We start from the raw sequence: 56262 nt of genomic DNA on the forward strand, positions 1-56262 counted from the left end.
TGTTGTACTCGACCTGCGCGAAGAAGAACGCGCCCGCCGCGATCAGCAGCGTGCCGACCACCGGGAACACCTTGTAGCGGCCGGTCTTGCTGGTGATCTGGCCCGAGATGATCGAACCGCTCATGATGCCCGCCATCAGCGGGATCATCAGGAGGCCCGACTCGGTCGGCGAGAACTCCTGCACCACCTGCATGTACTGCGGGATCATCATGATCGCGCCGAACATCGCGACACCGACGATGACACCGCCGATGATCGCCACCGTGAAGGTCGAGTTCTTGAACAGCCGCAGCGGGATCAGTGCCGCGTCCTTCATCAGCTTCTCGATGAAGATGAAGGCGACCACGCCGATGGCGCCGATGACGTAGCAGATGATCGCGTTCTGAGAGCCCCAGCCCCACTTGTTGCCCTGCTCGGCGACGATCAGGAACGGGACGACGGCGACGATGAGCGCCAGCCCGCCCCACCAGTCGATCTTGTGGTCGTGGCGCTGGTGCGGCACGTTGAGCACGCGGGCGACGACGAACAGCGCGACGATCGCGATCGGCACGTTGATCAGGAAGACCCAGCGCCAGCCGTCGATCTGGTAACCGAAGACGGTGCCGAGCGTGTCGAAATCGGCGAAGAACCCGCCGAGCACCGGGCCGAGCACGGTGGAGATACCGAACACGGCGAGGAAGTAACCCTGGTAGCGGGCACGTTCCCGCGGCGGCACGATGTCGCCCATGATCGTCATCGCCAGCGACATCAGACCGCCGGCGCCGAGGCCCTGGATCGCGCGGAACGCGGCCAGCTCGTACATCGACGTCGCGAACGCCGAGGCGACCGAGCCGATCAGGAAGATCGAGATCGCGGCGATGTAGAACGGCTTGCGCCCGTAGATGTCGGACAGCTTGCCGTAGATCGGCGTGACGATCGTCGAGGTGATCAGGTAGGCCGTGGTGATCCAGGCCTGCAGGTCGAACCCGTTGAGGTCATTCGCGATCCGGACGATCGAGGTGCCCACGATCGTCTGGTCGAGTGCCGCCAGGAACATACCCGACATCAGGCCGATCAGGATCGTGACGATCTGACGGTGACTGAGCCGGGGACCGTCTTCGTGGACGGCTGGCGGACTTTCTACTGCGGAACTCATTGCTTCAGGCCCCCTTGGCCTTCGACGCCGACGCGGGGTCGGCGAACTGTGGAGATGTTTTCTCGATGTCGTCGTTCAACCGGTGGAACAGCGAGTTGAGGGTCTTCCGGTCGTCGTCGGACCAGTCACCGAGTACCTCGGCGAGCCACTGGTTCCGCTGCTTCCGGTTCTCCTCGAACACCCGGAGTCCTTCGGCGGTCGGTGCGAGCAGGCAGGCGCGGCCGTCTTCGGGATCGGCTAGGCGCTCGACCAGCCCGTGCTGGACGAGAGAGCTCGACTGCCTGCTGATGGTCGAGATCTCGGAGTGCAGGAACTCGGCGAGTTTGCTGGTCCGCTGGGGGCCGACGTGGATGAGGCAGAAGAGGATCGCGTACGCGGCCCGCTCGATCCCGTCCGGGCCCTGCTTGGACACCTGGGACTTCGCCCGGTTGACCAGGCGCACGAGCCGCACGAGCTCGTGCCCGAGGGTGTCGGCCAGATCGAGGTCGGCCTTCGACCTGGTGCCGGGTGTCGTGGGTGCCATGGTGATCTCTCTCGCCGGTTGCTTGGTCACTGCAACTAGTTGCAGTGACCAAGGATGTTCCTCTCAAAGATGCTTCGCAAGGAGAAAGTGACGTTGTGTGTCGGATGACACTTTAGTTGCCGCATGCAAGCACATTTATTCGTGCATGTTTGTCCGGTTCGCCCTGAGCTGCACTTTTGCTTTGATGGAGGCATGACCGACTCCGCGCTCTACGCCATCCTCGCCGCCCGAAACTTCGGCACCCTCGCCACCGTCAAGCGGGACGGCAGGCCACAGCTGTCGACCGTCAACTACCTCTACGACGCGGACGCCGGCGCCATCCTGATCTCGATCACCGCGCCCCGCGCCAAGACCAAGAACCTCCAGCGCGACCCGCGGGCGACGTTCCACGTGTCGACCGAGAGCGGCGACGGCTACGTCGTCGTCGAAGGCCCGGCGGTGCTCACGCCGACCGCCGCTTCGCGCGACGACGCGACCGTCGACGCGCTGGTGGACCACTACCGGCGGGCCCGGGGCGAACATCCGGACTGGGACGAGTTCCGTGACGCCATGGTCGCCGACCAGCGCGTTCTGCTGACCATCCCGATCGAGCGCGTCTACGGCCTCTCCCGCAATTAGTCACCTACTTGCGGTGGGACTGCGCGCGCGAGGGTGGGTCGTTCATCGCAAGTAGGTGACTACTTGCGCTGGATGCGGGCCTTGATCTCGTCGATCCGGTCGAGCAGGGGGCTCGCGTCGTCCCGGCCGAGCGCCGCCCGCAGGTAGAGGCCGTCGCCCACCAGGATGATCAGTTCGGCGGCCAGCGGGTCGTCGACGTGCTCGCTGATCAGGTCGTGGAGCTTCTGGTTGTAAACCTGGACGACCTCGGCGACCCGCGGTTCGTTGAGCATGATCCGGATCGTCGCCATGGTCGTGCGGTGCAGCGCCTTGCGCTGGGTGACGTCGGTGATGGCGGTCCGCAGATACCAGGAGACGACGCCTTCGGGCGCCTTCCGTGCCTCTTCGAGATCCGCTTCCGACAATGTGGCGAGGCGCTCCATCAGGCCGTCCACCAGGGCTTCTTTCGAGCCGAAGTGGTAGAGCAGGCCGCCCTTCGAGACGCCCGCGTGCGCGGCGACGGCGTCGAGGGTGACCCCGCCGGGGCCTTGCTCGATGAGGATCTCCTCGTACGAGTCGAGGATGCGTTCCTTCGCGGTGGGCTTCGCCATATCAGTTGACTATACCGTCTGGACGGTTTACCTTCGAACGAGGCGGTAACTGTACCGTCCAGACGGTTTAGCTAAAGGAGAGTGCGCCATGGCGAGGCGCAAGCAGTGGTGGGCGCTGGCGGTACTGGTACTTCCGGTGCTGCTGATCAGCGTGGACATGACGGTGCTCGGGTTCGCGCTGCCGTTCCTGTCCGAGGATCTGGCGCCCACCGGTGCGGAGCAGTTGTGGATCGTCGACATCTACTCGTTCATGCTGGCCGGTCTGCTGGTCCTGATGGGCACGCTCGGTGACCGCATCGGCCGTCGCAAGCTGTTGCTCATGGGCGCCGCGGCGTTCGGCGCGGCGTCGGTGCTCGCGGCCTTCTCGACCAGCGCGTTCATGCTGATCATCGCCAGGGCGCTGCTCGGCGTGGGTGGCGCGACGCTGATGCCGTCGACGCTGTCGCTGATCCGCAGCATCTTCGTCGACGCCAAACAGCGCCGGACCGCGATCGCCGTGTGGAGTGCCGGGTTCTCCGGCGGGATGGCGCTCGGGCCGGTGCTCGGCGGCTGGCTGCTGGAGCACTTCTGGTGGGGTTCGGTCTTCCTCATCAACGTCCCGGTGATGGTCGTGCTGCTGATCGTCGGACCGTTCGTGCTGCCGGAGGCGCGTGACCCGAAGCCGGGCCGCTTCGACCCGCTGTCGGCGCTGCTGTCGCTGGCCGCGATGCTGCCGGTGGTCTACGGCATCAAGCTGGTCGCCGAACACGGCTTCACCTGGAAGGCCGCGGTCAGCGTCGTGCTCGGGCTCGCGCTCGGTGTCGTGTTCGTCCGCAGGCAGAACAGCCTCGACGAGCCGATGCTCGACCTGAAGCTGTTCTCGAACCGGGCCTTCAGCGGCTCCGTCGTGACGAACATGCTCGGCGTGTTCGCCATGGTCGGCCTGCTGTTCCTGGTGCCGCAGTACCTGCAGCTGGTGCTCGGGCTGACCCCCGTCGTCGCCGCGCTGTGGATGCTCCCGGCGACGGTCGCCGGTATCGCCGGCGCGCTCCTCGCGGCCTGGCTGGCGAAGCGGATCCGGGTTTCGCTGCTGGTCAGCGGCGGTCTCCTGGTCGCGGCGGTCGGCTTCCTGGCGCTGACCCAGGTGTCGTCCGGCGGCGGGCTCGCGTACGTCGTGGTGTCGTTCACGCTGCTCGGCGGTGGTGTCGCCCTCTCGGAGACGTTGACGAACGACCTGGTCATCTCGGCCGCTCCGGCCGAACGCGCCGGGGCCGCTTCGGCGATCTCCGAGACCGGGTTCGAGCTGGGCGGTGCGCTCGGCACGGCCATCCTCGGCAGTGTCGCGACCGCGGTCTACCGCTCCGGCCTGCCGGAGGGGACGGCCGAAGCCGCCCGGGACACGCTGGGCGGCGCGGTCGCGACGGCGCAGCAACTCGACCCTGCCGCGGGACAGGCCCTTCTGGAGTCGGCTCGTGAAGCCTTCACGCAGGGGGTGCACGTTACCGCATGGGCGGGTGTGGCCGTGCTCGTCTATACAGGTGTTCAGGCCTTCATTCTGCTCGATCGGAAAAAAATTTCCGCAGTGCGGATCTAATCGAGCTTACGATGGGGGTATGAGCAACCATGCCCTGGTCACCCGGCTCCGCGAGCGTCTCGGCGACGCCGCGGTGCTCACCGACACCGACGTCACGGACGCCTACTCGCGCGACATGATGCCGCTGGCCGACAGCGGCAAACCCCTCGCGGTGGTGTTGCCGTCCGATGTGGAGGGTGTGCAGGCCGTGGTCAAGGCCTGTGCGGAGTTCGAGGTGCCGATCGTGCCCCGCGGCGCCGGCAGTGGCCTGTCCGGCGCCGCGAACGCGATCGACGGCTGTGTCGTGCTGGTGCTGACCAAACTCGACAAGATCGTCGAGATCGACGAAGGCAACCGGCTCGCCGTCGTGCAGCCCGGCGTGGTGAACCTCGATTTCCGCAACGCGGTGGAGAAGCACGGCCTCTTCTACCCACCGGACCCGTCCAGCTACGACTGGTGCACCATCGGCGGGAACCTCTCCACCAACGCCGGTGGGCTGTGTTGTGTGAAGTACGGCGTCACCACGGATTCCGTGCTGGGACTGGAAGTCGTGCTCGCCGACGGCTCGGTGCTGAAGACCGGGCGCCGTACGGTGAAGGGCGTCGCGGGCTACGACCTCGCGCGGCTCTTCGTCGGCAGTGAGGGCACGCTCGGCGTGATCACACAGGCGACCGTCGCGCTGAAACCGTTGCCGCAGCTGCCCGCCACCCTCGTCGCCGCCTTCAACAGCACGGAGGCCGCGGGCGAGGCCGTCGCGCGAGTCGTGCGTGAGGGACTGGTGCCGTCGCTCATGGAGATCATGGACGCGACCTCCATCAAGGCGGCCGAGGCCTACCTCAAGACCGACCTCGGCACGAGCTCGGACTGCAAAGCCTTGCTGCTCGCGCAATCCGACTCCGGCGGCGAGGTCGCCCGCCGGGAACTCGCGGCGCTGGAACAGATCTGTGTCGACTGCGGTGCGGATCTCGCCTACGCCACCGAGGATCTCGAAGAGGGCAAGATGCTGCTGCAGGCGCGGCGGGTCGTGCTCACCGCGCTGGAGATGTACGGCGTCTGGCTGACCGACGACGTCTGCGTGCCGCGCACGCGGATCGCCGAACTGATCGCCGGCTGCGAGCGGATCAGCGAAGAGGTCGGGCTGCGGATCGCCGTCGTCGGCCACGCCGGTGACGGCAACATGCATCCGACGATCGTCTACGCGCCCGACTCGGAGGAGGAGTTCGCCCGCGCGCGGACGGCCTTCGACGCGATCCTCGACGTGGCCCTGTCGCTGGGCGGGACGGTCACCGGTGAGCACGGAATCGGCCGGATCAAACGCGAGTGGCTCGCCAAGGAGATCGGCGAGGTCGGCATCCAGGTGCACCGGCAGATCAAGCGGGCACTGGACCCGGGGAACCTCTTCAACCCGGGCTCGATGTTCTCCCTTTGAAGCTGACGTTGCGAAAGCCACTTTCGCGACCTGCCTCATGCGACGCCGGACTGCGGGAATCGTCTGTTGGCGGACGGGTGAAGCGTCCGCCGACAGTTGGTTGTCGGCCGCTCCCGCCGAAGTACATGAAGGCCCCCTTCCTTGCGCCTAACGCAAGGAAGGGGGCCTTCATGTACTTCGCGTAGGGGTCAGTCGCGCACGCGCGGGATCTGCTGCGTGATGTCCTCGGCGGTGTCGGCGACCAGGCCGGTCGCGGTGTTCGCGTGCTTCTTCTCGCGCCGCGACTTCAGGTACTCGATCACGATCGGCACCACGGACACCAGCACGATCAGGATGAAGATCGCGTCGATGTTGTCTCGGATGAACGGGATGTCGCCCAGCAGGTGGCCGAGCGCGGTGATCCCAGCGGCCCACAGGATTCCGCCGATGACTGTGTAGGTGAAGTACTTCTTCGGGTCCATCTTGCCGATACCGGCGATCCAGGTGATGAACGTCCGCACGAACGGCACGAACCGCGCCAGCACGACCGCCTTCGGCCCGTGCTTCTCCAGGAAGGCGTGGGTCTGGTCCACGTACTTTTTGTTGAAGAACTTCGAATCCGGCTTGCGGAATAGCCAGGGGCCGATCTTCCAGCCGAGGCCGTAGCCGAGCATGTTGCCGAGCAGGGCGGCGATGGTGACAAGTACGCAGACCAGCCACAGCGGGGCTTGGATCTTGTCCCCGGCGATGAGTAGGCCCGCGGTGAACAGCAGCGAGTCACCGGGCAGCACCGGGAAGATGCTGCTCTCGATGAAGATGATCAAGCAGAGGATGGTGATGACCGGGACGGTCAGCCCGTCGAGCAGGTGGATCGGGTCCAGCCACTCCGGCAGGAGGCCCATCGTCGTCACGTTGTTCTGCGCCAGGATCACACCAAAACGGTACAGGGTGACGCTGAGTGCCCTGACTCGGCGGGAGAGGGCGGCTCAGATCAGTGTGAGCAGCCCGATCACCGAGCCGGCGGCGAGCCCCAGCAGGACAGCCAGCAGCAACACCCAGTACGCGGGCAGAGGCGGGCTGCTCGGCGAAGGTGCCGGAGGCGGCGCCGGACGCTCCGCCAACCTGGCCGTCTCCGCGTCCTCCAGTGCGACGCGCTCCCGTTCGAGCGAGTCGGCGCTGGCGCCCGAAAGCAGTCCATACTGAAGCGGCAGCTCGTGTTCTCCAGGAGCTCCAGAGTTACTCTCAGTGTCCGTTTCGCCCGGTTTGTCCGTGGTCGACTCGGAAGCCCGCTCCGCCGAAGGCGCGAAGACGGCTTGAGCGCGCAAGGCGTCGGCTAGAAGCTTCTCCGGGTCCTTGGGCTCGCTCATCCAGGACTCCTTTCGCCGCTACCCGTCGCTGACCGATACACCGCCTTCGACCGCCCCGCTCAGCGGGGCCGTGGCGCTCAATGTAGCCGCAGCGTCGTCCTTGACCCACTCGCCCTGACGAAGCACCTTGACCGGCCGGAGGTCACGGTCGAGCACGACGACGTCGGCCGCGAGCCCGGCGCGCAGCGAGCCGGTCCGGTCGGCGATGCCGAGCAGTTCGGCGGGGCGGCCGGAGGTCGCGCGGACGGCGTCGAGCAGGTCGATGCCCGCGCCGCGGACCATGTTGCGGAAGGCCGCGTCCATGGTCAGCGTGCTGCCCGCCAGCGAACCGTTGCCCGCCAGGGTGGCGACACCGTCACGGACGTCGACTTCGAGGCGGCCGAGGATGTAGCTGCCGTCGGCGGCGTCGGTGGCCGACATGGCGTCGGTGATGAGCACCGTCCGGCCCTTGCCCGCGTGGTGCGCGGCCAGCCGCAGCACGGTCGGGTGCACGTGGACGAGGTCGCAGATCAGCTCGACGGTGATGCGCTCGTCGTCGAGGAGCGCGCCGATCGGGCCCGGTTCGCGGTGGTGGAGAGGCCGCATGGCGTTGAAGAGGTGGGTCGCGACGGAGGCGCCCGCGTCGATCGCGGGGATGATCTGGTCCTCGACGCCGTCGGTGTGCCCGATGGCGGCGATGACGCCCGATTCGGCCAGTTGCCGGACCGCCTTGATCCCGCCGTGCAGTTCGGGGGCGAGGGTGACCATCCGGATGTCACCGCGGCCGGCGCCGAGCAGCGCGTTGACCGTCGCCGTGTCCGGCTCGATCAGCGTCGCCGGGTCGTGCGCTCCGCATCGCGCCTTCGAGATGAAGGGTCCTTCAAGGTGAATTCCGGCAAGTTCACCCTCTTGGACCAGCTCACGCAGGGCCGCGATCTGGTCCCTGAGCACCGGGATGGGATCCGAGACCAGACTGCCGAGCATGGTCGTGGTGCCGTGCCGCCGATGCGCGCGGACCGCGCGGAGCAGCTCCTCGGGGTTCGAACTGGAAAACGATCCGCCCCCACCGCCGTGGCAGTGGGTGTCGACGAAGCCGGGCACGACCAGGCATCCGTCGACGTCGACGCGATCGATGTCCGGGGGTGCCCCGGAACCGACTTGGACGATCTTGCCGGCGGCGATAGCCAGCCAGCCGTCGTCGAGTACACGGTCCGGGGCGACGACCCGGCCGCCCACGATCACGAAATCTCCGGCGCCTCTCACGCCCCCCAGCATATATTGGTCTGGACCAAGCATGGCGGCACAACCCAGCGCTCGAGATTAAGGCCGGGTGTCAGTTCGGCGACTGCATCGCTTTCTGCAGTGCCTCCAGCGCCCGGCTGGCGGTTGACTTAACGGTACCTTTCGAAATCCCGGCGGCCTCGGAGATTTCGGCCTCACTCAGCCCACCGTAGTAACGGAGGACCAGAACCTCGCGCTGGCGAGGGGGCAGTTTGGACAAAGCGCTCACCACGGCCTGATGTTCACTCGACAGCATGGCGAGGCTTTCGGCCGAACGCGCGTTGACGGCGTGCGGTGCGACGTACTCGCGCGCGGTCTTGCGGCGGCGCAGCACGCTGCGTGATCCGTTGACCACGGCGGTGCGCAGGTATCCGACGGCCGCGGCGGCGTCGCGCAGGCGCCCCCAGTTGCGGTGCAGCCCGGTGAAGGCCTCCTGGACGACGTCCTCGGCGGTCGCGGGTTCGTCCACGAGCAGGATGGCCAGCCGGACGAGCCGCATCCGGTGCTGGCGATAGAGATCCTCAAGGGTCAGCGGTGCCGCAGGCGGCGGTGGCGTGACCGGTCCGTCCATGGTGCGCAAGTGGCCGAGGGTCGCCTCGACACTGCGTTCCGCATTGCCCTCGAGCATGTACCCCTACCTGTTCATTTACCCCTTTGAAGCACAACCTGTGCGTGGCGCTCGATCAGCGTATCGGGTGGGGCGGGAGTCCTGCCTGATCGGATCCTGAGAAGCTGGGGCGTCTGTTGGAGCGACCTTGGAGATGTCGATGGCCTGGTTCCTGGTGGAGATCACGTACGTGCAGGAGAAGCTGGCGGACGTGCGCCCCCGGCACCGGGAATTCCTTTCCCGCCTCGCCGACGAGGGCGTCGTCGCGCTCGGCGGCCCGCTGGGCGACGGCTCCGGCGGCATCTCGATGTACCAGGCGGCGGACGAGGCGGCGCTGCTCGAGATCATCGACCAGGATCCGTACCACCTCGAAGGTGTCGTCGCGGAGCGGACGGTGCGCGAGTTCAAGCCGGTGATCGGTTCCTGGATCCCGAAGGAAGCCTGACGCCTCAGAGATCGAGGGTGACCGGCTCGCGTTCGACGCAGACCCGGACGCGGTCGCCGGTCACCGTCGGCAGTTCGCACGTCCCGCAGAACCCCTGGCGGCACGAATACGCGATACCGGGCACGGTTTCCCGCAGGACGTCGAGCGTCGTCCGGTCGGCGGGCACGTCCAAAACCCTGCCGCTGCGACCCAGTTCGACGCGGAACGGCTTGCCGCCGACGATCGGCGGCGTCGAGAACCGTTCGAAGAACACCGGTCCGGAAGCACGCAGGGCCGCGTCCGTGCGGACGCCGACGATCATCGGAACCGGGCCGCAGCAGTAGATCGGCGCGCCATCCGGTGCCCCTTCGAGAAGTTCGGCGCCCGCGGCGGGAATCCCGTAGTCCGTGTCCGGACGAATCCAGACACGATCCCCGAATTCGGACAATTCCTCCAGGAACGGCATCGAAGCCTCCTCGCGACCGGTGTAGACCAGCCGCCAGTCCGCGCCCGCCGCGGCGGCTTGCCGCACCATCGGCAGGATCGGCGTGATCCCGATACCGCCCGCGATGAACAGGTACGCCGGGCTCGCGACGAAGGGGAACGCGTTGCGCGGGCCGCGCCCCGTGATCCGGGCGCCCTTCTTCAGCGCGTGCACCGCCGTCGAGCCCTCGCCGAGCAAGCGGACACCGACGCGGTAGGCCGAGCGGTCGTCCGGATCACCGCACAGAGAGTACTGACGGACCAGCCCTGGCCGTGGCGAAAGATCGATGTGCGCGCCGGGCCGCCATCGCGGCAGCGGCTCGCCGTGTTCGTGCACCAGCCGCAGGCCGGCGACGCCGTCGGCTTCGGCACGGACCTCGTCGACGACCAGCGGGAGATCACGGTCGACGGCGACCACCGGCGGACGACGGCGGCCGCTCACCCCGCTGAGCCTGCGGTACAGCGCGACGACACCGGTCAGCGACGCCATCGCGCGGTCGGTCCGGCCGCTGCCGTCGAGCCGCAGCGGCCGCGGCGGTGTCTTCATCGTGGTTCGTCGGCGGCCAAAGCGGCCGGGGAGCTCGCGAGGTACGCGACGGCCTGATCGGTGTTACCGGTTTCGGTGGGGTGGTAGGACTTCCGGAAGTACGGCCGGATCTCGCGCCGCAACTGCTTGCCCGAGGGCAGGAGCCCGAGCTTCGCCACGCGCAGATAGGTCCGGAAACTCGTCTTGCCCGGCCGGGTCGGATCGTTCTTCATGAGGAACCTGGTGCCCCGCAAGAAAACCCAGGCGAGCACCGGCGTCACCACGAGCATGCTGCGCACGCGGCGGGTATAGTGGCCGTCGAGATGCATGAACAGATCGAAGGCCACCGAGCGGTGCTCGACCTCTTCGGCGCCGTGCCAGCGCAGGAGATCCAGCATCGTCGGGTCGGCGCCGGCCTTGTCGAGCGCTTCGGCGTCGAGGATCCACTGGCCGAGGAAAGCGGTGTAGTGCTCGATAGCGGCGACGATGGCGAGCCGTTCGATCAGCCATTCCTCGCGCCGTTTGGCGGAAAGGTCGCGGTCGCCGAGCAGGCGGCGGAACATCCACTCCATCTGCGCGATGTACGGCCGGACGTGGACGCCCGCCGCTTCGAGGTGTTCGGCGGCGCCGTCGTGCGCCTCGGCGTGCATGGCCTCCTGGCCGATGAAGCCGAGGACGTCCTCCTTGAGGCGCTCGTCGCGGATCAGCGGCACGGCCTGTTTGAACACCTCGACGAACCAGCGTTCGCCCTCCGGCAGCGCCAGATGCAGCACGTTGATCGTGTGCGTCGCCTGCGGTTCGCCCGGGATCCAGTGCATCGGCAACGACGCCCAGTCGAACTCGACGTCGCGTGCGTGCAGGACGATCTGCTCGTGGTCCGTCACGACGACCTCCCGCTGAGTTCGTAGTCGCTCGCGTCGACCTTGCGGGTGTCGAGCCAGTAGCGCCAGGTGAACCCGGGCCAGATCGTCCGGTTGACGCCCTTCGCGTCGAGATACCAGCTCTTGCAGCCGCCCTGGGTCCACACGCCCTTGACGAGTTTGTCCTGGATCTCGCGCTGGAACTTCTCCTGCACACCGGCGCGGACGTCGAGCGCGGCGGCGCCACGCGAATCGGCGAGCTTGATCGCGTCGACGACGTACCGTGCCTGCGACTCGATCATGAAGACCACCGAGTTGTGGCCCAGCGCGGTGTTCGGGCCGAGGAGGAAGAACAGGTTGGGGAAGCCGGAGACGGTGATGCCCTTGTGCGTTCGCATCCCCTCGGTCGCCCATTCCTTGGCGAGGTCGCGCCCGTCGATCCCGGTGATGTCCAGGTATTCCAAGGCATCCGTGACCTTGAAACCGGTGCCGTAGATGATCGCGTCGACCTCGTGCTCGACGCCGTTCCCGTCGACGACACTGTGCGCCTTGACTTCCCGCACGCCTTCGGTGTTGACGTCCACATTGGACCGGTTGATCGCCGGGTAGTAGTCGTTGGAGATCAGCACCCGCTTGCAGCCCATGGTGTAGCCGGGGGTGACCTTCTTGCGCAGCTTCGGATCCTTGATGGCCTTGCCGATGTGGCGCTTCGCGATCACCTCGCCGGCCTTCATGATCGCGGGATGGCCGTTGAAGCCGACGGCGCGCACTTCGAGGAACCAGTACAGCGCGTTGCGGTAAAGCCTTTGCACGCCGGGAATCCGGCGGAACGCGGTCTTGGCCCAGCCCGGCATGGCGTGGTCGGGTTTCGGCATGATCCACGGCGGCGTGCGCTGGAACAGCGTCAGCTCGTCGACCTCGGGGGCGATCTTCGGGACGAACTGGATCGCGCTGGCGCCGGTGCCGACCACGGCGACCTTCTTGCCGCGAAGGTCGTATTCGTGGTTCCACTGCGCGGAATGCCAGGTCTGGCCCTTGAACTTCTCGATGCCGGGCAGTTCGGGGACCTGCGGGATGTGCAGGCCGCCGACGCCCGAGACCAGGAACTGCGCCTCGAACTCACCCGACTTCGTGTGCACGTGCCAGCGGCGCTGGGTGTCGTCCCACGTCGCGCCGGTGAGCTCGACGCCGAAGCGGATCTTGCGCCGCAGCCGGTACTTGTCGGTGACGTCCTTGAGGTACTGGAAGATCTCGGGGGCGGGCGAGAACGACCGCGACCAGTCCGGGTTCTGCTCGTACGAGAACGAGTACATGTGGGACTGCACGTCGCAGGCGCAGCCGGGGTACGAGTTGTCGCGCCACGTACCGCCGACTTCGTCCGCCTTCTCCAGGATCACGTAGTCGGAGATCCCGGCTTTTTCGAGCTGGATGGCCTGGCCGAGCCCGGAGAACCCGGTGCCCACGATCACGACCTTGAATCGCTCGGTCATCTGGCAATCCTCCACTTCGAGGCGTTCGTGCCCAGATGACGTTACCTCAAGTAACAGTTACTTGCTAGTACTACCTACCCGTCAGTACGTGCCGCCGAGTTTCGTGTGGTCCCAGCTCACGATCTTGGTCGGCCGGAAGATCAGCCCGATCCGCTTCGGGGCCTGCTTGCCGATGAAGCCGGAGAGCTCGTCGGGCACCGGGTCCCCGGGCTTCGCGCCCGCGTACCGCTGCATGAGCTTGATACCCATCTGGGTGACCACGGCGGTATCGGTGATGACCTCGACGTCGGCTTCGAGGGAGATCCCGCGGAGCTTGTCGTAGCTGTCGCCGTCCTCGATGAGCACCGTGGCGCGCGGGTCGCGCTCCAGGTTCTTCGCCTTCTGGGACGAGCCATAAGTCCAGGTCGCGACGCCGGACTCGTGCGGGTAGTACCAGAGCGGCGCCAGATGCGGGCGGCCGTTCGGGCCGATCGTCGCGACGTTGATGACCTTCTGCTCGTCGAGGAAGGCGGCGAGTTCGTCAGGTGACATGCGGATCTGGTCGCGACGGGACATCTGGTCAGCCCTTCCGTGTGGCGGCCCGGCCTGCCTGGCCGGTCACTGAAGATTCGTACGCGCCGCGCTCCTTGATGTCCATGAGCGCGGCGGCGTCGGCCTTCTTGATCCGGCCCTTCGCGCCGATCTCGATGATCCGCGGCAGGAACGCACGGATCAGCTTCAGGCCGCCGACCCAGCGGGGCACGTGCACGGTGCGGGCGCGTTTGTTGACCCCGGCCTGCAGGTGGTCGAGCGCGACGGACAGCGGATAGGTCTTGCCGAGCAGGCCGGGCATGCCGGCGCGGAGCTTGCCGAAGACCGGGTGCTGGTCGGCACTCTCGACGAGGTCGGTGCGGATCCAGGTCGGGTGCGCGACGCCGACCTTCACGCCGAGGTGGGCGACTTCGGCGCGGAAACTGTTGCAGAACGCCTCGACGCCCGCCTTCGCGGCGGCGTAGTTGGCCATGCCCGGCGCGTGCGTGATCGCGGCCAGCGAGGAGATCGCGAGCAGGTAGCCCTTGCGGTCGATGACGTGCGGGAGGGTGACGCGGAAGGTGCGCCAGACGCCGAGGAGGTCGACCTCGATGACCTTCTCGAAGGCGGCCGGATCCACCGACCGGACGAAACCGGAGGTCGCGATACCGGCGTTCGCGATGACGATGTCGATGCCGCCGAAATGCTCGACGACGCCCGCGGTGGCCCGCTCGAGGTCGTCCCAGCTGGTGACGTCGGCTTCCCAGGCGCGGGCGCTGGGGCCGATCTTGTCGGCGACGGCCTGCTGTTCCTTGGCTTCGATGCCGACCAGTGCGACCTTCGCGCCCTGCGCGGCCAGGCGCTCGGCGAGCCCCGCGCCGATGCCCCTGGCGGCGCCGGTGATCAGGACGACCTTGCCGTTCACGCTGTTCTTGGCCACGTTGCCTCCTCGTCCGAGCCCTAAGGCTTTCGGACGGTACCCCAACCTACCCGGAGTAAGCTACCCGCAAGTAAGTCCGCAATTCGCCATCTACTCGCGATAGTTGGTGGTGCGAACCATCGCGAGTGGATGGCGAATTGCGGGGGTTGTCAGCGCGAGGCGGCGGAGAGGGCGTCGATCTCGCCGGAGGTGAGCGAGAGGTCGGCGGCGGGCAGGAGGTCGTTCAGCTGCTCGACCGAGCGGGCGCTCGCGATGGGCGCGGTGACGGTCGGCTGCGCGAACAGCCAGGCGAGGGAAACGGCCGCGACCGAGACGCCGCGGGACGCCGCGACCTCGTCGAGCACCGAGAGCACTCGCTCGCCGCGTTCGTCCAAATAGGACGAAGCGCGGGCGGCGCGCGGGCTGTCGCCGAGGTCGTCCTTGGACCGGTACTTCCCGGCGAGGAAACCCTTGGCCAGCGAGAAATACGGCAGGACGGTCAGTCCTTCGCGTTCGACCGCCGGCGCCAGATCCCGCTCGTAGTCCCGCTCGACGAGGTTGTAGTGCGGTTGCAGCGCGACGAACTTCGCCAGCCCCTCGCGGTCCGAAATGGACAGTGCTTCGCTCAGCCGTTCGGCCGAGTAGTTCGACGCCGCGACGTAACGGACCTTGCCGGCGCGCACGAGCGCGTCGAAGGCCCGCAGCGTCTCCTCGATCGGGGTGTCCGGATCGTCGATGTGCGCGTAGTAGAGGTCGATGTGGTCGGTCCGGAGCCGCCGGAGCGAGTCTTCGGCCGCCGCCGCGATGTTCGCCGCCGACAGGCCCTTCCGCTCTTCCCACATGCCGGTCTTGGTCGCGATGACGACGTCGTCGCGTCGGCCGCGCTTGGTCAGCCACTCGCCGATGATCGTCTCGGAACCGCCCGCCGAATAAAGGTCGGCCGTGTCGATGAAGTTGCCGCCCGCCGCCGTGTAGGCGTCGAGGACGGCGAAGGACTGCTCCTGGTCCGCGGTCCAGCCGAAGACGTTGCCGCCTAGGTTGATCCCACGGACGTCGAGGTCGGTGTTGCCGAGTTTCGCCATACCCCGAACTTAAGGGAAGACATCGGCCGCCCGCGGTGTTGCCTCGGTACATGGGAATCGAACTCGGCAGGATCGGTATCTGGCAGCTCGAAGGCGTGCTCACCCCGGAGCTCGCGCGCGAGGTGGAGGAACTCGGCTACGGCGCCATCTGGATCGGTGGCTCACCGGCGGGCGACCTCGTCAAGGCGGAGGAACTCCTCGACGCGACGAAGACGATCAAGGTGGCCACCGGCATCGTCAACATCTGGAAGGACGACGCGGCCACGGTCGCCGAGTCGTCCAAGCGCATCGAGGCGAAGCACCCGGGCCGCTTCCTCCTCGGCGTCGGCGCCGGGCACCGCGAGCACACCGCGGAGTTCAAGAAGCCGTACGCGGCACTGGTCGAGTACCTCGACGCTCTCGACGCCGCCGGAGTGCCCGTCGAAGGCCGCGCGCTCGCCGCGCTCGGCCCGAAGGTGATCAAACTCGCAGGAGACCGCACGGCGGGCGCCCACCCGTACCTGATGACGCCCGAGCACACGCGTCAGGCGCGCGAGATCCTCGGCGAAGGACCGCTGCTCGCACCCGAGCAGAAGGTCGTCCTCGAGACCGACCCGGCGAAGGCCCGCGAGATCGGGCGGGGCACCGTCAAGTTCTACCTCGGCCTCGTCAACTACACGAACTCCCTGCGGAAACTCGGGTTCACCGACGAAGACCTGGCGGGCGAGGGCAGCGACAAGCTGGTCGACGCGCTGGCCGTGCACGGCGACGCCGAGACGGTCGCCCGCGGCGTCACCGCGCATATCGAGGCCGGGGCGGACCACGTCAACATCCAGGTACTGAACCAAGACCCCCTGCCGGTCTACCGGGCGCTCGCCGCGGTCCTCCTCTGACGCGACGGCTGTAGGCACCTCCCGGCCGACCTCGTACGATGCGGCCGAGAGGTGCACCAGCCTGCTTCGAGGAGGAGTAAACGATGCCCATCGCCACCCCCGAGGTCTACGCGGAGATGCTCGACCGGGCGAAGGCGAACGAATTCGCCTACCCGGCCATCAACGTGACCTCGTCGGAGACCCTGAACGCCGCCATCCGCGGGTTCGCCGAGGCGGAGAGCGACGGGATCATCCAGTTCTCCACCGGCGGCGCCGAGTTCGCGTCCGGCCAGAAGGTCAAGGACATGGTGACCGGTTCGGTCGCGCTCGCCGAGTTCGCCCAGGTCGTCGCCGCCAAGTACGACGTGAACGTCGCGCTGCACACCGACCACTGCCCGAAGGACAAGCTCGACGGCTTCGTCCGCCCGCTGATCGAGATCTCCGCCGAGCGGGTCAAGAACGGCCAGCACCCGTTGTTCCAGAGCCACATGTGGGACGGCTCCGCGATCGACCTCGACGAGAACCTCGAGATCGCGCAGGAGCTGCTCGCCAAGGCCGCGGCCGCGAACATCATCCTCGAGGTCGAGATCGGCGTCGTCGGCGGCGAGGAAGACGGCGTCGAAGCCGAGATCAACGAGAAGCTGTACACCGCCGAGGGCGACTTCCTGAAGACGATCGACGCGCTCGGCTCCGGCGAGAACGGCCGCTACCTGCTGGCCGCGACCTTCGGCAACGTGCACGGCGTCTACAAGCCCGGCAACGTGAAGCTGCGCCCGGACGTGCTCAAGGGCGGCCAGGAGGCGGCGGCGAAGAAGCTCGGCCTCGCGGCCGGTTCGAAGCCGTTCGAGCTCGTGTTCCACGGTGGTTCCGGCTCGCTGCCGGAGGAGATCCGCGAGGCGGTGTCCTACGGCGTCGTGAAGATGAACGTCGACACCGACACGCAGTACGCCTTCACCCGGCCCATCGCGGACCACTTCTTCAAGAACTACGACGGTGTCCTGAAGATCGACGGCGAGGTCGGCAACAAGAAGGTCTACGACCCGCGTAGCTACCTGAAGGCCGCCGAGGCCGGCATGGCCGCGCGCGTCGTCGAGGCCGCCCAGTCGCTGGGCTCCGCGGGCAAGAAGCTCTGACCAGCCCGCATTTAGTCCTCTAAAAGTACGTGAAGGCCCCCTTCATTGCGCTAGACGCAGTGAAGGGGGCCTTCACGTACTTGGAGCCTCAGGCCGCCGGGAGCGTCGTCTTCTCGCGGCGCTTCTCCAGCAGCGAGTTCAGCGCCCGCGTCCCCGGCCCGGCGGCGGCCCACAGCACGCCGACGCCGACCAGGCAGACCGCAGCCGTCCAGTAGGCCACCGGCGGCGCCGACTCCGTCTGCGCGTCACCGAGGATCCACGGCCGGAACTGCGACTGCACCCACAGCATCCCGTAGCCGAACGCCGTCACCAGCAGCGCGCCCGCGCCCGCCGTCAGCAGCGGATGGTCTCGGCCGATGCGGAAGGCCAGGTCCACGGCGAGGCCGACGGCGAGCAGGTAGAACGGCACGACCGAGACCGGGAAGCCCATCCCGAGCAGCAGCGGCCACATCACCAGCCGGTACGCGAGGTAGGCGGCGGCGACGGTCGTCCCGGCCCAGCGGAAGCCGGTGGTGTGCCGCGCCAGCGCGAAGATCAGCGCCATCACGCCGATACCCCACAGGGGGTAGACCCAAGCGTCGATCGGCATCGTGAAGTACTCGACGGCCACCCGGTCGACCGGATGCCCGATCTGGTTGGCGGCGAAGTTCAGCAGCTCGGGCTCGGCCTCGGGCGCGCCGCGCTCCCAGGCGCGCAGGCCGAGGATGCCGTACTCCTGCTGACCGTTCGGGAAGAACGTGTTCTCCAGGAAGAACGCCCACAGTCCGATCAGGACCCCGGTGCGCAGGCGGCCGGGCTTGGCGTGCTTCAGCCAGCCCATGATCACGCCGGCCTGCATGATGCCCGTTCCGATGTAGAGCATCATGTGCGACGGGCTCCACGCGGTCAGGTCGAGACCGTTGACCCGGTGGTTGATGACGTCCAGCGGCGCCGCGATGAGGAACACCACGAGCCCGATCTGCATCAGCCGCAGTGACCGCCGGTCGGCGCCCATCCCGGTGTAGCTGTGGATCGCCACCAGCACCATGATGATCACCGTGCCGACGGTGTTGATCAGGTGCGGCGGGGCGAGGTCGTCGCGCAGCCACATGAAATGCCACGACATGTCCCACGACGAGCCGACCAGCTTGAAGGCGAACGCCGCCAGCCACATCGAGTAGCAGAAGTTCAGCACCCAGTCCGGCGTCGCCTGTCCCGGCGCGCCGCGGTGCCAATGGAGCTTGAAGAACAGCCTGGTCTTCGCGATCGGGCTGCGGGGGATGACACCCGGCGAAAGGTCCCCGGTCACTTCTGTCGCCTTTGTCATGCGGGCCATCTTCCCTGCTCCAGATCACGGGATGAGCATTTGGGGTCGAAAATCGGGGTTCACCCGTAGGGGTGGCGGATTTGCGGTCGGCGTGCGAAGCAGGGCAAGGTGTGCCGCCATGATGCCGAAACGACTCGTCGCGGCGGTCCTCGTCGCCGCTCTGGTGCTGGCCGGTGGGGGCATTCTCGGGAGCCTGTTCTTCTAGTCACAGCGCCGCCGATCGCGTGCTCTCAGACGCGCCCCCTCATCGAGCTTTCGTGGCTTTCGGCCGACAGAGGGCGCGCGATGTGAAGTCTCCGTCGGGCGCGGGGCGCCCTTGGGGAGACGGGTCGGCACAATGGGCCGTATGACGAACCTTCTCGGCCCCCAGCCGACGCATCTCCCCGAGCACACCGCCGCGCAGGCGGCGCTGGACGCCGGGACCGATCCGGCCGCCGTCGCCGCCGAGCACCCCGACTACAGCGAGGCGTGGGCCGCCCTCGCCGAGAAGGCGCTCGAAGCCGGCGAGACCGTCGCCGCGTACGCGTATGCCCGTACCGGCTACCACCGCGGTCTCGACCAGCTTCGCCGCGCGGGCTGGAAGGGACACGGTCCGGTGCCGTGGTCGCACCGCCCGAACCAGGGTTTCCTGCGTTCGCTCGCGGTCCTCGGCAAGGCCGCCGGCAAGATCGGCGAGACCGAGGAGTACGACCGCTGCCGCACCTTCCTGAGCGACTCGGACCCCGCCGCCGCGGAAGCCACCGGCCTCAAGTGACCTCGTGAGGGGTTAGGACGGTTAGCGCCAAGGGCGGCTTAGGTACCTACTGCCGGTGCGGCGCGGGCGGCGGTTTCGTGTGGCTGGATGGACGACACGTGTGATCAGACGGACGACACACGTGACTGAACGGACGACACGCGTGATCAGACGGACGACACGCGGCGGAACCCGGCCCCGGTCGTGTCGTCCGCCGGATCACGCGACATCGCGGTCAAGTGTCGTGAGTGGTAAGGACGGTTAGAACCGTCCTTACCACTCACGAGCTAGAACAGCCCGCAGTTCCCCACGGCAGGCAGCCCCGCGAAGCGTCCCTCAAGCCAGGCGAAAGCCTCCGGGAAAGCCCGGATCGCCCCACCGACGTGCGTCGGGACCAGCGAAGTCGAGAACTGCACCTTCGCGCCCTTCGCGCACCACGAGCGCGCCATCGTCCGCCCTTGCGCGTAGGGGACGATGTCGTCGAGTGCACTGTGGACGACCAGCGTCGGCGCGCCCGGCTTCCGTGCTCCGATGAGCTGCTCGCCGACTCGCGTCTTGTACGGCTCTTCGCCGAGGTACGCGGTCAGCGGCCTTCCGTCCTTCGTCAGGTCCTTCGACTGAGTGAACGCGTGTCCGAAGATCGCGTCCCCGGTGCACTCCTGCTTCACCTTCTCGAACGCTTCGACGCCCTTCGCGTTCAGCAGGGCCGGGATGTTCAGTTCCGGGTACGCCGCGTCCATGCTGACCAGCGTGAATCCGAGGAACCCGAAGGCGTAGTGCCCGTCGATGTTCTTGCCGACCTCGGCCAGGTCTGCCGGGACGGCGCCCGCGTACGAGCCCTTCAGCTTGAGTTCGGGTGCGTACGACGGCTGAAGTTCGGCGGCCGACGCCGACGCCCCGCCGCCCTGCGAGTAGCCCGCGGTCGCGACCGGGCCGTTGTCCGGCAGGTTCGCTTCGGGCAGGCGCTGTGCCGCGCGGATCGAGTCGAGGACGGCGTTGCCCTCGGCGACGCGGTTGACGTACGTGTGGACGCCCGGGGTGCCGAGGCCCTCGTAGTCGGTGACGACGACGCCGTAGCCGCGAAGCAGCAGCCCGGCGATGAAGGGGCCTTCGTACTCCATGCCCGCCGCTAGGGCTTTCGACGGCGCGCACTGGTCGCCGACGCCCTGCGTCCCGGCCGCGTAGCCGATGACCGGCCGTTCGCCCGCGCCGGTCCACGCCTTCTTCGGGGTGAGGACGGTGCCGGTCACGGCGTTGGCCTTGCCGTGGGTGTCGGTGCTGCGGTACATGATCCGCTGGACGTTCGCGTCGGCCTTGATGAGTTTCACAGGATCGACGTAAAAGGTGGACGGTTCGTGCCGGATGATGTCGCCGGGAGCACCCGCGGGCAGTGGCGACGGGGGATCGTAGAAGGACGGGGCGGCCGTGGCCTGCGGTGCCCCGAAGGTCAGCAGGGCCGCGATGGTGGCCGCTGAGACGGCGGCGGAAACACCGAGCCGGGATCCTGGACGCATGCTTGCTCCTCGTTGAGCACAAACATTTTCGACAGACGTGTCGAAAAAGAGAGTCAGTGAGGTGGCGCACAATGTCAAGTCCGGCGCCGCGAGGGAGACCCCGCAAACTCCCGATCGGCGAGCAACGCACGCGGGTGCTGGGTTCGGCCGCCGGTGTCTTCGCGGTACACGGCGCGCAGGCCGCGACGATCGAACAGATCGCCCGGCGCGCGGGGGTGTCCCGCCAGGCCGTCTACGAGCAGTTCGGCGATCGGACGACGTTGTTCACCCAGGTCGTCGCGGATATCGAGGAACGGGCTTTCGAAGCGATCGGCGCACCCGCCCTGGATCTCTCGCAGCCCGAACTGCGGTCCTGGGCGCGCGCCAACTACGCCAACATGTTCGCCTTCGTCGCGGCGAACCCCGACGCGTTCCCCGTCCTGCGCGAGGCGGAGCGCATGGGCGACCCAGCCCTCACCCGGCTGCGGGAGCGGCTCGCCGCCGTCTACACCGAGGCGAGCAGGCAACGCTGGGCCCGCCACGGCGTCGACTCCGGCCGCGCGGACAAGGCTCTGGTCACGCTGTTCTTCGCGATGACCGAGGCACTCGTCCAGGCGAGCTGGGACGGTGAGCCGCCCGACGCGGACGCGCTCATCGACCTGCTCACCGAATTCACCGTCGGCGGCGTCGTCCGCCTGCGGACCGAGGCCGCCGACGTGATGGAAAGACTGCGCTAGGCCGCGACGGCCTCCAGCGGCATTCCGGCCTCTTCGGCGACCGACGCCAGATCCGGGGACGACACGACGCGGTTGCGGCCGTTGCGTTTCGCCGCGTAGACCGAGGCGTCGGCAGAGGCCATGACCTCGTCGATCGTCCGGCCGTCCAGCGGGTACGTCGCGACGCCGACCGACGCCGTCCGCTGCTCGATGACGACGGAGTTGCCCTCGTTGTCCTGGGTCCTGATGACCATTTCGCTGATCCGCTGGCGGATCCGCTCGGCGACCGCGACGGACTCCTGCTTCGAAGACGAAGTCAGGAGTACGACGAACTCCTCACCGCCGAAGCGGCCGGCGAGGTCCTGTGTCCGCGTTTCGGACTTGACCAGTGCCGCGACACCCTTGAGCACGTCGTCGCCCGCGAGGTGGCCGTACGTGTCGTTGATGCTCTTGAAGTGGTCGAGGTCGATCATCAGCGCGCCGAACTGGCCGTTCTCGCGCTCGGCGCGGGAGACCTCACGGACGGCGCCCTGCTGCCAGGTCGTGGCGTTGAGCAGCTGGGTCTTCTGGTCGGTGGTGGCCAGTTCCTCCAGCTGCTTGATCAGCACCGAACGCTGCAGCAGGTACAGCGGCAGGAAGACGAGCAGCACCAGCACCGGCTGATGCGGCAGGACGGCGAGCACGAGCGCGCCGATGCAGACCGTCGAGGCCTCGAGGATGTTGTCGTCCCAAGAGCCGAGGAGCGTCTGGACGGTCGCCTTCTTGGGCGCCGCGAAGTACAGGCCGGTGCCGGTGAAGACGGCGTTCATCAGGAAGAAGGCGAGGCTCGCGACGCAGATCGACGTCACCGACGCCGCGTCGGCGCCGACGATCTGTACGGCCGCCCAGGCGGCGAACGCGGTGAGCGTCATGGATGTGGCGTTCGCCACAGTTCGATGGGGGTTGACCGTGTGAAGGCCCGCCCAGCTGCGATATCCGAGGTGAAGATAGATCACGGTTACGAGAAGTGCGGTCAACTGCGGCGGAAGCAGGATCGCGCCCGGCAGGACCCAGACCGAGGTCATGTTGATATGCGGGGTGACGCTCATGCTGCGCCGCTGGCGCTCGATCCGGCGGGTCGCCTCGGTGTGCGCGATGGCGAGCCCAGCGAGGAGGAAACACAGCAGGACCTGCGAAGACGTGATGGCGATGGATGCGGCGAAGACCCCCGTCAGTGCCAGCATCGTCGCGACGGACAGCCCGGTGTAGGCGATCCAGTACTTGGGCCTCTTCCACAGCTCCCACGTCGCTACCGTGAGAGCCGAACGATGTCCAGCGCGTTCCTCCGATGTGATCATCTTTCCCCCTGACTCTTGCGTCATTCTCCGAAACCCCCTACTTACGGACAGCTTCTACCGACTTGCGGGCTGTCGACAAGCTCCCTAGGTGTGTACTTTTCTCTGAGAGGTCGAGGGAAAGGTGCCAGCGATGGCCGGTAGGGATCAGTGAACTGGGGCGCGCGCCAGACGTCCGCGCGATCGGGCCGGCGCGTGGAACACCTCAATGTTCTGCGCGCGCGGCGTCTTTTTCCTGCCACCGTTCCGGGTCACGGCTGAGGGTCCGGAACCAGCTCAACGCGAGCGGGACGGTCAGCGCCAATCCCGCAAGCCCGAAGACGCCGACCGTCGACTGAGGGCCGACCTGGTCCGCCAGGATGCCGCCGATCAGGGGACTCACGCCCATCGTCGTGGTCAATCCGGTGTTCGACAGCCCCATGACCTGTGCCCGGCTCTCGTCCGGCACGGCCAGCGTCAGCGACGCGGTCGCCTGCATCAGCGCCACCGTGCCGAAGCCGCCGCAGAGCACGAACAACACGATCGACGCCCACGGTCCCGGCTGCAGGAAGCACAGCAGCAGCGGGATCGCCGTCAACGCGGAAAGCGGCCCGATCAGTTTCGGTCTGATGTGGGCCGGCACCCAGCGCGAGTAGATGAACGCGCCGATCACGCTGCCGATCGGGTCGGCGGCCAGCAGGAGGCCGATCACCTCGGGGCCGCCGCCGGACGAGGCGACGTAAGGCGCCGCGATGCCCTCGTACACCGGCAGCAGGCCCATCAGCCAGGTGAACAGCAGCAGTGAACGCAACCCCGAGCTGGCGAAGACGATCTTCCCGCCCGAGCCGATCGACGCGAAGAACGACTTGCGCTTCTCGCCGGACGCCGCGGCCGGACGCGACTTCAGCCCGAACCGGACGAACAGCGCCGAGATCACGAAGGTGACCGCGTCCAGCGCGAGGGCGATGTGGGGTTCCAGCGCGGTCAGCAGGAGACCGCCGCCGGCGAATCCGGCCAGCTGTGCCGACTGGACGGTCATGCTGCGGATCGCCATACCGACGACGAAGCGGTCGCCTTCGAGGATCTGCGGCAGCAGGGCCAGCTGGGCCGCCTTGAACGGCGGATTCAGCAGCGAGACGGCGCCGACGAGGACACACAGGACCCAGAACGGCAGTACCGGCACCGCGACCAGCGCGATCAGCAAGGCCCGCATCAGGTCGACGACCACCATCACGGTCCGCCGGGGGAACCGGTCCGCGAACCCGGTGAGGAAGATGCCGCCGAGCAGCGAAGGGGCGTAGGTCAGCGCGTAGGTGAGACCGGTCAGGGTCGCGGAGCGGGTTTCGGTGAAGACGAGGACGGAGAGGGCGACTCTGGCGAGTTGATCACCGAAGATCGAGAACAACTCGGCGAACCAGAGCGAACGGAACTCGGCTACACCGAAGACCTCTCGGTAAGTGACCCGTCCGGCCGAAGCCATGCTGCCCCCAATAGGGTCCTTATTACGCGACAAACTCGTGACCGAGAGTAACGCGGTCACGAGCTCGTCACGAAGCGTCATTCGTTCACGTAAGTGTCTCCTGACTGTTGGTGATTGGCTAGGTTCTTTCGCCGGGTTTCTGGAGTTGGAGATCTTTTTCGTGGAGGGACGGCCGTCCGCGAAGATGTCCCAGTGACCGGTCCCTCGGCGCGGACCTGCGAATTTCGGCTGTTTTGGGGTTTTCGCCGGGAAAATCGCACCGGACCCGCGTCACCCGGCGCGGGGATACGGCGCCGTGAAGACAGGCTGTGGGGTACCCCGGGCCGCTGGCGTTCGCACGGTGCGCGAACGCGTCGCGACTCCGCTCCGCGACCATCGGGTCCATCAGGCGGTACGGAGGCGCCCCCCCGAATGGATGACGGATCGTCCATTCGGCGTAGCGATGGCTCAGCCGTCGACCGCGAGCACCTCGCGGGCTGAAGCCGCCCGAGCCGCGTCGCGTTTGGCGACCTCTTCGCGCACGATCGGGATGACGTGACGGCCGAAGTCGATCGTGTCGCCGAGCATGTCGTAACCGCGCGCGGAGAGGATGTCGACGCCGAGGTCGTAGTAGTCGAGCAGAGCCTGTGCCACGGTTTCGGGCGTGCCGACCAGCGCGTTCGAGTTCCCGGCGCCACCGGTCGCGGCCGCGGTGGGGGTCCACAGAGCCCGGTCGAATCGTTCCCCTTCGGCGGCGACGGCGAGGAGCCGCTGCGAGCCGGTGTTCTCCGGATTCGTGAGCGAATGCCGCCGCGTCAGCTGCCTGCCCCCGTTCGTCCGGGCCTTGATGGCATCGACCGTGCGATATGCCTTCTCCCAGGCGAGTTCCTCGGTCGGTGCGATGATCGGGCGGAAGGCGACCTGGATCCGCGGGACGTCGGTCCGCCCGGCGGCCTTGGCCGCGGCCTTGACGGACTCGATCTGCTCGGCGGTCTGCGCGAGAGGCTCACCCCAGAGGCAGAAGATGTCCGCTTCGGCCCCGCCTGCCGCGTACGCCGCCGGAGACGAGCCGCCGAACGAAACGCCCGGGCGTGGTTGTTGCACGGGACGGACGTCGAGGACGAAGTCGGCGAAGCGGTAGTGCTCGCCTTCGTGGTCGAAGGGCTCTTCGGATGTCCAAGCCTGCTTCACGATCTGGATGTACTCGCGGGTGCGGGAGTAGCGCTCGTCCTTGGTGAGGTAGTCGCCTTCACGCTGCTGTTCGTGGTCGCTGCCGCCGGTGATGAAGTGGACCGTGAGCCTCCCGTCCGAAAGCCGGTCCAGCGTGGCGAACGTCTTCGCCGCGAAGGTCGGATACGAGACGTTCGGCCGGTGCGCCAAGAGGATCTGGAGCTTGTCGAGTTTCGACGCGACGTATGCGGCCGCCTGCGCCGGGTCCGGCCCGCTGGAGCCGTACGCGAACAGCACGCGGTCCCAGCCGAAGTCCTCGTGCGCCCGCGCGAGGCGCAGCGTGTAGTCCTTGTCGAAGACGCCGCCCGATCGCGGACGGGTCTCCGAACCGTCGTTGGTGCCTCCGATACCCAGGAATTCGACCGGCATCGCGCGTTCCTCTCGTCCGTGTCCCCCTGCTCGACGAGTACGCGCCGGTTCTCCGCCGTGGCAACGGGTTCCGCTCCTTGAGAACCCGCACGCCGCCCGGAATCCCGGCGTAGCTTCGGCTTCGTGAGTACCGCAGACCTTCCCTACGTGCTCGCGGTGGTCGGCGCCGGTCCACGTGGGGTGGGCGTGCTCGAACGGCTCGGCGCCAACGCCGCCGAGCTGCTCGGCGGGCGGCGGCTGGTGGTGCATCTCGTCGATCCCTTCCCCGCCGGGGCGGGGCGGGTCTGGCGCTACGAGCAGTCGCCGTTGCTGCGGATGAACTCCATGCCCGAGGACGTCACGGTCTTCACCGACGACACCGTGCGGATCGACGGTCCGATCAGGCCGGGACCGTCTCTGATCGAATGGGCGCGGCTGGTCCGCTCGGGCGGGCTCGACACCGAAATCGACGACAGCCTGCGCGCCGAACTCGAGGCACTGCAATGCGATCACTTCCCGACGCGAAGGCTGCAGAGCGCGTACCTCGCCTGGTTCCACCGCAAGGTGCGCGCCGAACTCCCGGCCGGGATCGAGGTCGTCGAGCACCGGACCCGCGCGGTGCGGCTCGAAGACGGCGAGCCGCAGTCGCTCTGGCTGGAAGGCCGCGCGGAACCCCTGGCGGTGGACGCGGTCCTGTTCACCGTCGGGCACCTCGACGCCGAGCCGGACGAACGGGAAGCCGCGCTCGCGGACTTCGCCGCCCGCCACGACCTCGCCTACTATCCGGCCGGCTACACCGCCGACGTCGACTATTCGGCGATCGGCCCGGGAGAAACCGTTCTGGTGCGCGGGTTCGGCCTCGCGTTCGTCGATCTGATGCTGCTGCTGACCGAAGGCCGCGGTGGCCGCTTCGAAGAGCAGGCGTGCGGCGGGCTGAAGTACCATCCCAGCGGTGCCGAGCCCGTGCTGCACGTCGGTTCGCGGCGTGGCGTGCCGTACCACGCGAAGATCGGTTATCGGCTGCGCGGGAAACCCTTGCGGTTGCCCAAGTTCTTCGACGCCCACGCCATCGGGAAGCTGTGCGCCGTGCCCGGGCGGATCGATTTCCGCCGCGATGTCTGGCCGCTGATCTCGAAGGAGATCGCGTGGGCCTACTACAGCGAACTGTGCACCGCTCATCCCGAGCGGGTGCGCATGGATTTCGCCGTCTTCGCCGACGCTTTCGCGGACGCCGCGCCCGGCGAACTCGACGCGCTGGTGGCGCGCGCGGTTCCGTCGCCGGACGACCGGCTGGACCTGGATCGTCTCGACCGGCCCATGGCGGGCAAGGACTTCGGCACCGCCGAGGAGTACGGCAAGGAACTACGCGAGTACGTCGAAGCGGACTTGAGCCGGCGGGCGGACCCCGAGTACAGCGCGGATCTGGGCGCGTTCACGGCACTGCTGTCCGTGATGGGCCAGCTTCCCGCGCTGGTGCAGACCGGACGGCTCGACGCGGTCTCTCAACTGTCCGATTTGGACGGCTGGTTCCTCGGCTTCTTCTCCTATTTCGCCAGCGGACCGCCTCCGCGTCGGCTCGAAGAACTGCTCGCGCTCCAGGACGCAGGTCTCGTTTCCTTCCTGGGCGCCGAAATGCGGGTGTCGGCGGACGAGGAACGCCGGGCCTTCGTCGCTTCCGGCGCGAGTTTCCCCGGCGAGACCGAGGCACGCACGCTCGTCGAGGCGCGGCTGCCCGAACCGAGTATCACCCGGGCGTCCGATGTCCTTCTGCGACAGTTGCACGCCAGTGGCGCGCTCGGCGAAGAGGCCGTCGTCGACACGGTGACCGGCGACCGGCTGCTCGCCGGGCGTATCCACACCCGTGTCTCCGACGGCCGGATGCTCGACCGCGAGGGCCGCCCGCATCCCCGCCGGTTCGCCCTCGGGCCGCATACGTCCGCGCGGTCGGCCGGGGCGTTCACCCGGCCTCGGACGAACGCGCTCCCGTTCCGGCAGAACGACGTCGTCGCGCGGGAGATCTTGAAGCTGGTCACCTAGCGCGCGAACTCCTCCAGCCGCCCGACGACCTCCGACGGCGCGGGCATGGCGGCGATCTCGTGACGGGCCCTCGCCGCCACCTCGCGCACGCGGGCGTCGTCGAGGAGGGTCTTGGCCCTCTCCTCGACGGCGTCCGCGGTGACCTGGTCGCCGGTCAGCGCCCGCCCGGCGCCGGCCGTCTCCAGCGCCTCGGCGTTGACGAACTGGTCCGCGCCCTGGGGCAGCACCAGTTGCGGCAGGCCCGCGGAGAGCGCGCCGAGCACGGTCCCGGTTCCGCCGTGGTGGACCACGAGGTCCGCGCGCGGAAGGATTTCGGACTGCGGCACGAACCCGGCCACGTGGACGTTCGGCGGCAGCTCGCCGAGTTCGCCGGGGTCACCCGGGCCACGGGCGACCAGGACGTCCACCGGCAGCCGGGAGAGGCCATCGACGGCGGCGCGCAGCGCGCCGGTGGCTCCGAAGGCGACGGTGCCCAGCGTCAGGTAGACGAGGGGCCGGTCGCGTCCGTCGAGCCACGCCGGCACCGGGGCCGGTTCGTTCCACGGCACCGGCCGGAGCCGGAAGACCGTCGGCAGGGCGCGTGCTTCCGGGTCGCGGACGATATCCGGCCACACGTCGATCCCGGCGTCGCCGAGCATCAGGTTGGCAGGCGGCTTCCCGTCCCACACCGGGGCGAACCGGTCCGCGGCGGCGGCCATCAGGTCGGCGGGCATCGACCGGCCGATCACGTGGGACACCACCGGGATCCCGGCCCGGCGGGCGACGGCGGCCGCGCCGATGTCGCTCATCTCGTAGACGACCAGATCCGGCCGGAGCACGGGGAGCAGCGGTGTCAGGTCGGCGATCGTGGCCCGCGGCAGGATCTCGGCGAAGGTGGTGAGGATGGTCTCCAGCGCGTCGCCCTCGGCCTGGTCGAGGGCTTCCTGGATCGAGATCCCGACCTTGTGCGCGTCGAAACCCAGCGCACGGACCTTGTCCAGGAAGGCGTCGCCGGTCCCGAAGAGCACCTCGTGCCCGGCGCCGCGGGCGGCGAGTGCGAGCGGCATCAACGGGTACAGGTGGCCATAGGCGGGGCGGCACGTGAAGAGGATGCGCACCTTCCCGAACGTACTAGCTTTCCCAGACCCGCGAGGGCAGTTCCTTCCGTACGGTCGGGACGACGTCGGCGGCGAACAGCTCCAGGACTTCTCGTGCCTCCCCGGCTTCCAGGCCGTCGACCGACACCGCCTGCACCTCGTGCCCGAAGGACGCGTGGTAGTCGCCGATCTTGTCGATCACCTGCTCCGGGCTCCCCACCAGCGCGGAACCTCCTGTGATCTTGTCCTCCAAAGTGGTGAACTCGGACTTGTTGTGCTGATACGCCGGCGTCTTCATCAGCGCCTCGAAGTACGGCCGGTAGCCGTCCTGTGCCTCCTGCGAGGTCTTGGCGACGTAGAGCCCGCCCGCGCCCGAACCGACGAGCGCGTCCGCCGGATCGTGGCCGTGGTCCGCCCACCGACGGCGGTAGTGGTCGATCAGGTCGGCGTACTTCTTCTTGGGATGGAAGCCGTTCGCGGTGAACAGCGGGTCGCCGAACTTCGCCGCCAGCTCGGTCGACTCGGTGCTCGACGCGCTCCCATGCCAGATCCGTGGCCGTGTGTGGAACGGACGCGGTTGCGTCGTGACGTCGGTCAGCGGCGTGCGGAACTCGCCGTCCCACGTCACGCCCTCCTCCAGGAACAGCCTGCGCAGCAGGGCGAACTTCTCCGCCTGGTACTCCCACTGCCGGTCCTCTTCAAGGCCGAACAGCGGGAAGTGCCGGGGGTCGTTGCCCTTCCCGATCATGAGCTCCAGCCGCCCGCCGGAAAGCTGGTCGAGCGTCGCGTAGTCCTCGGCGACGCGGACCGGGTCCAGCACGCTGATCACGGTCAGCGTGGTCAGCAGCCGGACGCGCCGGGTGCGTTCGGCCACCGCGGCCAGGATCACCGGCGGCGCCGAGGAGAGGAACGGCTCGCCGTGCCGTTCGCCGACGCCGTACGCGTCGAAGCCCAGTTCTTCGGCGAAGATCGCTTCGTCGACGACTCGGCGCAGGCGTTCGTGCTGGGTCGGTGTCACCCCGGTCACCGGGTCGGGGTGGTTGGCGACGAGCGAGAAGAGCGCGAATTTCATCGGGCCTCCAACGGTTTCCGGCCGGGAATGGCGGCGAGCAGCTCCCGGGTGTAGTCCGCGCGCGGCCGTTCGAGGACGTCCTGAGCGGGACCGAGTTCGACGAGTTCGCCGCCACGCAGCACGCCGACGGTGTCCGCGATCTGCCGGACCACGGCGAGATCGTGCGAGATGAACAGGTAGGTCAGGCCGAGTTCGTCCTGAAGGTCGGCGAGCAGCCGGAGGATCTGCGCCTGCACCGAGACGTCCAGCGCGGACACGGGTTCGTCGGCGACGATCAGTTCCGGGCGCAGCGCGAGCGCCCGCGCGATGGCCGCTCGTTGCCGTTGCCCGCCGGACAGTTCGGCGGGTTTGCGCTTCAGCACCGACGACGGCAGCGCGACCTGGTCGACGAGCTCCGCCGCCCGCGCCCGGCGCTCCGCCTTGGTGCCGGCGCCGAAGGCCCGCAGCGGCTCGGAGATGACGTCCTCGATGCTGAACTTCGGATTCAGCGACGCATACGGATTCTGGTACACCAGCTGGAACCGGCGCCGCAGCCGTCGCAGTTCTTCACCGCGCAGCGAGGTGATGTCCTCGCCGTCGAACTCGACGACGCCCTCGGTCGGCGTCTCCAGCCGCAGGATCATCCGCGCCGTGGTCGACTTGCCCGAACCCGACTCGCCGACCAGCGCGAGCGTCCGGCCGCGGGCGATGTCGAACGAAACGCCGTCCACGGCGCGGACGGTCCCGAAGGTCTTGCCGAGGTCGCTGACCGAGACCAGGAAGTCGGACGACGGTGGCTTCGGCTCCCGCAACGGGGTGTCGGACAGGCTCGGCGCCGCGGCGAGCAGATCTCGCGTGTACTTCCGGGTGGGCGCCGCCAGTATCTCGCCGGTCGTGCCTTCCTCGACCACTTCGCCCTGGGACAGCACCACGATCCGCGACGCCCGGTCGGACGCGACGCCGAGGTCGTGGGTGATCAGCAGGATGGCGGTGCCCGCGTCGGCCGCGAGTTCTTCGAGGTGGTCGAGGATCTGCCGTTGCACGGTGACGTCGAGCGCGCTCGTCGGCTCGTCGGCGATGATGAGTTTCGGCCGTCCGGCCAGCGCGGCGGCGATCAGCGCGCGCTGACGGAGCCCGCCGGACAGCTCGTGCGGATACTGGCGTGCCCGCGCTTCCGGGTCGGCGATCCCGGCCTTGCGCAGCAGTTCCACCGCCTCGGCGCCCGCGGTGCGCTTGTCCGCCAGGCCGTGGATCAGCAGCACTTCCGCGACCTGGTCACCGATCCGGTGCACGGGGTTGAGCGACACCGTCGGATCCTGGGGGACCAGCGCGATCTCACGGCCGCGTACCGAACGCCAGGCGCGGTCGGAGAGTTTTGTGAGGTCACGGCCGTCGAAGGTGATCTCACCGCGGTCGATCCGCCCGCCACGCGGCAGCAGCCCGATCGCCGCGTGCGCCGTCGTGCTCTTGCCGGAGCCGGACTCGCCGACCACGGCGACTATCTGTCCTTTGTGGATGGAGAGGTCGACGCCGTCCACGGCGGGCACGGATTTGTAGGAAACCGCGAGATCGCGGATGGTCAGCAGTTCGCTCACCGCACGTCTCCTTCGATCGCTCTGGACAGCCGGTTCGCGGACAGCACCACGGCCGCGACGGTGAGCCCGGGGAAGGTCGTCATCCACCAGGCGGTGGCGAGGAAGCCTCGGCCGCCCGCCACCAGCGAGCCCCACTCCGGGGTCGGCGGGGTGGCGCCGTAGCCGAGGAAGCTCAGCGCGCTCACCTCCAGCACCGCCGTGCCGAACGTGAGGGTCGCGAGCGCGAGCACCGGGCCGAGCGCGTTGGGCAGCACATGCCGTCCGAGCACCCCGGTCCACCGCACGCCTCCAGCATGGGCGGCCTCGACGAACACGCCACTACGGACACGCAGCACCTCGGCGCGCATCAGCCGGGCGAACTGCGCGAGATTCGCGACCCCGACCGCGATCGCGACGTTGGTCGTGCCGAAGCCGAGCGCGGTGACCAGCGCCAGCGACAGCAGGATCGACGGGATCGCCAGCAGGACGTCGACGCAGCGCATGATCACCGAATCGAGCGCGCCGCCCCGGAATCCGGCGAGCAGGCCGAGCGCGGAACCGGCGACGAGCGCGACGACGACGGCGATCACGGTCGCTTGCAACGAAAGCGCGGCACCGTGCACCACCCGCGCGAAGATGTCGCGCCCGGTTTCGTCGGTGCCGAAGAGATGGCCGAGGGACGGCCCCTGCATCTTCTCGGCGGGGATGCCGGCGAGCGGGTCCTGTCCGGTGAAGAGGCCGGGGGCGACCGCCGCGAGCAGGGCGAACGCCAGGACGGCGATCGCGAGGATCAGGCCCGGCTTGCGCCGGGTGCGCACGAGAACGTCAGGCATCGGCGGTCTCCCGGTGTCGGATCCGCGGGTCCAGCAGGGGATAGACGAGGTCGACGAGCAGGTTGATCACGACGAACACCAGCGCGGCGAGCACGATCACGGCCTGCACCACCGGGATGTCCTGCGCGGTGACCGCCGACGACGTCACGCGGCCGAGGCCGTCACGGGAGAACACCGTCTCGGTGATCACCGAACCCGCGATCAGGTTTCCCGCGACCACTCCCGCGATGGTCAGTGTCGGTACCGCCGCGTTACGCAGGAGATGTCCGAAGTGGACTCTTGATCGGCTCGCCCCCTTCGCCAGCGCGATCTCGGCGTAGGGCTCCCCGAGCTGCGTGCGGAGGCTCTTCGCCAGCACCTGCCCGATGATCGCACCGGTCGGGATGGCGAGCGTGATCGCGGGCAGGATCAGCGACTCGAAACCGTTCGAACCCAGCGCGGGCAGCAGCTTGAGCTGGAAGGAGAAGAACTGGATGAGCAGCAGCCCGACCCAGAACGGCGGCAGCGAGATCCCCAGCGGCGGCAGCGCGAGCAGGAGGTCGCCCAGCCAGCGATGCCGGGTGAGAGTGCCGGCGATCGCTATGCCGCCGCCGAACAGGATCGCGAGAACCAGGGCGAAGCCGGTCACCGCGAGCGTCGGTGGCAGCGCCGAGACGACCATGTTCGTGGCGTCGTCCCCGGTGGCGATCGAGCGTCCGAAGTCGCCCTGCGCCGCCGCGACCAGCCGCTTTCCGTACTGCAGCGGCAACGGGTCGTCGAGGCCATACTCCGCCTTCGCGGCGGCCAGTTGTTCCGGCGTGACCGAAAGACCGGCCTCGCCTCCGCCGAGCTTCGCGCTGACCGCGTCACCCGGCAGGAGGTAGAGGATCACGAAAGAGAGGGTGAACGCCGCCCACAGGACGAAAACCGCCTGGAGGACTCGCCGGAGCAGGTACCGCCTCACGAGCCGGACACCCAGGCGTCGAACAGCTGGAGCCGGGACGACGCCTCGAACCCGATACCGTGCGCGTTAGGCCCGTGCGCCAGCACCTGGGTCAGCTCGAACACCGGCGCCGAGTAGCCGTGTTCGATGATCGCGCGCTGCGCCTCCTCGGCAGCGGGCTTGCGCTTCACCGGGTCCACAGTGGACGACTGCGCGTCGAGCGGCGCGTCGACGGGATTGTCCGCGGGCAGTTTGCTGCGGTTGTTCGCCTTGGTGGAGAACAGGTTGCGCAGGATGTCCGGATCCGCGCGGGTCGTGTTGTACCAGAGGTACTCGTAGTTCCCGCTCTGCGTGATCTGCACGCTCTCGGCCGTCGTGCGCTGCTCGATCCGGAGATCGAAGCCGATCTTGCGCAACTGCTGCTGCACGAGTTCGAGCACGCTCTTGTTCTGGTTGAACACCAGGGAGAAGACGACCTTCGCGGTCAGCCGTTGCCCGTTCTTGGTGCGGATACCGTCGGGACCGGGCAGCCAGCCCGCGCTTTCCAGCAGCGCCGTCGCGCCCGCCGGATCGTAGGCGAGCAGCGGTGACAGATCGGCGTGGAACGGCGTCGCCGAGCCGAGAATGCTGGTGGCGGGCTTGTAGTTCGGGGTCAGCACGGTGTTCGTGACCTCGGGCCGGTTGATGCCCTTGACCACCGCCTGGCGGACCTTCTCGTCCGTGAGTACGCCCTTGGTGACGTTGGCGTGCAGGTTGAACACGACGCCGGGATTCGGCCGGGTGGGCTCGGTGAAGCCGTTGCCGGTGAACTGCGGCTCGTCGACCGGCTGGACGTCGGTGATGGCGTCGAGCTGCGCGGACGCGAGACTTCCGGTGCGCACGCCGGGTTCCGGCACGATCTTGTAGGCGATCTTGTCGAGATACGCCTCGCCCTGGTGCTTGAACAGCGACGAACCCCAGTGGTAGCCCTTGCGTTTGGCGAGGACGATCTCCTGGTTCTGTTTCAGGCTCTCGAAAACGAACGGCCCGGAGCCGATCAGGCCATCGCCCTGGCAACGCTGGTCGGCGGTCTTCTGGTATGCGGCGGGCGCGAGGACGCCGAGCGACATCGTCGAGCTGGCCTGCAGGAACTGGGCGCTGGGAACGGAGAACTCGATCTTGACCGTCTTCGGATCGACGACCGTCGTTCCCTTGTACACGGCCAGATAGCCCGAGCCGAGCTGTGATTTCGGGCCGAGCGCCTTGATCGCGTCGAAGCTCGTCTTGACCGCGGCCGCGTCGACGGGGCTGCCGTCGGAGAAGGTCGCGCCGTCGCGCAGGTGGAAGGTGAACGCGGTCGAATCCGCGTTGCCCTCCCATTTTTCCGCCAGCCACGGCTTGATCTCGCCCGTGGCCGGATCCTGATCGGTCAGCGAATCGACCAGCTGGCGGCCGACGTTGAGCGAAGCGTTGGTGCCGACCTGTTGCGGGTCGACGCAGTCCGGGCTCGACGAGATCCCGAGGCGCAGCGTGCCACCGGGTTTGGGCGGCCCGGCGTCCGCGCCCGTCGAGCCGCCCGCGGACGAGCAGGCGGTGACGACAAGTGCGGTGAGGGCGAGCAAGGACGTGGTGGCGGTACGGGACACCGGGTGGCCTCCAGCGGGGGACGGGGGCGCGTCTTCTGCTTGCGCCTACCCGATTCACGCTAATCACGCCCTTGAGGCCCGCCCACATGCTGAGCCCGGCTCCCAGCCCGCGAAACGTCCCACCTTTCCGCTTGACAGCGCGCATCGCGCGTGAAGGCCCCCTTCCCTCGGCTCAGCCGAGGGAAGGGGGCCTTCACGGGAAAAGTGGTTCAGCAGCGGTTGAGCATGTCCGTCAGCGCGGTCTTCTCCGCGGACTTGATGCTCAGCTTGTACTTGTATTTCACAGTGGTCCACATCTTCGCGTAGGTGCACCAGTAGCCGACGGTCGGCGGCTTCCAGGCGTCCGGCGACTTGTCGCCCTTCTCCTGGTTGACGTTGTCGGTGACGGCGATCAGCTGCGGCGCGCTGAGGTCGTTCGCGAACGCCTGCCGCTGCGCGGTGGTCCACGACGACGCCCCGGTGCGCCACGCGGCGGCCAGCGGAACGACGTGGTCGATGTCCACATCGGACGCCGCGGTCCACGTGGCGCCGTCGTACGGGCTGAACCAGCTGCCGGAGACGGCGGCGCAACTGCTGTCCTGCTGCACGTTCGTGCCGTCCCGCTTCAGCACGACCTCGCGGGTGTTGCAGCTGTTGCCCTGATCGGACCAGTGCGGGAACTTGTCGCGGCTGTACCCGGTCGACGAACCGTCCGGCTTGACGGTCAGCGCGGCGAGCTGGGTCTTGGCGGTGTCGGCCGACGGGATGCCAGGGGGCGTCGCTTCGGCGACGCCGACCACGCCCGCCGAGACGATGGCCGAGACGGCGAGAACGGTGAAGGAGCGACGAACAGCAAGCGCAGTTGGCATATTGCTGCCTCCGTGTCAGGTTTGGGGACCTGGTCACCTTGCGGTACGGATATGGCCCACGCAACACCATCGGATGACACTCTGCTGGCTGTTCGTGAACGGAGGGTGTCACGAGCAGGTAGGACAGGGTGGACGCGCCCGAAAAATCTTCGGAAAGTCCAGCTGAAGGTTCTGGGCCGAACGGGCTAGTCGGTGTCGCTAGTCCAGCCCACGGACCAGCCGGAGGTCCTCCGTGTGCCGGTACCAGGTCCACCGGCTCATCGCGCGTGGATGGGCGACGCCGTCGATGCTCGGCCGGGTCGGGATGCAGCCGAGCTGGAACGCCCGCGCGTAATGCGTCGAAGGCCGTTTGAACAGCGTCCCCTTGGTCACCCGCACCATCATTCCGGGGCCGCTCGTGTCCGGCTCGACCTCGATCGAGCGCGCGGGCCCGCGCAGCACGGTGTGTTCGTCGCAGTAGGCCACCCCGCGGATCATCCCGATCACCCCGCGCCCGACCAGTACCCCGCCGGTGTCGTCGCGGATCAGCGGCACCGGGTCGACCTCGCCACGCAGAGCGAGTGAGAGGGCACGCAGCGGCTGCGTCGGCAGGCTCCAGATGCGGGCGACGTCGGAGTCCGGCGACGATGGCACGAAACCGAGCGACACGCCCGAGAGCTGTTCTTTTCGTAACAGCCGCAGCGCGACGGCCGCGAGGTCCGCGTCGGTGCCCGCGACCACCAAGTGATCGTGTTCCCCCAGCAAGGGGTCGATATCCGCCTTGCCGGGGCGGCTCGGGACGTGCACCATTTCGACGTCGTCGATCTCCGGGAGTGTGGGCTCGCCCTCGGGACAGACCACCACTATTCCGCGCACCCGAAGGCCCTCCGTTACGCTCATGCACCGGCATTTACCAGCGCCAAACCACAAGTCGCCGAACACCTGGAGTGTCACATGCCGGCCATCGTGCTGATCGGGGCCCAATGGGGGGACGAGGGCAAGGGCAAGGCCACCGACCTGCTCGGCGACCGCGTCCAGTGGATCGTGCGTTACCAAGGCGGTAACAACGCGGGCCACACCGTAGTCCTTCCCGACGGGCAGAACTTCGCCCTCCACCTCATCCCGTCCGGGATCCTCACGCCGGGCGTCACCAACGTCATCGGCAACGGCGTCGTCATCGACCCGGGCGTGCTGCTCGACGAGCTCGCCGGGCTGGAGGAACGCGACGTCGACACCAGCAAGCTGCTGATCTCCGCCGACGCGCATTTGATCATGCCGTACCACGTGGAGATCGATAAGGTCACCGAGCGTTACCTCGGCAGCCGCAAGATCGGCACCACCGGCCGCGGCATCGGCCCCTGCTACCAGGACAAGATCGCCCGCGTCGGCGTCCGCGTGCAGGACCTGCTCGACGAGAAGATCTTCCGGCAGAAGGTCGAGTCGGCACTGGAGTTCAAGAACCAGGTGCTGGTCAAGGTCTACAACCGCAAGGCGCTGGACGCGAACCAGGTCGCCGACGAGGTGCTGGCCGCGGGCGAGAAGTTCGCGCACCGCATCGCCGACACGCGCCTGCAGCTCAACCAGGCCCTCGAACGCGGCGAGACCGTGCTGCTCGAAGGCTCGCAGGGCACCCTGCTCGACGTCGACCACGGCACCTACCCGTTCGTGACGTCGTCGAACCCGACCTCCGGCGGCGCGAGCGCGGGTTCGGGCATCGGCCCCGGCAAGATCGACACCGTGCTGGGCATCCTCAAGGCCTACACCACGCGTGTCGGCTCCGGCCCGTTCCCGACCGAGCTGGACGACGAGTCCGGCGAGTACCTGCGCAAGCAGGGCGGCGAGTTCGGCGTCACCACCGGCCGCTCGCGGCGCACCGGCTGGTTCGACGCGGTCATCGCGCGCTACGCGGTGCGGGTCAACGGCATCACCGACTACTTCCTCACCAAGCTGGACGTGCTGTCCGGCCTGGAGAAGGTGCCGGTGTGCGTCGGCTACGAGGTCGACGGCTTCCGTACCTACGACATGCCGATGACGCAGACCGACGTGCACCACGCGCTGCCGATCTACGAAGAGCTGCCGGGCTGGTTCGAGGACATCTCGGGCTGCCGCACCTTCGAAGAGCTGCCTGCCAACGCGCGTGCCTACGTCGAGCGGCTCGAAGAGCTCTCGGGCGCGCGGATCTCGGCGATCGGCGTCGGTCCGGGCCGGGAGCAGACGATCGTGCGGCACGAGTTCGTCTGACCTCGTGAGTGGCTAGGACGGTTCTAACCGTCCTAGCCACTCACGACTCAGGCGAGCGAGGTCTTCACCGGCGTCGGGTTCCGGAACAGGTCCAGCACCGGGCAGTGCTCGTCCACCTGCCGCTTCAGGTCCTCGTAGACCTCCGCCCCCGCGGGCCCGCTCAGCTCGACCGAAACGCGTACGTCGCCGAAGCCGGGGCGAGTCTCCGAGAACCCGAAGAACCCGTGCAGGTCGATGTCACCGTCCACGGTCACCTTCACCCCTTCGAGCGGCACGCCGAGCTTCGCCGCCCAGAACTGATAGGTGATCACCTGGCACGAGCCCAGCGCGGCGAGCGCGTATTCGACCGGGTTCGCCGCGGTGTCGGTGCCACCGAGGGCGGCGGGCTCGTCGACGGCGAACGAGTGGTCGCGCACCCGCACGTCCACCTGCGTCGCGGTTCCGGGGTTCAAGGCGTTGGCGACGCTGAACGAGACGGCGGCGTTGCGGGGGTCGGCGTCGACGGCGGTCTTGGTTCCTTCGATGACATCGGTCAGCGACATCGGGCCACTCCAGGATCGGGGATTCGGACGCCGCCCAGGGTGGGGCAACACCGCGAACCGCGCGCGTGATCTCAGTCCGTGAACAGCGAAATATCCTTTCGACAGCGCGGTTAGCGTTGAACATGACCATCGGAGTGGCACTCCCGTCCGGGGACACCGCGGACGCCGTCAACATCGTCGACGAACTCATCACGCAGACCCGGCAAGCCGCCGACGCGGGCCTGACGTCGGTCTGGTTCTCCCAGCAGATGGAGCACGACGCGATCACCGTCGCCGCCCTCGCTGGCCGCGCCGTCCCGGGAATCGCCGTCGGGACCGGTGTCGTCCCGATCTACCCGCGGCATCCTTTGCTGATCACCGGTCTCGCGCAGACGGCGCAGGCCGCCACCGGGGGCCGGTTCGTCCTCGGTCTCGGAACCGGCGCCAAGAACTGGCTCGAACCGGCGTACGGCGTCGAGTACCCGTCGCCGATCAAACACCTTCGCGAGTACCTCACGATCCTTCGGCAGGTCCTCGACGGCGGCGAAGTCGATTTCCACGGCGAGACGGTCCGGGCACACGCCAAGGGCTTCGCGGCTTCGCTGTCTGTCGCTGGGTCTTCGGACATCCCGGTGATCATCGCGGCGATGGGACGGCAGGCGCTGCGCGTCACCGGCGAACTCGCCGACGGCACGATCCCCTTCCTCGCCGGGCCCAAAGCCCTCTCCGGGCTGATCGTCCCGGAGATCACCAAGGCCGCCGCCGGCCGCCCGGCGCCGCGGATCATCGCGATGGTCCCGGTCGTCGTGACCGACGATCCCGATGCCGTCCGGGCCCAGGTCGACCGGCAGTACGCGTTCTTCCGCGACATCCCCTCCTATCGCGCGATCTTCGACCTCCAAGGCGTCGATTCCGCCGGTGAGCTGGTGATCGCCGGGGACGAGGAGACCGTCGCGGCCGAAATCCGGCGGTACTTCGACGCCGGGGCGACCGAGGTCGTCGCGACGCAGAGTGGCATCCGGAACGCGGAAGAGCGGCTTCGCACCTGGAGCGTCCTCGGAGACCTCGTCAAGCGCTGAACCCGCACGCCGGGAAAGGGGCGTTCAGGACATTCATCGTCCTGAACGCCCCTTTCATGACATTCAGGGGCCAGTGGCCTTGCTCACAGCGTTCGTATTGTGCATACTCGTGCGCATAGCGAACACAGCTGGAGGTTCTCGATGTCCCCTGCCGCGGCCCGTTCGTGGGTGGTCCCACTCGCCTGGACGGCGGTACTGCTCGACGGATTCGACCTGGTCGTCCTGGGTACGGTGCTGCCCGCGCTCCTCCGTGACCACGTCTGGGGCCTGACGCCCGGCACGGCGTCGGTGATCTCGACGTTCGGCCTGATCGGCATGATGATCGGCGCGATGGCGATCGGCACGATCACCGACGTCATCGGCCGTCGCAAGGCGCTGATCATCGCGGTCACGGCCTTCTCGGCGTTCACCGCCCTCTGCGCGATCTCGCCGTCGGCGTTCGTCTTCGGTCTGCTGCGCTTCCTCGCCGGGCTCGGCCTCGGCGGCTGTCTGCCGACGGCGATCGCGCTGGTCACCGAGTACGCCCGCAAGGGGAAGGGCGGCAGCGCGACCACCACGGTGATGACCGGCTACCACGTCGGCGCGGTGCTCACGGCCCTGCTCGGCATCTGGCTGATCCAGCCGCTCGGCTGGCGGGCGATGTTCATCGCCGGTGCGCTGCCCGCGCTCGTGCTGGTGCCCCTGATGATCAAGTACCTGCCGGAATCCGAGTCCTTCGAGCGGGCGCGGGAGACGCAGGAGAAGTCGGCGACACAGGTCGTCGGCGGGCTGTTCCGCGGCGGGCTCCTGCGCGCCACCATCGCGTTCTGGGTGACGTCGTTCATGGGGCTGCTGCTGGTTTACGGGCTCAACACCTGGCTGCCGGAGATCATGCGCCAGGCCGGATATCCGCTGGGTGCGGCGCTCGGGCTGCTGCTGACGCTGAACCTCGGCGGCGTCGTCGGCCTTCTCGTCGCGGGCCGGGTGGCGGACAAGGCCGGCGTGCGGCCGGCGGTGATCTTCTGGTTCCTCGGGGCGGCGGTGTTCCTGGCCCTGCTGAGCGTGAAGCTGCCTGCCGCGGGCCTGTACGCGGCCGTGTTCCTCACTGGCGGTTTCGTGTTCAGCGCGCAGGTGCTCGTGTACGCCTACATCGGCAAGACGTACCCGGATGCCATGCGTGCCACGGGAATCGGCTGGGCGGCGGGTGTCGGCCGGGTCGGCGCGATCAGCGGCCCGATCCTCGGCGGTGCACTGCTGACCGCCGGGGTCGCCTACCCGTGGGGTTTCTACGCCTTCGCCGGAGTCGGGGCGTTGGGAGCGGCCGCGGTGACCGGAGTCCCCGCCGGCCGCTCCCGGGAAGGCGCCGCTACCCCAGTTCCTTGAGTTCCTTTTCCACCGCGGCGAGTTCCTCCTCGGAACCCTGCACCTTCGGACCCGTGAACCACTTGCGCGCCGAGGCGAACCACCACACCGCCGCACCACCGAGCACGACGAGGAAGGCGATAGGCGTGTAGTTGAAACTGTCGATGGTGACCGGTGATCCCTGCGGGAGCATGAACAGCACGAAGATGAAGCACACCCAGACCGTCGCGACGGCCCCGATGAGCTTCCCCCAGCGGCCGAGGTTCCATGGTCCGGGTTCGAAATCGTCACCCTTGCGCACCCGCAGGAACACCGGGATCACATAGGCCACGTAAAGGCCGACGACGGCGATCGAGGTCACCGCCGCGTAGGCGGTCGCGCTCCACAGGTACGGCAGGGCGAGCAGGAGCGCGCCGCCCGCGGCCAGCCACACCGCGTTGGTGGGCGTCTGGGTGCGCTTGTTGATGCGGTGCCAGAGCTTCGAACCCGGGATCGCGCCGTCGCGAGCGAAGGCGTAGATCATTCGCGAGTTCGCGGTCACCGACGCCATCCCGCAGAACAACTGCGCGCCGATGCAGATCAGCAGCAGGAACTTGCCGGTCGTCGCGCCGGTCGCGTCGATGAAGATCTGCGCGGGCGGCACCCCGGTTGCGGAGCCGGCGGCGCCCTCGTAGTCCTGGATGGCGAAGGTGAGGCCGATCAGCAGGATCCAGCCGGCGACCAGGGAGACGAGGATCGAGTTGATGATCCCCCGCGGTCCGGCCTTCGCCGCGTTCTTGGTCTCTTCGGTCATATGGGCCGAGGCGTCGTATCCGGTGAGTGTGTACTGCGCGAGCAGGAGGCCCAGTAAGAAGACGTAGACGGGCGATGCCCAGCCGGTGTTGTTCACGAACTCGCCGAAGACGAACGACGCGTCCTGGTGGTTCTCGGGAACGATGATCAGCACCCCGACGATGACCAGCACACCCGCGAGATGCCACCACACGCTGATGCTGTTCAGCAGTGCGACGATCTTGACGCCGAAGGTGTTCAGCAGCCCGTGGATCACGAGGATGATCGCCAGCAGCAGGATCGTGTGGCCCGGCGTCGCCTCGAAACCGAACTGCAGGTCGAGGAAGGCGTTGAGGAACAACGCCGCCCCGAAATCGATCCCCGCGGTGACGGCGATCTGCCCGATGAGGTTGAACCAGCCGGTGAACCACGACCACGCCGCGCCGTTGCGCGGGGCGAGCTTCGCCGCCCAGTAGTAGAGGCCGCCCGCGGTCGGGTAGCTGGAGCAGACCTCGGCCATGCCCAGCCCGACCAGGATGACGAAGAGGCCGACCAGCGGCCAGCCCCAGATCATCGCGGCGGGCCCGCCGGTCTTCATGCCGAACCCGTAGAGGGTCAGGCAACCGGAGAGGATCGAAATGATCGTGAAGGAGACGGCGAAGTTGGAGAACGCCGACATCGTGCGCCGGAGTTCCTGCGCGTAACCGAGTTGGTGGAGCCGGGCACTGTCTTCGTCGGCGGGTTCTGCGGCCTGCTTGTCAGAGACATCCATCGGGCACCCACTTAAAAGGTATGCGGACAGACCATTGAGATTCGCCGAAATTAGGCCCGCCGACCTGCGCATGTCAAGGTCCCGTCAAGAAACCCGTCCCCTCCGGACGCCATGAACGGTCCGGTGACGCGGGCACTGTGTGGATTTCCGGTCATCCAACGCCCCAAAATCCACACAGTCGGCGTCCCGGCCGCCCCGCCCGCTACAGGTGACCCGAGTACATGAAGGCCCCCTTCCTTGCGCCTAACGCAAGGAAGGGGGCCTTCATGTACTCGGGGGTCAGCGACCTCGAAAAGCTCAGCGCCCCCGGAACGCCTTCACGGCCTCCAGTGCCGTGTCCGGGTGGTCCGCGAAGTACCCGTCGACACCCGCCTTGAGGAACGCCTCCTGCTCGGCGAACGCGTTGCCGTACTCGGCGAGGTTCGCCGACGAGCGCAGGCTCTGCGGGAGGAAGTTGTTCTCGTTGCGGAACGTGTACGGCCCGACCTTCAGACCGGCCTGGTGCGCGTCGGCGACGAGCTTGGTCGGCTGTCCCAGCGCGCCGTTCACCACCGGGATGACCTGCGCCTTCTCCGGGCCCAGGTAGTCCGCGTACTTCGAGATCTCCTTCAGTCCCGCCGGCGTCACGAGGTCGGCGTATGTCCGCGGGTCGCCCTTCGCGACGAAGTCGGCCGGAGCGCCGGTCGCCGAGGTCAGCTGCAGCAGCGGCACCCGCACCTGACGCGAGAGCGCGATCAGGTTCGACACCTCGAACGACTGGATGATCACCGGCGCCTTCGGGTGGTTGAGCCCGTTGCGCTTGATCAGCTCGACCAGCTTCGGCTCGGTCGGGTTCTTGATGGAGGAGAAGTAGGTCGAGTGCTTGATCTCCGGGTACGTCCCCAGTTCGCGGCGCAGTTCGCGGCCCAGCCGGCGCGTCAGGTCGATCACCTCCTGATAGGTGGCGATCTGGTAGCGGCCGTCGTAGATCCTGTTGTTCGGCCGCAACTGCGGGATCCGCTCGGTCGCGCGCAGGGTCTTCAGCTCGGCGAGCGTGAAGTCCTCGGTGAACCAGCCGGTGAACGACGTGCCGTCGATGATCTTCGTCGTCTTCCGGTTCGCGAACTCGGGGTGCTTCGCGACGTCGGTGGTCCCGCCGATCTCGTTCTCGTGCCGGGCGACGAGCTGGCCGTCCTTGGTGGGCACGAGGTCGACGTCGACCCAGTCGACGCCCTGGCGGTAGGCGAGCTCATACGAGGCGAGCGTGTGCTCCGGGCGGTAGCCGGGGGCGCCGCGGTGTCCGACGATCACCGGCCCATCGTGGCCCTTCGCCAGCGCCGACACATCTTGGGCGCTCGGCTCGGCAGCGCCCGCCAGCCCTGTGACGCTGAGTACGGCGAGTCCGGACAGGGCGAGCACGCCCAGGCGCTTTCGCATGGTGGGGAACCTCTTTCGCTTGAACTCGGGGTACCGCGCAACCCTTGACGCAGGAGGCGTCCGCCCGGCGAAGACGGACCGGCGGAGCGCTGACCGCCGGGTGAACGCCGGATGGAACCACCCGCTCGAGGACGGCGACGTGTTCGGGGCTCACCGGCCCGGTTACCCTGTGCGTCGTGCGCGTACTGGTAATCGGGTCCGGCGCCCGTGAGCATGCACTTGTCCTCGCGGTCGCGGAAGACCCTTCCGTCACCGCACTGGCCTGTGCCCCGGGCAACGCCGGCACCGCCGCGGTGGCCGAGCAACTCGGCGTGGACGCGGCCGACCCCGAGTCCGTCTCCGCCCTCGCCAAGCAGTGGCAGGCGGATCTGGTGGTGGTCGGTCCCGAGGTCCCGCTGGTGGCCGGTGTCGCCGACGCGGTCCGGAAGGCGGGCATCGCCTGCTTCGGCCCGTCCGCGTCCGCGGCCAGGATCGAGGGTTCGAAGGCATTCGCCAAGGACGTCATGGCGGCCGCGAAGGTGCCGACGGCGCACTGCGAGGTCGTCGACAATCCGGCCCGCCTCGATGCCGCGCTCGGCCGTTTCGGCCCCACTTGGGTGGTCAAGGACGACGGCCTCGCCGCGGGCAAGGGCGTCGTGGTCACCACGGACGTCGACGTCGCGCGCAAGCACGCCCTGATGCTGCTCGACGGCGGGCACCCGGTACTCCTGGAGTCCTTCCTCGACGGCCCGGAGGCCTCTCTCTTCTGCTTCGTCGACGGCCGCACGGTCGTCCCGTTGCTGCCCGCGCAGGACTTCAAGCGCGTCGGCGACGGCGACGCGGGCCCGAACACCGGCGGCATGGGCGCGTACGCCCCGTTGCCGTGGGCGCCCAAGGACCTGGTCGACGACGTCGTCGCCCGCATCGTGCAGCCCGTGGTCGACGAGCTCGACAACCGCGGCGCCACCTTCTCCGGCCTGCTCTACGCCGGTCTCGCGCTGACTTCCGAGGGCCCGCAGGTCATCGAGTTCAACTGCCGCTTCGGCGACCCGGAGACCCAGGTCGTCCTGGCGCTGCTGCGCAGCCCGCTCGGCAAGGTCCTGCACGCGACGGCGACCGGCAAGCTCGCCGAGCTGCCGCCGCTGGAGTGGGATTCCGGCGCGGCGGTCACCGTCGTGCTCGCCGCGGACGGCTATCCCGGCAAGCCGAGGACCGGCGACGTCATCACCGGTGGCGAGCTCGAAGGCGTGCTCCACGCCGGCACCCGCCGCCGTGACGACGGTGCGGTGGTCTCCTCCGGCGGCCGCGTGCTGTCGGTGGTCGGCACCGGCAAGAACCTGAAGGCCGCCCGCAAGGACGCCTACGCGACGGTCGAGAAGGTCCACCTGGCCGGCTCCCACCACCGGACCGACATCGCCCTGCTCGCCGCCAAGGGAGAGATCGCCACCCCGGTCTCGTGAATTCCGGCCGGAACCGCTCGGGCGACCGCTGCGTCTAACCCGGTATTTCCTGAGAAGCTTAGGCGCTCGATACATCGGCGTTGGTAGCCTCGACAGGCGAACGGTCACCGTGCGTGTTTCCAAGGGGTGGGGAATGGCAGCATCGAGCAAGGTCCAGGACCTCACGTCGGCGGTCCCGACGCCACCGTCGGTGGCCGACATCAGAGTCGATCCGTCGAAGCTGCTCGAAGTCGCGAAGATCGTCGAAGAGCAGGTCGACGCGTTGCAGGACAAGCTCATGACGCGGCTCGACCAGCTGCGTATCGACACTCCGGCCAACGACACCGTGAGCGTCCACGCGACCAGCGTCTGGAACGAGCTCGTGGCGGACGGCGACCAGTCGTACGCCGCGCAGGTCCGGGCGTACGTGGCCGGTCTGCGGGGCCTGGTCAACCAGCTCCGCACGGCGGCCAAGGAGTACAAGACCAGTGATGCGGACAAGGCCGCCGCGTTCGGGGACCGTGGTGTACACCGGGCGTAGGCCTCGTGTGCTGGTGACCGGCGGGGTGCTCACCCTCGCGCTGGCCGGATGCGCCACGGACACGGGCGGGCAGGCGTTCCCCGACGAACCGGCGCTGGCCTCGGTCACGCAGGGCGCCAAGGCGTCGGCGCTGCCCGCCAGGCCCGCCGAACTGAGCCTGCAGGGCGTCGATCCGTGCGCGCTGCTCACCGATCCGCAGCTCGACCAGCTCAAGATCAACAGCAAACCGCGCGCGGCCGCGGAACCGATCGACGGCCCGACCTGTGTCCTCGATTCGGACGCCGCGCAACCCTTCCACAGCTATTACGTCCGCACGATCACCGCGGATGTCGACGAGTGGTTCACCGGCAAGCGCCGCAAGAACAGCATGACGACGGAACCGACGGCGGTCGGCGGGTTCCCCGCCCTCAAGAACCACCGTGACGCCGGCACACCGGGCGACTGCGAAACGCTCGTCGGTGTCGCTCAGGGACAGACGCTGGCGGTGCGGGCGGTCGCCGTCACCGCCGGCGCGTTTACCATGCCGCGGCTGTGCGAGATGTCCGCGCAGGCGGCCGATTCGGCTTTGCAGACCTTGAAAGCACGCAACTAGGGAGGGCGGCGTGAACGTTTCCGACCTCGCGGGCAGGCTCCGCGATCTTCGGTTCGACGGCTACACCGACACCGGGATCGCGACCGAGATCGAACGCTTCCGCAGCGGTGACGGCACCGGCAGCATCGGTATCGCCGTCGACGCGTTGAAATCCGTCGCGGGCGCGCTCGCGGACACCGACAAGACGCTGCGCGACGAGCTGGGCAAGCTCGGCGTGGAATGGCAGAGCGAGGCCGGTGGTGCCGCCGGTCAGGTGTTCACCGAGCAGGCGGGCTTCTCGCAGGACGCCAACTCGAAGGTCTCGCATTCCGCGGAGATGATCTTCGCCCAGGGTGAGGCCTTCAACCGGACCCTGCACAAGCTCCCGGATCCGGAAGTGGTCCGGAAGGGCGCCGGCGGCCTGACCATCGGTGACGTCGTCCTGAGCCTCATCGGGTTCGAGACCGACCACGCCAAGAGCGTCAGCGCCGCGAACAACGCGCGGGCGCAGGCGCAGGAGGCGTTGAACGACTACGCGAAGACGAGCGGCGAGAACCTGCTGTCGACCGGCACCCTGGCCGACCCCCAGGCGATGAACCTGACCCAGACCACGACGGCCGCCGGAATGGGTGGCGGTTCCGCCCCGCTCGACCTGGCGGGCACGGCCACGGACCTGACCCCGGACGGCAGCGTGCGGCCCGCGTCGGCCGCCGTCGAATCGAAGTACGTGCCGCCGGTCGCGCAGCCCATCGGTAACCCGAAGGCGCCGTCTTACGACGCGCCGACCCCGGCCTACGGCGTCGCCATGGGCGGCGGGACCGCCCGCAAAACCGGTGCGTCGGCGCCGCACGCCGGGGCCACGGCTCCCGCGGCCGCCGCGCCGACGGTGCCGTCCGGCACGTCGAGGCCCGCTCCCGCGCCGGGCGCCGGCTGGGTGACGCCGAACCGGCCGTCCCCGCAGCCCGAACAGGGCAAACCTTCGTATCCGGGCACCGGCTCGCCGACCTCGCCGCCGTTCGTCCCGCCGGGCGCGCCGAACACCCCGAACATCCCGAACGTCCCGCCGGGTCAGTCCACCGGCAGCGCGCCGCCGAACAGCACCACGTCGGCGCAGCCGGTCGGCAAGTCGTTCGGCACCGGCCCCGGTGTCGACGGCGCTCTCGGCAAGGGCCCCGGCTCCAGCTCCGGACCGGGTGTCTTCGGCAACATCGGCGGTGGCGCGGGTGGCGACCAGGCGCTCGGCAAGGGCCGCTCGGTCGGCTCCGGACCGCAGGCGCCGATGGCGCCCGGCAACGAATCCGGCCGCGGTTTCCCCGCCGTCCCGAAGATCACCGGCCCGGCCGCGGGCGATCTGGGCGCGGGTGCCGCTGCGCTCGGCGCCGGTGTCGCCGGTGGTGCGCTGAGCGGCGACAAGGAACGCGACCGCCGTCCCCGCCAGGAAGGCGGCGTGAAGCCGACCCGTCAGCTCCCGATCGGTGAGCTTCCCGAAGAGGAAGCCATGCGACGCTCCGAGAAGATCGGTGCGAAGCAGCCGAAGCCCGAGTCGAAGTTCATGGAGCGCGCGGCCACCCAGGACGTCGAGGAGGACGCGGAGCACATCAGGCGTTACGGCGTCGACGACAAGGACCTGTTCACCGACGAGCGGCTGGTGTCGCCGGACGTGATCGGTGACCACGGCAACTCCGAAGCGCGCTGAACCTGTGCCGAACGACAACGGCAGCCTGGTGCTGTCCGCACTCGAGTTCGAAATGCTCTGGGAAGCCGAAAGGCTGCCCAGCCGTCATGCCGCACTCGACGTGCCGAGCCCCGGAACGACCCACACGGAGCGGGCGGCGCTGATCGAAGAGGCCTGGGAATCCCTGCGCGCGCGAGGTCTCGCGCGGGGACACCAGGCCTCGGGCGAACTGGTCGACATGCTCAACCTGTTCGCCCACCCCCGGGTCGCGATCGACGTCTGGGTGTGGACCGATCGCGAGATCAAGGGCCAGGCGGTGAGCGTCGGCAACCAGGCGTTGCTCGGCGTGATCGACTCCGGCCAGGTGTGGTTGATCCCCGCCAGGGAGAGCTCCCTCGCCGAAGCCGCGGTCTCGGTCACGGGTGATCTCGGTCCCGGCGTCGGCCAGTCGATCAGCATCCCGCACGACGTCCTCGTCCAGGCCGACGCCGCCGCCCGCGGTGACGCGAAGGCACTGGTCACCGCGCTGGAAGACCTGGACGTGCCCCTCTGGCAGGCCCAGGAGGTGGCGGGCATGCTGCTCGGCCAGGAGGCGCGCGGCCAGTTCGGTGTCGAACGCGCGGGCCGGGACGGCCGCCCCCGGCGCGCTGACAGCGTGGTCGCGTTCTACGACACGGACGCGGGCCGGTACCTGTTCCAGGTCGCGCGGAACCGGGACGGGCGGGATTGGGCGACCATCACCCCGGCGGACAACCAGTTGCTGGCGACCCGGATCCGGGAAGTCGCCGATTTCTGATTCGCCCGATTATCGGCGGGGTGGAAGTTGGCGTGGATGCGCACACTACGTGTTGCCGAGGTCTTAAAGTATGCGCGGGAACCGTCCTGACCGGCCGCGCGTCTGATCGGGCGGATACGAGTTTTTCCGTGAAGGGGATGACGAACCGTGCCTGTGTACGACCCGGAATCCATGGGGATCGCCGCCGGTCAGGTGGAGAAGCTCAAGGACGAGTTCGAGAAGACCAAAAAAGGCGTCACCGGGATGGATGACGAGAAGGAAAGCCCCTTCGGCGGAGTGGACGAGCACGGGGACGCGAAGGGCGCGGTCGGCAAGTTCAAGCAAGGGGTCCACAACGAATTCGATTCGGCCGGTCAGCTGATGGAGGCCACGGCCTTCGTGCTGCGAAAGGCGGCAGGCCTGATCAAGGAGACCGAAGCGGTCCACGTGGACAACCTGAAGGTGCACGGAGATCTGTGACGATTCGCCAGGCCGGGGGCCAGGGAACAAGGGGGCTTGAGCAGTGGGGTTGAACGGTGTCGGCGCCGGGGTGCCGGACGGCTGGGGCGAACTGGTCAAGAAGGCCGAACAGATCGAAAAGGTCAATCTGGCCGCCATTCAGAACGCGTCGAAGCAGTTCAAGACGGCCGCTGACAACGCGGGTGATCACAGCGCGGCGTTGTCCAACTCGACCCAAGCGCTGAACGGCGGGGTCTGGGCCGGGCCCGCCGCGGACGCCTTCTTCGAGTACGTCAAGTCGATCACCAAGGCCGGGAAGAACGTCGAAGAGCAGTTGGGCAAGGTCGTCGACGACCTCGACCGGGTCCACGCCGACCTCGGCAACATCAAGACCCAGGTCGCCGACGCCTACAAGGGCGCCGAGGAAGCGATCAACAAGCGGAACACCCAGGCGGAGACGGACAAGAACGCGGCGATCCAGGCCGCCGCGCAGGCCGAGAAGGATCACAAGCCGGCGCCGAGCCCTTCGGCCGCCGAGATCATCCAGAAGGCCAAGACCGACATCAACAAGATCGCCAGCGATGCCGACACCCGGGTCAAGGGCCTGCTCGACCAGGCCAACCAGATGATCCAGAAGTCGCAAGAGCTGATGAAGAAGGACATCGAGGGCGGCTACTCGAAGGTCCCGATGCCCGGTAAGGACGGCTCCGTCCCGAAGCGCACCGGCGGTCTCCACGCCGGAGGCGGTGGCGGCGGTGGGGGAGGCGGCGGTGGCGGTGGGGGCGGCGGCCTCGGCCCGAGCGGTGGCCCGCCGTCGACGACACCGCCGGGCAACGTCCAGCAGTGGATCCAGGAGGCCATCAAGATCCTGCAGGCCAACGGGATCCCGGTGACCGAGGCGGACATCCAGAAGATCTGGACGATCATCGAGAAGGAGTCCGGCGGCAACCCCAACGCCATCAACAACTGGGACTCCAATGCGGCGAAGGGCACGCCGTCCAAGGGGTTGATGCAGTGCATCGACCCGACCTTCAACGCGCACAAGCTTCCCGGGCACGACGACATCTACAACCCGGTGGACAACATCATCGCGGGCGTCCGGTACACGTTCTCGCGGTACGGCGGCTTCGAGGGGCACCCAGGGCTGAAGTCCATGGCGGGTGGCGGCGGATACCAGGGCTACTAGCGGCCTCGTGAGTGGTAAGGACGGTTAGAACCGTCCTTACCACTCACGAGCCCTGTCCCGGCCCTGGCCGATCCACGTGACCGAATGGCCGCCACGCGTGATCCGCCGGACGGCACGCGTGATCCGATGGACGACACGCGTGACTGGACGGACGACACGCTCGCGGCCGTATCGCGTCGCGTGTCGTCCGGGCAATCACACGTGCCGTCCGTCCAGTCACGGGTGTCGGCCCTCCAATCACGCGAGTCCCTGGGCGTCGTGTCGCGAAAGCCTCTTTCGGGACATCAGGCGTCGCGAAAGTGGCTTTCGCGACACGCCATCGGGGCCCGACGCTCCCGAGCAGTCAGTAATCCTTGAGTGCCAGGCCGTTCGCCGCCTCCGTCAGTGGCCGCATGGCCGCCTTCATCACCCGGTCCCGGAGCGGAAGGTAAGGCAGCAGCCGCATCGACTGGATCTGCTTCCACTGCCGAAACCGCGTCTGCTTCTTCTGGTTCAGCGAAGCCAGTGCTTGGTTCTGGCGCACGAAAGGCCGCATTTCCCTTTCGTAGGAAGCGAAAGCGGCGCGGTGGTCGAGCGAAGCGGCCAGTGAACCGGCGAGTACATAGGCTCCGACGAGCGCCAAACTGGTGCCCTGTCCCGAAAGTGGCGAAGGGCCGTAGCCCGCATCGCCGACCAGCGCGACGCGTCCGTCGGTGAACCGGTCCATCCGGATCTGGGTCATGGAGTCGAAGTACAGCTCACTCGACTCCATTTCCCGCAGCAGTCGCGGCACTTCCCAGCCGTGGCCCAGGAATCGGTCGGCGATCAGCTTTCGGTGCTGCTCGACGTCCGAGCGGTCGTAGTCGAGTTCCGGCGACTGGAAGCCGAGCATCGCCCGCGCCTCGGTGTTCTTTCGGGCGCTGTACAGCCCGGCCAGCTTTCCCGGGGTCATGTGGAAGATCTGCCAGCGGTCCAGATCGAGGAAGTTCGGCACGGTGAACACCGCGAGATAGGTGTCCAGGTAGTGCGAAAACTGTTTCTCCGCCCCGAAAACGAGCGATCGCACGGCCGAGTGCTGGCCGTCCGCGCCGACGACGAGATCGAAATCCCGCGTCTCACCGCGAGCGAAGGTGACCCGGACGCCGTCGGCCCGCTGCGCGATCCCGGTGATCCGGTCCCCGTAGACGTACTCGACGCCTTCCTGGGCGACCGACGCCAGTGTGTCGGTGAGGTCGTCCCGCAGGATCTCGACGTCCTCGCTGTCGGTGAGCCCGCCGGTCAGCGTGTGGTCGGTGACCCTCACGAGGGTCTTGCCCGCGCCGTTCACGAACGACATCCCGCGCATGTCGGTGCTCAGCTCCCGGAGGCGCCCGAGCACCCCCATCCGGTCGACGACGCCGAGCGCCGTCCCGCGGATGTCGACCGCGTGCCCGCCGACGCGGGGCGCTGGGGCCCGCTCGACGACCGTCGGCGCGAAACCGTGGCGCCGCAGCCAGTACGCCAGCGTCGTACCGGCGATTCCCGCTCCCGAAATCAGGACCTGCCGCATGTTCCACTCCTTGTGTACGGTGTTGTGAAGCACTGCGTACAACGTATGGACGTCAACCCTGAGCCCCAGGAAAAAGCGCGGAAAATCCCTAATGCACTAGTGCGGTTAGGCTAGTGCGGGAGTGGTGACGGGGCCAGGTGCACTACGGCAGGGAGTCGACCATGACCGATCCGCCCTATCTGCGGATCGCCGCCGAGATCCGCCACCGGATCACCTCCGGTGAGCTGCGCGAGGGCGACAAGGTCCCGTCGACGCGCCGGATCATCGCCGAATGGGGCGTCGCGATGGCGACCGCGACGAAGGTGCTCGCCACGCTGAAGCGGGACGGCCTGGTCGTCGCCAAACCCGGCGCGGGCACGGTCGTCGCGAGCCGCGCCCGGAGGCCTGCGCCGAGAACCGAGGCGGAGCTGTCACGCGAGCGGGTGGTGAAGGCCGCGATCCGGATCGCGGACGCCGAGGGCATCCGCGCGCTCTCGATGCGCCGCGTCGCTTCCGGCCTCGGTGTCGCGACGATGGCGCTTTACCGCCATGTCACCGCGAAGGAGGAGCTGATCCTCGAGATGGCGGACAGGGCCCTCGGCGAAATCCGCTTCCCACCCGAACCGCCTCCCGGCTGGCGGGCCCAGCTGGAGCTGATGGCGAGGGCACAGTGGGCGCTGTTCCGGCGACATCCCTGGCTCGCGCAGGCGCTCTCGATCACCCGGCCGCAACCACTGCCGAACCTGCTCGCCCACGCGGACTGGGCGACCCGGGCACTCGACGGCCACGGCCTCCCGGCGTCGACGATCATGTACGCGCACATCACGATCTTCAACCACGTACGCGGCATCGCCCTCAGCTTCGAGGCCGAAGCCGACACCGAATCCGGGACGGCGGTCTCGGCCGACGCCTGGCTGGCGGAGCACGAGCCGATCCTCTGGGACCTGGTCTCCGGCGGTCGTTTCCCGAACTTCGCCGGCGTCGTCTCGCGCGCCCCGTTCGACTACGACCTCGACACGCTCTTCGAGTTCGGCCTCCAACGACTCCTCGACGGGTTCTCGGTCCTCATCGCGAAGGCAAGTTAGCCTCACCCGCATGTCCTTCCCCGGTCCCGCAGCACGTTCCGCCGTCCCGCCGTTCCACGTCATGGACGTCCTATCGGCCGCGCAGGCGCGGCAGCGCAGTCACGGGGACCTGGTCCCGCTGCTCGCGGGGCAGCCGTCCGCACCGGCGCCGCAGCCTGTCCTCGAAGCGGCGCAGCGGGCGCTGAAGGACAGCAACCTCGGCTACACCGAGCAACTCGGCATCCCGGAACTGCGCGAGGCCGTCGCGGAGCACTACAACCGCACCTACCCGGTCGACGTGAGCCCGCAGGACGTCATCATGACGACCGGTTCCTCCGGCGGTTTCCTGCTCTCCTTCCTCAGCGCCTTCGAGGCGGGCGACCGGGTCGCGATGGCGCGTCCCGGCTATCCGGCCTACCGAAACCTGTTGAAGGTGCTCGGTTGCGAGGTCGTCGAGTTCTCCACCGGGGCCGAGACGAACTTCCAGCCGACCGTCGCGCTGCTCGACGAACTGGGGCCGATCAAGGGGCTGATCGTGGCCAGCCCGAGCAATCCCACCGGTACCGTCCTGCCGCCGGGTGAACTGGCGGCGATCAGCGGCTGGTGCGCGTCCCACGGCGTGCAGCTGATCAGCGACGAGATCTACCACGGGATCTCCTACGGCGCCGGGCTCGATTGCGCCTGGCAGTACGGCGACGAGGCGCTCGTCCTCGGCTCGTTCTCCAAGTACTTCGCCATGACCGGCTGGCGGCTCGGCTGGATGCTCGCGCCCCAGCGGCTGCATCGCGCGATCGACGTCCTGACCGGCAACTTCACCATCTGCCCGCCCGCGGTCTCCCAGCACGCCGCGGTCGCCGCGTTCACCCCGGAGGCGTACGCGGAGGCCAACGGCCACGTCGAGCGCTACCGGGCCAACCGCGACGTGCTCTTCGCCGGCCTCAAGAGCATCGGCATCGACAAGCTCGCGCCGGCCGAAGGCGCCTTCTACGCCTACGCCGACGTCTCCGCGTACACGAACGACAGCCTCAGCTGGTGCCAGCGGCTCCTCGCCGACACTGGTGTCGCGATCGCTCCCGGGATCGACTTCGACCCGGTCGACGGCGGGCGGTTCGTGAGGTTCTCCTTCGCGGGTTCGCGCGAGCACATCGACGAAGGGGTCCGCAGGCTCGGCGACTGGCTCGCCCGCTCTCAGGGGGAACCCGGAAATCACCCTGAACGTTAGGCAGAACGAAGGCGATCTCGAGCTCCGCCTGACAACCTGGACTCACCGGGCCCGCATGGGCACGGTGAGGCAATCGGAGGATGCCATGTTCTGGAAGATCGTCGGCGGGCTGATCCTGGCTTGGGTGGCCTTCATGGTGCTCGGATCCGTGCTCGGTTTCCTCGTGAAGGCCGTCTTTTGGATCGCCGTCATCGGCGGTGCGGTCTTCCTCGGCACGGCCGCGTACGGCGCCATCAAGGGCAAGGGCACCCCGAAGCAGCTGCGCCGCTAAGGCTTACGCGCCACCCCGCCGAGCGACGTGAAGTTCACGGGCGAAAGCGGGGTGAAGCGCGGCCCGTCCGGCCACCACAGATGCGGATACGTCAGGCCGGGCTCCACGAGATCGAGTCCCTCGAATAAGGACGCGATCTCCTCGCGCGTCCGGTACAGTGTGTCCAGCCCCGTGCCGTTGAAGCGCTTCTCGAGCGACGTCGCGACGTCGGCCGCTTCGGTGCCGTCGGCGGGGTTATGCTGATGCAGTAGTGCGACGAACGAGCCCGGAGCCAGCGCGTCGACATAGGCGCGGACGATCTTCCGCGCCTCGTCGAGATCCTGGACGTGGTGGACGATCGCGCACAGGATCAGCCCGACCGGCCGGTCGAACTCCAGCCGGTGGGTGCGGGCGAGCCCCTCGATGACCTCGGCCGGTTCGGTCAGGTCGGCGGCCGTCATATGCGCGAAGTCGTTCGCCGCGAGCAGCGCGCGGCCGTGGGCCTGGACCACCGGATCCCGGTCGACGTAGACGACCTGGGCCTCGGGGTTGTACCGCTGCGCGACCTGGTGCGTGTTGTCCATGGTCGGGAAGCCGGAGCCGAGGTCGAGGAACTGGTCGATGCCTTCCCGGTCGGTCAGGTAGCGCACGGTCCGGACCAGCCAGTGCCGGACCTCCTTGGCCATGGCCCGCGCGTCCGGCGAGATCTCCAGGATCTGGCGCAGCGCCACCCGGTCGGCCTCGTAGTTGTCCTGGCCGCCCATCAGTGCGTCGAAGACCCGCGCGATGCTCGGCCGGTCGAAATCGACGGGCACGAACGGGCGTTGGTCCGCGGACATGGGCACCTACCGGGGGTGAATCGGTTTGGACTGGTTCAGCGTAGGTCATCCGCTTCACCGCGCGTAAGCGGATGAGCGACGAGGGTGAATTATTCCTCCGAAGAGCCGAAGCCGGATTTCGCCGTGGTCACGCCGACCCAGCGTTCCGCCCGCATCCCGACCGCCCGTGCTCCGTCCACATTGGACTGCCGGTCGTCGAAGAACAGGCAGTCGGCCGGTTCGGCGCCGAGTTCGGCGAGCAGGATCCGGTAGATCTTCGCGTCGGGCTTCAGGCAGCCGAGGTCACCGGAAAAGAGCTTCACGCGGAACAGCTTCGCCCACTCCTGCTCGCGCACCCAGCGGCCGAAGGTGGACGACGCGTTCGAGAGCAGCGCGAGCGCCGCGCCCGCTTCGTGCAGCCCTTCCAGCAGTTCGAGCACGTCAGGCTCGACATGTGTCCAGCCGGTGACGTCGATGGAGGTCAGTTCGTCGGAGAACGCCTTGTCCACCGGGACGTCCAGCGCACGGCCGATGCTCTGCCAGTACTCGAGGTCCGTGCCGCCGGAGTCGTACCGGACCCGTTCGGCCCAGTAGTGCGGTTCGAAGTCGGCGACTTCGAGGCCGAAGGCCTTGGCCAGGGTCGGCAGCGCGTCGGTGTGCGCGCTGATGACGTCGCCGTAGTCGAAGACGATCCAGTTCACGTTCAGCCCCCGGTCTTGACGCGGTGAAGGGTTTCCTCGATGTCCGCCGCCGA

Annotated in this window: 55 protein-coding genes (2 of these 55 only partly in view); 22 read left to right on the forward strand and 33 right to left on the reverse strand. The window is 68.2% G+C overall.

Going from position 1 to position 56262, the window contains the following annotated elements; translation table 11 throughout:
• Nucleotides 1-1135, reverse strand: partial view of an MFS transporter gene (locus BLW75_RS25740; RefSeq protein ID WP_034312414.1) — the 5' portion only. Its footprint begins 1127 nt before the window's first position; only the first 1135 of its 2262 coding nucleotides appear in the window; the start codon lies at nt 1133-1135; its stop codon lies beyond the left edge, outside the window.
• Between the two features lie 4 nt (nt 1136-1139).
• The gene (locus BLW75_RS25745) at nt 1140-1658 is read right to left on the reverse strand and encodes a MarR family winged helix-turn-helix transcriptional regulator (protein ID WP_034312650.1); all 519 of its coding nucleotides are present in this window, start codon (nt 1656-1658) and stop codon (nt 1140-1142) included.
• Between the two features lie 192 nt (nt 1659-1850).
• On the opposite strand from BLW75_RS25745, the gene BLW75_RS25750 reads away from it, so the two are divergent.
• Complete coding sequence (locus tag BLW75_RS25750) at nt 1851-2276, forward strand: PPOX class F420-dependent oxidoreductase (protein ID WP_034312416.1); 426 nt, start codon at nt 1851-1853, stop codon at nt 2274-2276.
• Between the two features lie 59 nt (nt 2277-2335).
• On the opposite strand, the gene BLW75_RS25755 is transcribed toward BLW75_RS25750, so the two are convergent.
• Complete coding sequence (locus tag BLW75_RS25755; RefSeq protein WP_034312419.1) at nt 2336-2866, reverse strand: TetR/AcrR family transcriptional regulator; 531 nt, start codon at nt 2864-2866, stop codon at nt 2336-2338.
• A gap of 88 nt (nt 2867-2954) precedes the next feature.
• Between BLW75_RS25755 and BLW75_RS25760 the strand changes: the two genes are divergently transcribed.
• The gene (locus BLW75_RS25760) at nt 2955-4439 is read left to right on the forward strand and encodes an MFS transporter (protein WP_034312421.1); all 1485 of its coding nucleotides are present in this window, start codon (nt 2955-2957) and stop codon (nt 4437-4439) included.
• Between the two features lie 19 nt (nt 4440-4458).
• The gene (locus BLW75_RS25765; RefSeq protein WP_034312423.1) at nt 4459-5847 is read left to right on the forward strand and encodes an FAD-binding oxidoreductase; all 1389 of its coding nucleotides are present in this window, start codon (nt 4459-4461) and stop codon (nt 5845-5847) included.
• A gap of 188 nt (nt 5848-6035) precedes the next feature.
• Here BLW75_RS25765 and BLW75_RS25770 read toward each other — a convergent pair whose 3' ends face one another.
• The 4 genes from BLW75_RS25770 to BLW75_RS25785 all read right to left on the reverse strand — a co-directional run bounded on the left by BLW75_RS25770 (nt 6036) and on the right by BLW75_RS25785 (nt 9081).
• Entirely contained in the window at nt 6036-6758 is a 723-nt protein-coding gene (locus BLW75_RS25770; protein WP_034312425.1) for a DedA family protein, read from the reverse strand.
• A 54-nt stretch (nt 6759-6812) separates the two neighbouring features.
• A complete protein-coding gene (locus tag BLW75_RS25775) occupies nt 6813-7193 on the reverse strand; it encodes a hypothetical protein (protein WP_034312427.1) in 381 nt (126 codons plus the stop codon).
• Nucleotides 7194-7211: 18 nt separating this feature from the next.
• Nucleotides 7212-8414, reverse strand: a complete 1203-nt coding sequence (gene nagA / locus BLW75_RS25780) for an N-acetylglucosamine-6-phosphate deacetylase (RefSeq protein WP_034312429.1) — start codon at nt 8412-8414, stop codon at nt 7212-7214.
• A gap of 91 nt (nt 8415-8505) precedes the next feature.
• A complete protein-coding gene (locus BLW75_RS25785; RefSeq protein WP_007032484.1) occupies nt 8506-9081 on the reverse strand; it encodes a SigE family RNA polymerase sigma factor in 576 nt (191 codons plus the stop codon).
• A gap of 139 nt (nt 9082-9220) precedes the next feature.
• On the opposite strand from BLW75_RS25785, the gene BLW75_RS25790 reads away from it, so the two are divergent.
• Nucleotides 9221-9505 (forward strand): YciI family protein, encoded by a 285-nt coding sequence (locus tag BLW75_RS25790; protein ID WP_034312652.1) that lies wholly within the window; start codon nt 9221-9223, stop codon nt 9503-9505.
• 4 nt (nt 9506-9509) lie between these two features.
• Here the strand turns inward: BLW75_RS25790 and BLW75_RS25795 are convergent, their stop codons facing one another.
• The 6 genes from BLW75_RS25795 to BLW75_RS25820 all read right to left on the reverse strand — a co-directional run bounded on the left by BLW75_RS25795 (nt 9510) and on the right by BLW75_RS25820 (nt 15354).
• Nucleotides 9510-10514, reverse strand: a complete 1005-nt coding sequence (locus tag BLW75_RS25795) for a PDR/VanB family oxidoreductase (RefSeq protein ID WP_034312431.1) — start codon at nt 10512-10514, stop codon at nt 9510-9512.
• Complete coding sequence (locus BLW75_RS25800) at nt 10511-11377, reverse strand: metal-dependent hydrolase (RefSeq protein ID WP_091598341.1); 867 nt, start codon at nt 11375-11377, stop codon at nt 10511-10513. The genes BLW75_RS25795 and BLW75_RS25800 overlap by 4 nt, the downstream gene beginning before the upstream one ends.
• Nucleotides 11374-12843: a flavin-containing monooxygenase gene (locus tag BLW75_RS25805; protein ID WP_034312434.1), complete on the reverse strand. Its 1470-nt coding sequence runs from the start codon at nt 12841-12843 to the stop codon at nt 11374-11376. The genes BLW75_RS25800 and BLW75_RS25805 overlap by 4 nt, the downstream gene beginning before the upstream one ends.
• Nucleotides 12844-12924: 81 nt before the next feature.
• The gene (locus BLW75_RS25810) at nt 12925-13398 is read right to left on the reverse strand and encodes a pyridoxamine 5'-phosphate oxidase family protein (RefSeq protein WP_034312436.1); all 474 of its coding nucleotides are present in this window, start codon (nt 13396-13398) and stop codon (nt 12925-12927) included.
• A 4-nt stretch (nt 13399-13402) separates the two neighbouring features.
• Nucleotides 13403-14293, reverse strand: a complete 891-nt coding sequence (locus tag BLW75_RS25815) for an SDR family oxidoreductase (protein WP_034312439.1) — start codon at nt 14291-14293, stop codon at nt 13403-13405.
• 149 nt (nt 14294-14442) lie between these two features.
• The gene (locus BLW75_RS25820; protein ID WP_034312442.1) at nt 14443-15354 is read right to left on the reverse strand and encodes an aldo/keto reductase; all 912 of its coding nucleotides are present in this window, start codon (nt 15352-15354) and stop codon (nt 14443-14445) included.
• A 50-nt stretch (nt 15355-15404) separates the two neighbouring features.
• On the opposite strand from BLW75_RS25820, the gene BLW75_RS25825 reads away from it, so the two are divergent.
• Nucleotides 15405-16226 carry an LLM class F420-dependent oxidoreductase gene (locus tag BLW75_RS25825; RefSeq protein ID WP_034312444.1) on the forward strand — a complete coding sequence of 274 codons (822 nt, stop codon included), beginning with the start codon at nt 15405-15407 and terminating at the stop codon, nt 16224-16226.
• A gap of 83 nt (nt 16227-16309) precedes the next feature.
• The gene (gene fbaA, locus BLW75_RS25830) at nt 16310-17338 is read left to right on the forward strand and encodes a class II fructose-bisphosphate aldolase (RefSeq protein ID WP_034312446.1); all 1029 of its coding nucleotides are present in this window, start codon (nt 16310-16312) and stop codon (nt 17336-17338) included.
• 88 nt (nt 17339-17426) lie between these two features.
• Here the strand turns inward: fbaA and BLW75_RS25835 are convergent, their stop codons facing one another.
• Nucleotides 17427-18644, reverse strand: coding sequence for a hypothetical protein (locus BLW75_RS25835; RefSeq protein ID WP_034312448.1), 1218 nt, complete (start codon nt 18642-18644; stop codon nt 17427-17429).
• Nucleotides 18645-18990: 346 nt separating this feature from the next.
• Here BLW75_RS25835 and BLW75_RS25840 point away from each other — a divergent pair, with 346 nt between their 5' ends.
• Complete coding sequence (locus BLW75_RS25840; RefSeq protein WP_007032496.1) at nt 18991-19398, forward strand: DUF3151 domain-containing protein; 408 nt, start codon at nt 18991-18993, stop codon at nt 19396-19398.
• 266 nt (nt 19399-19664) lie between these two features.
• Here BLW75_RS25840 and BLW75_RS25845 read toward each other — a convergent pair whose 3' ends face one another.
• On the reverse strand, nt 19665-20891 hold the full coding sequence (locus BLW75_RS25845; RefSeq protein WP_034312451.1) for a lipase family protein: 1227 nt from the start codon (nt 20889-20891) through the stop codon (nt 19665-19667).
• A gap of 134 nt (nt 20892-21025) precedes the next feature.
• Between BLW75_RS25845 and BLW75_RS25850 the strand changes: the two genes are divergently transcribed.
• Nucleotides 21026-21607: a TetR/AcrR family transcriptional regulator gene (locus tag BLW75_RS25850; RefSeq protein WP_198935741.1), complete on the forward strand. Its 582-nt coding sequence runs from the start codon at nt 21026-21028 to the stop codon at nt 21605-21607.
• Here the strand turns inward: BLW75_RS25850 and BLW75_RS25855 are convergent.
• The 3 genes from BLW75_RS25855 to BLW75_RS25865 all read right to left on the reverse strand — a co-directional run bounded on the left by BLW75_RS25855 (nt 21604) and on the right by BLW75_RS25865 (nt 25957).
• Nucleotides 21604-22923 (reverse strand): GGDEF domain-containing protein, encoded by a 1320-nt coding sequence (locus tag BLW75_RS25855; RefSeq protein ID WP_034312456.1) that lies wholly within the window; start codon nt 22921-22923, stop codon nt 21604-21606. The two genes, BLW75_RS25850 and BLW75_RS25855, sit on opposite strands and share 4 nt — an antisense overlap.
• A 202-nt stretch (nt 22924-23125) precedes the next feature.
• Nucleotides 23126-24379 carry an MFS transporter gene (locus BLW75_RS25860; RefSeq protein WP_034312458.1) on the reverse strand — a complete coding sequence of 418 codons (1254 nt, stop codon included), beginning with the start codon at nt 24377-24379 and terminating at the stop codon, nt 23126-23128.
• Nucleotides 24380-24826: 447 nt separating this feature from the next.
• A complete protein-coding gene (locus tag BLW75_RS25865; protein ID WP_034312461.1) occupies nt 24827-25957 on the reverse strand; it encodes an LLM class flavin-dependent oxidoreductase in 1131 nt (376 codons plus the stop codon).
• 123 nt (nt 25958-26080) lie between these two features.
• On the opposite strand from BLW75_RS25865, the gene BLW75_RS25870 reads away from it, so the two are divergent.
• Nucleotides 26081-27973, forward strand: coding sequence for an FAD/NAD(P)-binding protein (locus BLW75_RS25870; protein ID WP_034312464.1), 1893 nt, complete (start codon nt 26081-26083; stop codon nt 27971-27973).
• Here BLW75_RS25870 and BLW75_RS25875 read toward each other — a convergent pair.
• The 8 genes from BLW75_RS25875 to BLW75_RS25910 form a co-directional block, all read right to left on the reverse strand.
• Nucleotides 27970-29070, reverse strand: coding sequence for a glycosyltransferase (locus BLW75_RS25875; protein ID WP_034312465.1), 1101 nt, complete (start codon nt 29068-29070; stop codon nt 27970-27972). The two genes, BLW75_RS25870 and BLW75_RS25875, sit on opposite strands and share 4 nt — an antisense overlap.
• 13 nt (nt 29071-29083) lie before the next feature.
• Entirely contained in the window at nt 29084-30121 is a 1038-nt protein-coding gene (locus tag BLW75_RS25880) for an LLM class flavin-dependent oxidoreductase (RefSeq protein ID WP_034312468.1), read from the reverse strand.
• Nucleotides 30118-31695, reverse strand: a complete 1578-nt coding sequence (locus BLW75_RS25885) for a dipeptide ABC transporter ATP-binding protein (protein ID WP_034312470.1) — start codon at nt 31693-31695, stop codon at nt 30118-30120. Before BLW75_RS25885 ends, BLW75_RS25880 begins: the two co-directional genes overlap by 4 nt.
• Nucleotides 31692-32507 (reverse strand): ABC transporter permease, encoded by an 816-nt coding sequence (locus BLW75_RS25890; protein ID WP_034312472.1) that lies wholly within the window; start codon nt 32505-32507, stop codon nt 31692-31694. Before BLW75_RS25890 ends, BLW75_RS25885 begins: the two co-directional genes overlap by 4 nt.
• Nucleotides 32500-33450, reverse strand: coding sequence for an ABC transporter permease (locus BLW75_RS25895; RefSeq protein WP_034312475.1), 951 nt, complete (start codon nt 33448-33450; stop codon nt 32500-32502). Before BLW75_RS25895 ends, BLW75_RS25890 begins: the two co-directional genes overlap by 8 nt.
• Nucleotides 33447-35054, reverse strand: a complete 1608-nt coding sequence (locus tag BLW75_RS25900) for an ABC transporter substrate-binding protein (RefSeq protein WP_034312476.1) — start codon at nt 35052-35054, stop codon at nt 33447-33449. The genes BLW75_RS25895 and BLW75_RS25900 overlap by 4 nt, the downstream gene beginning before the upstream one ends.
• Before the next feature lie 209 nt (nt 35055-35263).
• Nucleotides 35264-35902, reverse strand: coding sequence for a GmrSD restriction endonuclease domain-containing protein (locus BLW75_RS25905; RefSeq protein ID WP_034312478.1), 639 nt, complete (start codon nt 35900-35902; stop codon nt 35264-35266).
• Nucleotides 35903-36100: 198 nt separating this feature from the next.
• The gene (locus BLW75_RS25910; RefSeq protein ID WP_370641828.1) at nt 36101-36781 is read right to left on the reverse strand and encodes a hypothetical protein; all 681 of its coding nucleotides are present in this window, start codon (nt 36779-36781) and stop codon (nt 36101-36103) included.
• A gap of 54 nt (nt 36782-36835) precedes the next feature.
• On the opposite strand from BLW75_RS25910, the gene BLW75_RS25915 reads away from it, so the two are divergent.
• Nucleotides 36836-38122, forward strand: a complete 1287-nt coding sequence (locus BLW75_RS25915) for an adenylosuccinate synthase (protein WP_034312482.1) — start codon at nt 36836-36838, stop codon at nt 38120-38122.
• Nucleotides 38123-38169: 47 nt separating this feature from the next.
• On the opposite strand, the gene BLW75_RS25920 is transcribed toward BLW75_RS25915, so the two are convergent.
• Complete coding sequence (locus BLW75_RS25920) at nt 38170-38664, reverse strand: OsmC family protein (protein WP_034312484.1); 495 nt, start codon at nt 38662-38664, stop codon at nt 38170-38172.
• Nucleotides 38665-38786: 122 nt separating this feature from the next.
• Between BLW75_RS25920 and BLW75_RS25925 the strand changes: the two genes are divergently transcribed.
• Entirely contained in the window at nt 38787-39722 is a 936-nt protein-coding gene (locus BLW75_RS25925) for an LLM class F420-dependent oxidoreductase (RefSeq protein ID WP_034312486.1), read from the forward strand.
• A gap of 141 nt (nt 39723-39863) precedes the next feature.
• Complete coding sequence (locus BLW75_RS25930) at nt 39864-41084, forward strand: MFS transporter (protein ID WP_034312489.1); 1221 nt, start codon at nt 39864-39866, stop codon at nt 41082-41084.
• Here BLW75_RS25930 and BLW75_RS25935 read toward each other — a convergent pair.
• Complete coding sequence (locus tag BLW75_RS25935; protein WP_034312490.1) at nt 41068-42606, reverse strand: amino acid permease; 1539 nt, start codon at nt 42604-42606, stop codon at nt 41068-41070. The two genes, BLW75_RS25930 and BLW75_RS25935, sit on opposite strands and share 17 nt — an antisense overlap.
• A gap of 297 nt (nt 42607-42903) precedes the next feature.
• Complete coding sequence (locus BLW75_RS25940) at nt 42904-44022, reverse strand: glycerophosphodiester phosphodiesterase (RefSeq protein ID WP_034312493.1); 1119 nt, start codon at nt 44020-44022, stop codon at nt 42904-42906.
• A 176-nt stretch (nt 44023-44198) separates the two neighbouring features.
• Here BLW75_RS25940 and purD point away from each other — a divergent pair, with 176 nt between their 5' ends.
• The 7 genes from purD to BLW75_RS25975 all read left to right on the forward strand — a co-directional run bounded on the left by purD (nt 44199) and on the right by BLW75_RS25975 (nt 50647).
• Entirely contained in the window at nt 44199-45461 is a 1263-nt protein-coding gene (gene purD, locus BLW75_RS25945) for a phosphoribosylamine--glycine ligase (protein ID WP_034312495.1), read from the forward strand.
• A gap of 133 nt (nt 45462-45594) precedes the next feature.
• Entirely contained in the window at nt 45595-45981 is a 387-nt protein-coding gene (locus tag BLW75_RS25950) for a PE domain-containing protein (protein WP_034312497.1), read from the forward strand.
• Nucleotides 45932-46573 (forward strand): DUF3558 domain-containing protein, encoded by a 642-nt coding sequence (locus tag BLW75_RS25955; RefSeq protein WP_241783616.1) that lies wholly within the window; start codon nt 45932-45934, stop codon nt 46571-46573. The genes BLW75_RS25950 and BLW75_RS25955 overlap by 50 nt, the downstream gene beginning before the upstream one ends.
• A gap of 10 nt (nt 46574-46583) precedes the next feature.
• Nucleotides 46584-48248: a hypothetical protein gene (locus BLW75_RS25960; protein ID WP_034312502.1), complete on the forward strand. Its 1665-nt coding sequence runs from the start codon at nt 46584-46586 to the stop codon at nt 48246-48248.
• A 4-nt stretch (nt 48249-48252) separates the two neighbouring features.
• On the forward strand, nt 48253-49023 hold the full coding sequence (locus BLW75_RS25965) for an ESX secretion-associated protein EspG (protein WP_034312503.1): 771 nt from the start codon (nt 48253-48255) through the stop codon (nt 49021-49023).
• A gap of 147 nt (nt 49024-49170) precedes the next feature.
• Nucleotides 49171-49482 (forward strand): hypothetical protein, encoded by a 312-nt coding sequence (locus tag BLW75_RS25970; RefSeq protein ID WP_034312505.1) that lies wholly within the window; start codon nt 49171-49173, stop codon nt 49480-49482.
• A gap of 43 nt (nt 49483-49525) precedes the next feature.
• Nucleotides 49526-50647, forward strand: coding sequence for a transglycosylase SLT domain-containing protein (locus BLW75_RS25975; RefSeq protein WP_034312508.1), 1122 nt, complete (start codon nt 49526-49528; stop codon nt 50645-50647).
• A 343-nt stretch (nt 50648-50990) separates the two neighbouring features.
• On the opposite strand, the gene BLW75_RS25980 is transcribed toward BLW75_RS25975, so the two are convergent.
• The gene (locus BLW75_RS25980; protein ID WP_034312509.1) at nt 50991-52175 is read right to left on the reverse strand and encodes an FAD-dependent monooxygenase; all 1185 of its coding nucleotides are present in this window, start codon (nt 52173-52175) and stop codon (nt 50991-50993) included.
• Between the two features lie 161 nt (nt 52176-52336).
• Here BLW75_RS25980 and BLW75_RS25985 point away from each other — a divergent pair, with 161 nt between their 5' ends.
• The 3 genes from BLW75_RS25985 to BLW75_RS25995 all read left to right on the forward strand — a co-directional run bounded on the left by BLW75_RS25985 (nt 52337) and on the right by BLW75_RS25995 (nt 54711).
• Nucleotides 52337-53239, forward strand: coding sequence for a TetR/AcrR family transcriptional regulator C-terminal domain-containing protein (locus BLW75_RS25985; RefSeq protein ID WP_034312655.1), 903 nt, complete (start codon nt 52337-52339; stop codon nt 53237-53239).
• A gap of 10 nt (nt 53240-53249) precedes the next feature.
• Nucleotides 53250-54440, forward strand: coding sequence for a pyridoxal phosphate-dependent aminotransferase (locus BLW75_RS25990; protein WP_034312511.1), 1191 nt, complete (start codon nt 53250-53252; stop codon nt 54438-54440).
• A gap of 85 nt (nt 54441-54525) precedes the next feature.
• Nucleotides 54526-54711 (forward strand): hypothetical protein, encoded by a 186-nt coding sequence (locus BLW75_RS25995; protein ID WP_007032516.1) that lies wholly within the window; start codon nt 54526-54528, stop codon nt 54709-54711.
• On the opposite strand, the gene BLW75_RS26000 is transcribed toward BLW75_RS25995, so the two are convergent.
• From BLW75_RS26000 to BLW75_RS26010, 3 genes are all read right to left on the reverse strand, one after another.
• Nucleotides 54708-55529: an SAM-dependent methyltransferase gene (locus BLW75_RS26000; protein ID WP_034312514.1), complete on the reverse strand. Its 822-nt coding sequence runs from the start codon at nt 55527-55529 to the stop codon at nt 54708-54710. The genes BLW75_RS25995 and BLW75_RS26000 overlap by 4 nt on opposite strands.
• 89 nt (nt 55530-55618) lie before the next feature.
• A complete protein-coding gene (locus BLW75_RS26005) occupies nt 55619-56209 on the reverse strand; it encodes an HAD family hydrolase (RefSeq protein WP_034312515.1) in 591 nt (196 codons plus the stop codon).
• A 2-nt stretch (nt 56210-56211) separates the two neighbouring features.
• Nucleotides 56212-56262 carry the end of a threonine aldolase family protein gene (locus tag BLW75_RS26010; protein ID WP_034312518.1) on the reverse strand. The gene runs 978 nt beyond the window's last position, so 51 of the gene's 1029 nt are visible here — the last part of the coding sequence; its start codon lies off the right edge, out of view; it ends in the stop codon at nt 56212-56214.

Source organism: Amycolatopsis lurida, assembly GCF_900105055.1.
Lineage (GTDB): Bacteria > Actinomycetota > Actinomycetes > Mycobacteriales > Pseudonocardiaceae > Amycolatopsis > Amycolatopsis lurida.

Coding starts and splice junctions, on each gene's coding strand:
- BLW75_RS25925 (WP_034312486.1), top strand. CDS start 38,787: ATGACCATCGGAGTGGCACTCCCGTCCGGGGACACCGCGGACGCCGTC.
- BLW75_RS25980 (WP_034312509.1), bottom strand. CDS start 52,175: ATGCGGCAGGTCCTGATTTCGGGAGCGGGAATCGCCGGTACGACGCTG.
- BLW75_RS25865 (WP_034312461.1), bottom strand. CDS start 25,957: ATGCCGGTCGAATTCCTGGGTATCGGAGGCACCAACGACGGTTCGGAG.
- BLW75_RS25820 (WP_034312442.1), bottom strand. CDS start 15,354: ATGGCGAAACTCGGCAACACCGACCTCGACGTCCGTGGGATCAACCTA.
- BLW75_RS25910 (WP_370641828.1), bottom strand. CDS start 36,781: ATGAGCGTAACGGAGGGCCTTCGGGTGCGCGGAATAGTGGTGGTCTGT.
- BLW75_RS25755 (WP_034312419.1), bottom strand. CDS start 2,866: ATGGCGAAGCCCACCGCGAAGGAACGCATCCTCGACTCGTACGAGGAG.
- BLW75_RS25990 (WP_034312511.1), top strand. CDS start 53,250: ATGTCCTTCCCCGGTCCCGCAGCACGTTCCGCCGTCCCGCCGTTCCAC.
- BLW75_RS25840 (WP_007032496.1), top strand. CDS start 18,991: ATGACGAACCTTCTCGGCCCCCAGCCGACGCATCTCCCCGAGCACACC.
- BLW75_RS25955 (WP_241783616.1), top strand. CDS start 45,932: ATGCGGACAAGGCCGCCGCGTTCGGGGACCGTGGTGTACACCGGGCGT.
- BLW75_RS25790 (WP_034312652.1), top strand. CDS start 9,221: ATGGCCTGGTTCCTGGTGGAGATCACGTACGTGCAGGAGAAGCTGGCG.
- BLW75_RS25750 (WP_034312416.1), top strand. CDS start 1,851: ATGACCGACTCCGCGCTCTACGCCATCCTCGCCGCCCGAAACTTCGGC.
- BLW75_RS25940 (WP_034312493.1), bottom strand. CDS start 44,022: ATGCGAAAGCGCCTGGGCGTGCTCGCCCTGTCCGGACTCGCCGTACTC.
- BLW75_RS25775 (WP_034312427.1), bottom strand. CDS start 7,193: ATGAGCGAGCCCAAGGACCCGGAGAAGCTTCTAGCCGACGCCTTGCGC.
- BLW75_RS25825 (WP_034312444.1), top strand. CDS start 15,405: ATGGGAATCGAACTCGGCAGGATCGGTATCTGGCAGCTCGAAGGCGTG.
- BLW75_RS25920 (WP_034312484.1), bottom strand. CDS start 38,664: ATGTCGCTGACCGATGTCATCGAAGGAACCAAGACCGCCGTCGACGCC.
- BLW75_RS25890 (WP_034312472.1), bottom strand. CDS start 32,507: ATGCCTGACGTTCTCGTGCGCACCCGGCGCAAGCCGGGCCTGATCCTC.
- BLW75_RS25935 (WP_034312490.1), bottom strand. CDS start 42,606: ATGGATGTCTCTGACAAGCAGGCCGCAGAACCCGCCGACGAAGACAGT.
- BLW75_RS25810 (WP_034312436.1), bottom strand. CDS start 13,398: ATGTCCCGTCGCGACCAGATCCGCATGTCACCTGACGAACTCGCCGCC.
- BLW75_RS25855 (WP_034312456.1), bottom strand. CDS start 22,923: ATGATCACATCGGAGGAACGCGCTGGACATCGTTCGGCTCTCACGGTA.
- BLW75_RS25795 (WP_034312431.1), bottom strand. CDS start 10,514: ATGAAGACACCGCCGCGGCCGCTGCGGCTCGACGGCAGCGGCCGGACC.
- BLW75_RS25845 (WP_034312451.1), bottom strand. CDS start 20,891: ATGCGTCCAGGATCCCGGCTCGGTGTTTCCGCCGCCGTCTCAGCGGCC.
- BLW75_RS25745 (WP_034312650.1), bottom strand. CDS start 1,658: ATGGCACCCACGACACCCGGCACCAGGTCGAAGGCCGACCTCGATCTG.
- BLW75_RS25765 (WP_034312423.1), top strand. CDS start 4,459: ATGAGCAACCATGCCCTGGTCACCCGGCTCCGCGAGCGTCTCGGCGAC.
- BLW75_RS25760 (WP_034312421.1), top strand. CDS start 2,955: ATGGCGAGGCGCAAGCAGTGGTGGGCGCTGGCGGTACTGGTACTTCCG.
- BLW75_RS25995 (WP_007032516.1), top strand. CDS start 54,526: ATGTTCTGGAAGATCGTCGGCGGGCTGATCCTGGCTTGGGTGGCCTTC.
- BLW75_RS25805 (WP_034312434.1), bottom strand. CDS start 12,843: ATGACCGAGCGATTCAAGGTCGTGATCGTGGGCACCGGGTTCTCCGGG.
- BLW75_RS25905 (WP_034312478.1), bottom strand. CDS start 35,902: ATGCCAACTGCGCTTGCTGTTCGTCGCTCCTTCACCGTTCTCGCCGTC.
- BLW75_RS25950 (WP_034312497.1), top strand. CDS start 45,595: ATGGCAGCATCGAGCAAGGTCCAGGACCTCACGTCGGCGGTCCCGACG.
- BLW75_RS25985 (WP_034312655.1), top strand. CDS start 52,337: ATGACCGATCCGCCCTATCTGCGGATCGCCGCCGAGATCCGCCACCGG.
- BLW75_RS25930 (WP_034312489.1), top strand. CDS start 39,864: ATGTCCCCTGCCGCGGCCCGTTCGTGGGTGGTCCCACTCGCCTGGACG.
- BLW75_RS25835 (WP_034312448.1), bottom strand. CDS start 18,644: ATGACAAAGGCGACAGAAGTGACCGGGGACCTTTCGCCGGGTGTCATC.
- BLW75_RS25860 (WP_034312458.1), bottom strand. CDS start 24,379: ATGGCTTCGGCCGGACGGGTCACTTACCGAGAGGTCTTCGGTGTAGCC.
- BLW75_RS25785 (WP_007032484.1), bottom strand. CDS start 9,081: ATGCTCGAGGGCAATGCGGAACGCAGTGTCGAGGCGACCCTCGGCCAC.
- BLW75_RS25880 (WP_034312468.1), bottom strand. CDS start 30,121: ATGAAATTCGCGCTCTTCTCGCTCGTCGCCAACCACCCCGACCCGGTG.
- BLW75_RS26000 (WP_034312514.1), bottom strand. CDS start 55,529: ATGTCCGCGGACCAACGCCCGTTCGTGCCCGTCGATTTCGACCGGCCG.
- BLW75_RS25915 (WP_034312482.1), top strand. CDS start 36,836: ATGCCGGCCATCGTGCTGATCGGGGCCCAATGGGGGGACGAGGGCAAG.
- fbaA (WP_034312446.1), top strand. CDS start 16,310: ATGCCCATCGCCACCCCCGAGGTCTACGCGGAGATGCTCGACCGGGCG.